General features: G+C 60.8%; 30 protein-coding genes, 4 tRNA genes and 1 rRNA gene (1 of these 35 running past the window's edge). 25 read left to right on the forward strand and 10 right to left on the reverse strand.

All coding sequences use genetic code 11. The annotated features are described in order from the left end of the window. The 5 genes from rrf to CKW07_RS23535 all read left to right on the forward strand — a co-directional run. Positions 1-103: ribosomal RNA gene (rrf, locus tag CKW07_RS23515) — 5S ribosomal RNA — on the forward strand; the annotation flags it as partial. A gap of 352 nt (positions 104-455) precedes the next feature. Then, a complete protein-coding gene (locus CKW07_RS23520; protein ID WP_095147274.1) occupies positions 456-2,360 on the forward strand; it encodes a sigma-54-dependent Fis family transcriptional regulator in 1,905 nt (634 codons plus the stop codon). Beyond that, complete coding sequence (locus CKW07_RS23525; protein ID WP_095147275.1) at positions 2,360-4,078, forward strand: ABC transporter ATP-binding protein; 1,719 nt, start codon at positions 2,360-2,362, stop codon at positions 4,076-4,078. The genes CKW07_RS23520 and CKW07_RS23525 overlap by 1 nt, the downstream gene beginning before the upstream one ends. Continuing rightward, the gene (locus CKW07_RS23530; protein ID WP_095147276.1) at positions 4,068-4,745 is read left to right on the forward strand and encodes a S8 family serine peptidase; all 678 of its coding nucleotides are present in this window, start codon (positions 4,068-4,070) and stop codon (positions 4,743-4,745) included. The genes CKW07_RS23525 and CKW07_RS23530 overlap by 11 nt, the downstream gene beginning before the upstream one ends. Then, positions 4,742-6,037 carry an NAD(P)/FAD-dependent oxidoreductase gene (locus CKW07_RS23535; RefSeq protein ID WP_095147277.1) on the forward strand — a complete coding sequence of 432 codons (1,296 nt, stop codon included), beginning with the start codon at positions 4,742-4,744 and terminating at the stop codon, positions 6,035-6,037. Before CKW07_RS23530 ends, CKW07_RS23535 begins: the two co-directional genes overlap by 4 nt. Before the next feature lie 118 nt (positions 6,038-6,155). Here the strand turns inward: CKW07_RS23535 and CKW07_RS23540 are convergent, their stop codons facing one another. Then, positions 6,156-7,646 carry an aldehyde dehydrogenase gene (locus CKW07_RS23540; RefSeq protein ID WP_095147278.1) on the reverse strand — a complete coding sequence of 497 codons (1,491 nt, stop codon included), beginning with the start codon at positions 7,644-7,646 and terminating at the stop codon, positions 6,156-6,158. A 1,248-nt stretch (positions 7,647-8,894) separates the two neighbouring features. Here CKW07_RS23540 and CKW07_RS23545 point away from each other — a divergent pair. The 13 genes from CKW07_RS23545 (at position 8,895) to peaD (ending at position 21,737) form a co-directional block, all read left to right on the forward strand. Further along, positions 8,895-9,968, forward strand: coding sequence for a 2-hydroxyacid dehydrogenase (locus CKW07_RS23545; RefSeq protein ID WP_095147306.1), 1,074 nt, complete (start codon positions 8,895-8,897; stop codon positions 9,966-9,968). A 17-nt stretch (positions 9,969-9,985) separates the two neighbouring features. Then, on the forward strand, positions 9,986-11,374 hold the full coding sequence (locus CKW07_RS23550; protein WP_095147279.1) for an FAD-binding protein: 1,389 nt from the start codon (positions 9,986-9,988) through the stop codon (positions 11,372-11,374). A gap of 134 nt (positions 11,375-11,508) precedes the next feature. After that, a tRNA-Lys gene (locus CKW07_RS23555) sits at positions 11,509-11,586 on the forward strand. A 51-nt stretch (positions 11,587-11,637) separates the two neighbouring features. Next, positions 11,638-11,710, forward strand: a tRNA-Lys gene (locus tag CKW07_RS23560). 55 nt (positions 11,711-11,765) lie between these two features. Further along, positions 11,766-11,838 (forward strand) — tRNA-Lys (locus CKW07_RS23565). Between the two features lie 56 nt (positions 11,839-11,894). Then, a tRNA-Lys gene (locus tag CKW07_RS23570) sits at positions 11,895-11,967 on the forward strand. A gap of 107 nt (positions 11,968-12,074) precedes the next feature. Beyond that, positions 12,075-13,457 carry an MATE family efflux transporter gene (locus tag CKW07_RS23575; RefSeq protein WP_095147280.1) on the forward strand — a complete coding sequence of 461 codons (1,383 nt, stop codon included), beginning with the start codon at positions 12,075-12,077 and terminating at the stop codon, positions 13,455-13,457. A 91-nt stretch (positions 13,458-13,548) separates the two neighbouring features. Next, positions 13,549-15,378, forward strand: a complete 1,830-nt coding sequence (locus CKW07_RS23580) for a hypothetical protein (RefSeq protein WP_095147281.1) — start codon at positions 13,549-13,551, stop codon at positions 15,376-15,378. A gap of 25 nt (positions 15,379-15,403) precedes the next feature. Beyond that, positions 15,404-16,576 carry a pyridoxal phosphate-dependent aminotransferase gene (locus CKW07_RS23585; RefSeq protein ID WP_095147282.1) on the forward strand — a complete coding sequence of 391 codons (1,173 nt, stop codon included), beginning with the start codon at positions 15,404-15,406 and terminating at the stop codon, positions 16,574-16,576. A gap of 602 nt (positions 16,577-17,178) precedes the next feature. Beyond that, complete coding sequence (gene peaA, locus CKW07_RS23590; protein ID WP_095147283.1) at positions 17,179-18,759, forward strand: quinohemoprotein amine dehydrogenase subunit alpha; 1,581 nt, start codon at positions 17,179-17,181, stop codon at positions 18,757-18,759. A gap of 81 nt (positions 18,760-18,840) precedes the next feature. Beyond that, positions 18,841-20,271: a quinohemoprotein amine dehydrogenase maturation protein gene (gene peaB / locus CKW07_RS23595; protein ID WP_095147284.1), complete on the forward strand. Its 1,431-nt coding sequence runs from the start codon at positions 18,841-18,843 to the stop codon at positions 20,269-20,271. Position 20,272: 1 nt separating this feature from the next. Next, the gene (gene qhpC / locus CKW07_RS23600; RefSeq protein ID WP_095147285.1) at positions 20,273-20,596 is read left to right on the forward strand and encodes a quinohemoprotein amine dehydrogenase subunit gamma; all 324 of its coding nucleotides are present in this window, start codon (positions 20,273-20,275) and stop codon (positions 20,594-20,596) included. A gap of 22 nt (positions 20,597-20,618) precedes the next feature. Beyond that, positions 20,619-21,737, forward strand: a complete 1,119-nt coding sequence (gene peaD / locus CKW07_RS23605; protein ID WP_095147286.1) for a quinohemoprotein amine dehydrogenase subunit beta — start codon at positions 20,619-20,621, stop codon at positions 21,735-21,737. A 66-nt stretch (positions 21,738-21,803) separates the two neighbouring features. Here peaD and CKW07_RS23610 read toward each other — a convergent pair whose 3' ends face one another. Both CKW07_RS23610 and CKW07_RS23615 read right to left on the reverse strand, forming a co-directional pair. Beyond that, complete coding sequence (locus CKW07_RS23610; RefSeq protein ID WP_095147287.1) at positions 21,804-22,205, reverse strand: lysozyme inhibitor LprI family protein; 402 nt, start codon at positions 22,203-22,205, stop codon at positions 21,804-21,806. 71 nt (positions 22,206-22,276) lie between these two features. After that, on the reverse strand, positions 22,277-22,678 hold the full coding sequence (locus CKW07_RS23615) for a GFA family protein (protein WP_141234477.1): 402 nt from the start codon (positions 22,676-22,678) through the stop codon (positions 22,277-22,279). 172 nt (positions 22,679-22,850) lie between these two features. Between CKW07_RS23615 and CKW07_RS23620 the strand changes: the two genes are divergently transcribed. Next, a complete protein-coding gene (locus tag CKW07_RS23620; RefSeq protein WP_095147288.1) occupies positions 22,851-23,309 on the forward strand; it encodes an SRPBCC family protein in 459 nt (152 codons plus the stop codon). A gap of 364 nt (positions 23,310-23,673) precedes the next feature. Here CKW07_RS23620 and CKW07_RS23625 read toward each other — a convergent pair whose 3' ends face one another. Then, positions 23,674-23,883, reverse strand: a complete 210-nt coding sequence (locus CKW07_RS23625) for a hypothetical protein (protein ID WP_256577105.1) — start codon at positions 23,881-23,883, stop codon at positions 23,674-23,676. Here CKW07_RS23625 and CKW07_RS23630 point away from each other — a divergent pair. Continuing rightward, the gene (locus tag CKW07_RS23630) at positions 23,804-24,136 is read left to right on the forward strand and encodes an antibiotic biosynthesis monooxygenase (protein ID WP_095147308.1); all 333 of its coding nucleotides are present in this window, start codon (positions 23,804-23,806) and stop codon (positions 24,134-24,136) included. The two genes, CKW07_RS23625 and CKW07_RS23630, sit on opposite strands and share 80 nt — an antisense overlap. Here the strand turns inward: CKW07_RS23630 and inhA are convergent. Beyond that, positions 24,133-24,825 carry an isonitrile hydratase gene (inhA, locus tag CKW07_RS23635; protein ID WP_095147289.1) on the reverse strand — a complete coding sequence of 231 codons (693 nt, stop codon included), beginning with the start codon at positions 24,823-24,825 and terminating at the stop codon, positions 24,133-24,135. The genes CKW07_RS23630 and inhA overlap by 4 nt on opposite strands. A gap of 109 nt (positions 24,826-24,934) precedes the next feature. On the opposite strand from inhA, the gene CKW07_RS23640 reads away from it, so the two are divergent. Next, positions 24,935-25,921, forward strand: coding sequence for a GlxA family transcriptional regulator (locus CKW07_RS23640; protein ID WP_095147290.1), 987 nt, complete (start codon positions 24,935-24,937; stop codon positions 25,919-25,921). Position 25,922: 1 nt separating this feature from the next. Here CKW07_RS23640 and CKW07_RS23645 read toward each other — a convergent pair whose 3' ends face one another. The 5 genes from CKW07_RS23645 to CKW07_RS23665 form a co-directional block, all read right to left on the reverse strand. Next, complete coding sequence (locus CKW07_RS23645; RefSeq protein WP_095147291.1) at positions 25,923-26,330, reverse strand: hypothetical protein; 408 nt, start codon at positions 26,328-26,330, stop codon at positions 25,923-25,925. Between the two features lie 185 nt (positions 26,331-26,515). After that, the gene (locus CKW07_RS23650; RefSeq protein ID WP_095147292.1) at positions 26,516-27,079 is read right to left on the reverse strand and encodes a hypothetical protein; all 564 of its coding nucleotides are present in this window, start codon (positions 27,077-27,079) and stop codon (positions 26,516-26,518) included. Between the two features lie 118 nt (positions 27,080-27,197). Further along, on the reverse strand, positions 27,198-29,366 hold the full coding sequence (locus CKW07_RS23655) for a colicin-like pore-forming protein (RefSeq protein WP_095147293.1): 2,169 nt from the start codon (positions 29,364-29,366) through the stop codon (positions 27,198-27,200). 1,312 nt (positions 29,367-30,678) lie between these two features. Continuing rightward, positions 30,679-31,152, reverse strand: a complete 474-nt coding sequence (locus CKW07_RS23660; RefSeq protein WP_095147294.1) for a cysteine hydrolase family protein — start codon at positions 31,150-31,152, stop codon at positions 30,679-30,681. A 54-nt stretch (positions 31,153-31,206) separates the two neighbouring features. Continuing rightward, a complete protein-coding gene (locus tag CKW07_RS23665; protein ID WP_095147295.1) occupies positions 31,207-31,809 on the reverse strand; it encodes a TetR/AcrR family transcriptional regulator in 603 nt (200 codons plus the stop codon). A gap of 138 nt (positions 31,810-31,947) precedes the next feature. Here CKW07_RS23665 and CKW07_RS23670 point away from each other — a divergent pair, with 138 nt between their 5' ends. The 4 genes from CKW07_RS23670 to CKW07_RS23685 all read left to right on the forward strand — a co-directional run. After that, entirely contained in the window at positions 31,948-33,120 is a 1,173-nt protein-coding gene (locus tag CKW07_RS23670) for an MFS transporter (protein ID WP_095147296.1), read from the forward strand. Between the two features lie 71 nt (positions 33,121-33,191). After that, positions 33,192-33,926, forward strand: a complete 735-nt coding sequence (locus CKW07_RS23675) for a thioesterase II family protein (protein WP_095147297.1) — start codon at positions 33,192-33,194, stop codon at positions 33,924-33,926. A 229-nt stretch (positions 33,927-34,155) separates the two neighbouring features. Next, positions 34,156-46,593, forward strand: a complete 12,438-nt coding sequence (locus tag CKW07_RS23680; RefSeq protein ID WP_095147298.1) for a non-ribosomal peptide synthetase — start codon at positions 34,156-34,158, stop codon at positions 46,591-46,593. Continuing rightward, positions 46,593-57,671 carry the 5' portion of a non-ribosomal peptide synthetase gene (locus CKW07_RS23685; RefSeq protein WP_095147299.1) on the forward strand. 3,996 nt of this gene lie beyond the right edge of the window, so the window shows 11,079 of its 15,075 coding nt (coding positions 1-11,079); its start codon is at positions 46,593-46,595; its stop codon lies off the right edge, out of view. The genes CKW07_RS23680 and CKW07_RS23685 overlap by 1 nt, the downstream gene beginning before the upstream one ends.

Here is a 57,671-nt window from a genome sequence, read left to right on the forward strand (position 1 = left end):
GAGCATTGGAACCACCTGATCCCATCCCGAACTCAGCAGTGAAACGATGCATCGCCGATGGTAGTGTGGGGTTTCCCCATGTGAGAGTAGGTCATCGTCAAGATTAAATTCCGAAACCCCTATCTGCATCTGCAGGTAGGGGTTTTGTTTTTGTGCGCGAAAAAGTTGGCACAGTCCGTTCCGGGTACTTACGCCTGCTTCCCTGCCTCCCCCTACGTTTGAAGCGCGGACCTGTGGCACTTGCCAGTCGCTTGACGTTAACGTAAACATAAGCGCTGGCGCCGATTGTCCATGGCGCAGGTTTTGCTTGAGGGAAGGGGTGTCCGGGTTATCGGGCAAACTTCCCTTTACTGCCTTCTGAACCGGGTGTAGACATTTCCCCAGGACTTGCGTGGTTCGTCGCGAGTGAGGACATGGCCCCGTGAGCGGCTGGGCGGATCGATCCGGAGCGCTTGATGACCCTTATAAAAACAATAACCCCAGAGCTGCAACACGAAGCCCGGTTGGCCCGGGAAAAACTTCACCTTGAAGGCGAAGTCCCCAATGGGGTGTTGCGCGCCGAAATCGATGCGTCATGGCGGCGCAGTCTCAGCCATGGCGTGCACTTCAACAGCAAACACGAACTGACGCTGGAGTCGAGCGCCAGCCTGGAAGTGTTGCTGGCGAGCAATCGCCTGCTGATCGATGCGGCGATGCCGGCCATTGATTACCTGGCCGAGCGTCAGGGCAAGGAAGGGCTGATTATCCTCGCCAACTCCGATGCGACCATTCTCGCCGTCGAAGGACGCGCCGACCGTCTCAAGGGCAGCGGCCTGCAAGACATCACCCTCGGTGCCTGCTGGAGCGAAGCCGCTCGCGGCACCAATGCGCTGGGCACTGCGCTGGTGGAAGCGCGGCCAACCCTGATCGATTGTGGTGAACACTACCTCGACCGCCTCACCGATTTTTCCTGCACTTCGGTGCCGATTCACTGCCCGCAAGGCGATATTCTCGGCGTCCTCGACCTGACCCGCGAAGGCCCGCTGGGACGGGTGCATGACAGCACCGCGCTGCTGGCCATGGCGGTCAGCCAGATTGAGAGTCGGGTGTTCAACGCAAGCTTCCCCGATCAGATCGTCCTGGCCTTTCATAGCCGACGCCAATACCTCGAGTCGCCTTGGCAGGGGTTGTTGGCCGTGAGCCTGGGCGGGCAGATCCTGGCGGTCAGCGCCCAGGCCTGCCAGTTGCTCAACGCCGAGCGCTCGGCCCTGGTCGGCCATCGATGCGAAGAGTTTCTAGGGGTCGATGGCCTGCAGTTGCTGTCGCGCCTGCAACAGGGGGGGATCGGCAGCCTGCAAACCGCCAAGGGCGAATTCTTCTACAAGACGCTGCGCGCGCCGCAACGCTCGATCAACGTCAGCACACCGCCGCGCAGCGTCGCAAAAACCACCAAGGCTGCTCCCGATCTCGATGCCCTGGCCGGGAGCAATACGCGCTATGCCCGTGCATTGCACATGGCCCGCCAAGGCCTGGCCAATGAGTTGCCGGTGTTGCTGTTGGGGGAGACCGGCACCGGCAAGGAAGTCATTGCCCGGGCGCTGCACATGGCCGGCAGTCGTTGTGACAAACCCTTTGTCGCGGTCAATTGTGCGGCGATCCCGGAAGGGCTGATCGAGTCCGAATTGTTCGGTTATCGCGAAGGCGCCTTCACCGGCTCGCGACGGGGCGGGATGATCGGTCGCCTGCAACAGGCCCACGGCGGCACGCTGTTCCTCGATGAAATCGGCGACATGCCCCTGGCATTGCAAGCGCGCCTGCTGCGAGTGCTGCAGGACCGCAAGGTCGCGCCCCTGGGGGCGGGCGAAGAACAGGACATCGACGTCGCGCTGATTTGCGCCACGCACCGCGACCTTAAGCGCCTGGTGGAGGACAAACAGTTTCGCGAAGACCTGTTCTACCGGGTCAATGGCATCAGCGTCATGTTGCCGGCCTTGCGCGAGCGCGACGACTTCAGTGAGCTGGTGACGCGTTTGCTGACCCGGCTCGACGCTCCGGCGGTGACGCTCAAGGACGAGCTGAGCAACCTGCTCGGCGGTTACCATTGGCCGGGCAACATCCGCCAACTGGAGATGGTACTGCGTACCGCGCTGGCCATGCGCGAGCCCGGTGAAACCGTACTGAGCCTGGAGCATTTGCCCGACAGCATGCTCGACGAGCTCAATGCGGCAGAGCGCTCGCCCGGCGGCAGTATCCGTGAGAACGAACTGGAGCTGATTCGCCAGTCCCTCGACAGTCACCAGGGCAATGTTTCGGCCGCCGCCGATGCCCTGGGTATCAGTCGTGCGACCTTGTACCGCAAGCTCAAGCAGTTGCGCAGCTGATGCGCCGCTTGATTGTCAGGCTGGTCGACAGTCCCGACCCGCAAGCGCTGGACACGGCCCTGGCGTGGCTCTACGGTTTCGTGCGTCCGCATCGGCTGGCCATCGCCGGGCTGCTGGGGCTGTCGGTGTGCGCCTCGCTGCTGGTGTTGGTGCAGCCCTGGTTGACCAAGCTGCTGATCGACGATGGCTTGCTGGCCCGGGATTTCTCCATGCTGGTGTTGATCGCCGGGTTGATGATCGTCGCCGGGCTCCTGGGTACCGCGCTGTCGGGGATCAATCGCTACCTGCACACGCGTCTGTCCGGACGGATCCTGTTTGCCTTGCGCGACGACCTTTATCGGCACCTGCAGAGCTTGTCGCCGGGTTTCTACGGACAACGAAGGATCGGTGACTTGATGTCGCGCCTGGACGGTGACGTCGCGGAGATCCAGCGTTTTGCCGTCGACTCCCTGTTCTCGGCGGTCTCCAGCGTCATCGGCCTGGTGTGTGCAGTGGCCATGTTGCTGACCTTGTCCTGGAAGCTGTCATTGCTGGCGCTGGTCCTGATTCCGCTGGACGTGCTCTGGCTGCGCTGGATGCGGCGCAAGGTCGAGCGTGATGTGCGCCGGTTGCGCGAGCGTTCGGCGGACATGTCCTCGTTCATGGTCGAAACCCTGCCGGTGATGAAGTTCATCCAGTCCGCCGGTCAGCAGCAACGCGAAGCCCGGCGTCTGGAAACCCTGGGCCAGGGCTATATGAGCCAGTTGTTGCGTCTGCAAGTCACCGAGTTTTTCACCCAGGCAGTCCCCGGTACATTGACCTCGTTGTCGCGGGCCTGTGCCTTTCTCATCGGTGGTTACTGGGTGGTGCAGGGCACCTGGCAGCTAGGCGCCCTGATTGCCTTTTCCACCTACCTGGGGATGGCGGTCGGCCCCGTGCAAAGCCTGCTCGGCTTGTACGTGGCGATCCAGCGGATGACCGTCAGCCTCGGCCGGGTGATGGAGTTGCGCGGCGAACAACCGACCGTCACCACGCCGCTTGTGCCACGACCGATGCCGGACAGTGGTGAGCTGCGATTCGACAACCTGTACTTCAGCTATCCCGGTCGCCCGTCCACCCTGCGCGGTATCGAGGCGCGGATTCCCTACGGCATGAAGGTCGCCCTGAGTGGTGGTTCCGGTGTCGGCAAATCGACCCTGATCGACCTGCTACAACGCCATCACGATCCACAGTCCGGCCGTGTGCTGCTGGGGGATGTCGACCTGCGGGAGCTGGACCTGTTCCAGCTGCGTCAGCGCATTGCCGTGGTCAGCCAGGACATCGTGCTGTTTCGAGGCAGCCTGGCCGATAACCTGGCGTACGCCGTGCCGGATGCCAGTCGCGAAGCCGTGGCTGAAGTGGCGCGACTGGCCCAGCTCGACAGCCTGATCGCCACGCTGCCTGAAGGACTCGACAGCCCCTTGGGCGAACGTGGCCAGCAGTTGTCCGGTGGGCAGAAACAACGGATTGCCATCGCCCGCGCCTTGTTGCAGGACCCGCTGATCCTGGTGCTCGACGAGGCCACCTCGGCAGTCGACGAGGCCACGGAACGGGACGTGATCGAGGCCATCGACCGACTGTTTGCCGGGCGCACACGTATCCTCATCAGTCATCGCCCCTCGACCCTGGCCGATGCCGACCTGCGCTTTGAATTGTTCGATGGCGTGCTCATGCCTGTGCAGGTGCAGCATGAAGCCTGAACTGAGGATCGGTGTCGTCGACAGCGGCCACTCGGTTGCGCAACGGCCGCGGGTGAGCGTTGGGCGGCGGTTCTACCTGGTGGACGAGGGTGTGGCCGATGACGCCTTGCGTGATGACCCGATCGGCCATGGCAGTGCCGTGGTCGAGGCCATCAGCCAGCGCGCGGCTTCTGCCCGCTTGTGCGTGGCCCAGGTGTTCGACCAGCGCGGGGTGACCAGCGCCCTGCAAATCGCTACGGCCATCGATTGGCTGGTGACGCAGGACGTGCGGGTGATCAACCTCAGTCTGGGCTTGCGCGAGGACCGCAGCTTGCTGCGTGAAGCCTGCTCGGCGGCAGTCGCCCGTGGTGTGCTGCTGTGTGCATCGAGTCCGGCGCAAGGCGAGGGCGTGTACCCGGCGAGCTATCCGCAGGTGGTGCGGGTGACCGGTGATGCGCGTTGCAGTGAGCAGCAGTGGTCGTGGCTGAACAGCCAGCAGGCCGATTTCGCCGCCTGTGTACGGGGCACCTATGCCGGGCAGTCCGGTGCCAGCCTGGGCTGTGCGGCGTTGACCGGGCATATCGCCAGCTTCCTCGGCGAGCACCGCGATGCCAGCAATGCCCAGGTGCTGCAATGGCTGCGTGACAATGCCCACTATCGCGGCCCTGAGCGACGAGCGTGGACATGAGCGATGTGCTGATTCTTGGTGCTGGACCCGCGGGTTCGGCGGTGGCCCTGGGGTTGCGACGCATGGGCTATGGGGTGACCCTGGTCAGCGACTGGCGGCGGTTCGCAGCACTGGAAGGTGTCTCGCAACGGGTGCTTGAGGCCTTGCGCGGTGCTGGTCTGCATCAGGCGCTGGCCGACGCCACGCTGCCGTCCCAACGCCGGGTGTCATGGAACGGCCTGCAGCATGCACAAAACATCGAATACCTGTTGGACCGGCCGCGCTTCGATCAAGGCCTGCGTGAAGACCTGCAGCGGGCCGGCGTCGAGTTGATCGAAGGCCGCGTGCTGGCGGTTCACTCCGATGCGTCAGGCCATCGGGTCGAGGTCGAGGGGCATGGCCAACAGTACAGCGGGTTTCTGGTGGAGGCGCGTGGTCGTCAGGCGCCGGCACTCGGCAAAGGCCGGCGCGGGCCGGAAACCGTCAGCTTGCTCAATCGCTGGCAAGGCGCGCCCGGCAGCACCGCCAGTGCGGTGCAAAGCCTGGAGGACGGTTGGGCCTGGATGGCGCGACGGGCCGATGGCCAATGCTATTGGCAGTTGACGGTGGATGTGGCCAGCGCCGAGTTGCCCGCCAAGGCCCAGTTACTCGACTACTGTCGGCAACGCCGCCAAGGCTCGGCACTGGCCGCTGAACTGTTCGGTTCGGCGGCTGAAAACGATCTGCATCTACATGCCCGCAGTAGCACCGCGATTCTCCATCCGCAGCTATGTGGCGACAACTGGATTCGGGTGGGCGATGCGGCCATGGCGGTGGATCCGCTGTCAGGCAACGGTATCTTTCAGTCCCTGTCGTCGGCCTTGCAGGCACCCGTGGTGATCAACACGCTGCTGCGCAAACCCGAACGGGCGGCGCTGGCCCGGCGTTTTCACCAGCAACGGGTCGAGCAATTGTTTTTACGTTTCGCGCGCATTGGCCGGGATTTCTATGCCGATGAGCTGCGCTGGCCGCAGCACCCGCTCTGGCAGGCGCGCCGCCAATGGCCGGACAGCGAAGTCGCGCACAAGGCGGCGGATTTCTCGACCTTGAGCATCGGGCACGCTCCAGTGTTGCGCGATGGGTTTGTCGACGAGGCCGAGGTGGTGATCACTGCCGATCAACCCTTGGGCATCTGGCATGTGCAAGGGGTGGAGCTGGCGCCGCTGGTGCGCCGCTTGCGTACCCAACCCACCGAGCAGGTGCTGGCGGGGTTGACTGTGGAGCAAGGGCGTAGGGTGCGCAGCTGGTTGTTGGCACAGGGCTTCAAGCCCTGATGTGCCTATTCACGCATGCCGCTCAACCAGACGTGACCGCAGTCTTTGTGGCAAGCTCGCTCGCCACAGACCAGGACAGGCGCTCCCCCATCAATCCACTGTGAGAGAGCGCCACCCATCACAGCTTGATCAACACCGACTTCAATTCGGTGTAATGCTCGATCGCCGCGTAGCCCATCTCCCGGCCCACGCCGGACATTTTGTAACCCCCGAACGGCAACGCCGGGTCCAGGGCGCTGTGGCAGTTGACCCAGACCGAGCCTGACTTGATCCGTGGAATCATCCGGTGCACCGCCGCCAGGTCGTTGGACCAGATACTCGCCCCCAGGCCATAGGGACTGTCGTTGGCCATGCGCACGGCATCGGCTTCGTCATCGAAGGGAATCGCCACCAGCACCGGGCCGAAGATCTCTTCCTGCACCAGTGAGTGCTGTTGATCGACGTCGACAATCACCGTCGGCTTGACGAAGAACCCCGGGCCGAATTGCTCACCGCCGCAGGCAATGGTCGCACCGCTTTGACGGCCCATTTCGATGTAGTTGTACACCCGTTCCTGTTGCCGGGCGGAGATCAGCGGGCCCATTTCCACACTCGAATCCAGGCCGTTACCCAGCTTCATGGCGTTGGCGATGCCGGCGATGTCGGCCACCACATTGTCGAAATGCTTGCGCTGCACATAAAGCCGGGAGCCAGCGCAGCAGACCTGGCCCTGGTTGAAGAAAATCGCACTGGCCGCACCCGCTGCGGCGCTGTTGAGGTCAGCGTCGGCCATGACGATGGTCGGTGACTTGCCGCCCAGTTCCAGGGTGACCCGGGTCATGGAGTCCATGGCAATCTTGCCGATCTGTTTACCCACGGCGGTGGAACCGGTGAAGGTCAACTTGTCCACCAACGGATTGTGGGTCAGGGCGGAGCCCGCAGTGATGCCGGTGCCGGTGACCACGTTGAACACGCCGCTGGGGTAGCCGGCTTCCAGCACCAGTTCAGCGAGTTTGAGGGCAGTCAGCGGGGTTTCATCCGCCGGCTTCAGTACCACGGTGCAGCCGGTGGCCAGGGCCGGGCCGAGTTTCCAGCAGGCCAGCAGCAACGGGAAGTTCCAGGCGACGATGGCACCGACCACACCGACGGCTTCACGGCGGATGAAGCTGTGGAACTGATCGTCGGGCATCAGCGGCAACGACACCTCGACGCTGGAACCTTCGATCTTGGTCGCCCACCCGGCCATGTAGCGCAGGAAGTCGATGGACAGTTGTACGTCCATCACCTGCGCCACCGCTGCGCTTTTGCCGTTGTTCAGGCATTCCAGTTGCGCCAGGATCTCTGCGTCGCGCTGCATCAGGTCGGCGAGTTTCCACAGCAGGTTCTGCCGCTCGCGAGGGCGGGTGCGGGTCCAGGCCGAATCGTCGAAGGCGTGGCGGGCGGCAAGCACGGCACGGTCGACATCCTCCGGCGTGGCCTTGGGCACCACGCACAGCACGTCGCCGGTGGCCGGGTTGTGCAGGGGCATGGTCTGGCCGTCGGCGGCCTCGACCCATTCGGCGCCAATCAGCATGCGCGGGGCGCGTTGGATAAAGGCGGTGGTGGCGGGGAGCGGGGTTGCAATAGCCATGACAGAACCTCTTGTTGTGCGTGAGGCGAGGGCTTTCGCAACCCCTGTGCCAGTTTTTGCTGGCGCTTAAGTTGATGATTCCAGTTGTTTTTATCTGGCGTAGTGGGAATACGTCGGATACAAGCTGTCGCAAATTGCGAATGCCTTGAGACAAGTCCGGCCTGAACTTATACGGCGTGGGTTCTTGGTAAGGGGCACCCCTTTCAAGATTTTTGCACTTTGGCCGCCTTCTTGAGTACTCGATCCGTCGACACATGAGCATGCGCCGCCTTGCCCTCTGATCATCAAGCTGAAGCGCATGACTGGGAAAGTGTTGAACATTCAGTGTTCCTTTTTTGCCCCGCCGTAGGGCCGGCTCTCGTGCGCAGATGGAGCTAGCTCCAAAAGAGCGACAATCCGGCCATACCTGACCCACTATATTCATAGTGATGCGAAAGTTAACAAGATTAAAAAATAATTGCTGTAGGAAATGTCCTGAAATCAATTCGGATATTCAATTATTTAGATGGTCGCAACGTTAATGGCAGGGACATTGAAAGTGCTGTCGAGTCAATGTCTCCCCTGTGCCGCCCCATAGGCTGGGGATGTCTACAGTGCCGAGGGCCGTCCATATGCATTGGGAGTCAGTGCCATAGTTGGTACATATACTAACCATAAAAATGGTCTGAGCCGATCACCCATCAGGCAATTGCTCAGGCCTAGTATGTTTTGTGCTTTGAAGACCCGTGAGCGAGTTAGCAATGGTCGGTATCGAGCTTGGTAAGTACTCCTTTCACGTGCGAGGCCAGAATGTATCGGCTCTCGAGAGGTGGTTGTGTGGTAATTGACTTTCTGCGATATGAAAAAAAATCTTGACATGAAAAAAAGATTAATATTTTATGTGTCCCATAACTTTTCAAGTGGGTTGAGAAGTTAACCAGTGGAAATGGATGTATTGGCATTGTTTAGCGCTGCGTTGCGCCAGACTCATAAGGATATGTTTATGTTTATATTTTTGACCCTCTTCGCTCCGGCTATTGATTGGCGCCCTGGATATGCTCGCAGGCTGAGTCCGTAAGTCTGCACCTTGCGTCTTTGCCAAATTTTGCTTGGCGTTAAGCTCGTTATTCTTTACAGATAGTGTGTGGCGCCGCTTGCTTGGCGGCAGATACACCAGAATTTTATCCAGTGATTGTGATTGCTTTCAATACGCCATTGATCGGGTGTTTGAAATCTAATATTCCATTAAGTTAATTGGGGGGTGTTGCTGTGTCGGAGCGCATTAAAGTAGTCATTTCTGGGGCCGATCGTGTAGCGCATAGCTATATTTCTAAATTAAATCCCTCGCGTTATGAGGTGGATTTGATTCCCGAGTCGCTTCCTGATCAAGCACGTGTTATTTCCGTCATCACTGACGCGCACATCTACATTCATGCCGGTGAGGAGATACTGACAGAAGCGATCTTGCAGCATGCTGAGAAATTGAAGCTAGTGGCATGCCTGGCTTCTGGTGCCGAGCACTTGGTCGATATCGATGCGGCTGATCGTTTGGGTATCGCAGTTACCAATACTCCAGGCTTGAAAGTGATGTACGAAGCCATGGGTGAGTTTCTGCTGGGATTGGTAATTGCCTTGCGCCGAAAGTTGATTTACTTCCACACAGAGCAAAAAAACGGTCGCTTACACGAAACGGACACCCCGCTGCTCAAGGATGCGGTGATCGGTATCATCGGCATGGGTAAGGTCGGTTCTCGAGTGTCGAGGATGATGCACGATGCGTTCAAGTCCAGGATTGTCTACACCTCCAACTCGCAAAAGCCAGATATAGAGCGCGATACGCAGGCGCAACGACTGTCGCTGGAAGCCTTGCTGGAAACAAGTGATGTGGTGATTCTGGCGTGCCCTTACAACGACTCTACACTGGGCTTCATCGCAGAGCATGAGCTTTCCCTGATGAAGCCCACGGCGATCCTGATCAATACGTCAGCGTCCTCTCTAGTTGATGGCCAGGCGGTCTACAAGGCCCTTCTCGAGCAGAAAATTGCCGGTGCCGCGTTCGACGACAAGAACTGGAATGCTCCGCCGCTTATCAAGAATGGCAAGACGATCAACATGCCGATCGCGATGCTCGACCTGCCGGATGATCGCTTCATCTGTACGCCCTATGTAGGTGCTATGACCTCGGAAGTGTGGGATGAGATGGCGAGTGTGGCCATCGGTTCGGTTCTGCACTTCATCGAGCATGGTTCTGACAGGAATCTTTATAACCGGAACCTGGACACGACCAGGCATGCCCAACGCTCGGGCTCTGGTTCGCCGTTTGCCGCAATACTGGAAGGCTGAGCCTGGGTGGAAGCTGTATGAGCGACGATTTAACGCAAATACGTCTCCGGCAGGCGCTGCAGGGGCATGAGTCGGTCGAACTGCTTTTTCCTGGTGAGCCTGGTTACGATGAAGGGCGTCAGGTCTACAACAGGATTCACGACCTGCACCCCTTGCTCATTGTGCGCACCCTCAACCGTGCGGCGATTAGAGCAATGCTTGAGGTGGTTGCCGATAACCAGCTTGAACTCGCCATCCGTGGTGGCGGGCACCATATTGCCGGGTTTGGTTCGACCGAAGGCGGTGTGTTGCTCGATTTCTCTGGGTTCAACGGCGTACAAATCGATGCGTTTCAGGGCATCGCCAGGGTTCAGCCTGGTGCCCGTTTGAGGGATCTGGACGCGACATTGTGCCCTCAGGGATATGTCGTGCCGACCGGGACCGTCAGCGATACCGGGATTGCCGGGCTGACTCTTGGTGGCGGTATCGGTTGGTTTGTCGGAACTCTGGGGTTTACTTGCGACAACCTGGTAGGCGCCGACGTGATGCTCGCCAGTGGCGAGGTCGTCAGAGCCGAGGACCCGCAGCACCAGGATCTGCTATGGGGCCTTCGCGGAGGCGGGGGCAATTTTGGCGTTGTGCTGGAGTTTCGGTATCGCCTATCGAAGCTGCCCAACGTTTACTGTGGTTCGATCACGGTTACGACACCGGAGATTCCCCGGGTGCTTATGCAACTGGGGGATTACATGGAGCATGTTTGTCCACCGAATCTGGTGCTGGCTCCTATCTTCACACCCGGCGTGGATAGCGAGCACTGCGTTTTATCGATTGACTTTTGTCTCAGCGATTATCTGGACATCGATGCCATCAGAGCGTTGGAAACCGCGCTGAATCTTGTGGGTAGCCATCGGTTCGTAACGGATGATTTCCGAACCTGGCAAGCCTGGTTCGACGACAGGTTCCAACCACCGATGAGGGGGTACTGGAAGTCGATTTGCCTGGATGATTTTACCAGCAGCACCATGGATGCATTGCTAACCGCAGCGTCCAGCATGCCAGGTAAGCGATGCAGCATTACGATCGAACATCTGAACAAATCGCGACGTTCGGCAATACCTGGCGATTCCGTTTTCCCGCTCAAGTCGAGAGGCTATGGCATTCTGTTTTCTGCCCGGTGGGTTGAAACCCAGGACGATAAAGTTTTTGTGCACTGGGTTAGAGCTGCTGCGCTGGAAGCCACGGGTAGTGATGGAGTCGCTGCGTATTCCAACTACTCTTTTGCCGACAGCTCGTTACGTACGTCGTTGTTCGGTAGCGATAGTGAGCGCTTGCTCGAGGTCAAGAAACGGTACGACAAGGATAATATGCTTAGGCGCAACCACAATATTAGCGCGAGCAAAGAGGGTACCACCCACTCAGCTGATTAATGGTGAGGGGAGGGAGTATCAGGTGGCTCGGGCACCCACTAATTAAGTAGGTAGTCGTAAGCCAGAGCCTTACTTTCTTTCACCCTTTTGCCCGGGCGCAGCGGTTTTGCGCTGGGGAAGCAAGACAGATAAATGGGGGAGAATGCCCGGTGGCTTGGGCGCCAACTACTTAAGTTGGTAGTCGTGAGTTCGAGTCTCACTCTCCTCCACCATTTTTGCCCGGGTGCAGCGGTTTTGCGCTGGGGAAGCAAGGCAGATAAATGGGGGAGAATGCCCGGTGGCTTGGGCGCCAACTACTTAAGTTGGTAGTCGTGAGTTCGAGTCTCACTCTCTTCCACCATTTTTGCCCGGATGCAGCGGTTTTGCGTTGGGGAAGCAAGGCAGATAAATGGGGGAGAATGCCCGGTGGCTTGGGCGCCAACTACTTAAGTTGGTGGTCGTGAGTTCGAGTCTCACTCTCTTCCACCATTTTTGCCCGGGCGCAGCGGTTTTGCGCAGGGGAAAGCAAGGCAGATAAATGGGGGAGAATGCCCGGTGGCTTGGGCGCCAACTATTTAAGTTGGTAGTCGTGAGTTCGAGTCTCACTCTCTTCCACCAGTTACCGGAAGTTCGGGTTGTTCATTTCGGCGAGAGATTGATTGAGCCGCTGGTGACTACACCATATTTCTTGTGTGTGCTGACTTAAATGAAGGGTACAGGTATGCAGTGGATTGCAGAAGGTCGGCGGATCATCAAAGTTGCGGTGCCACTTTCAATCGTTTATTTGATTGAAAGTATGATGGCCTTCGTTGACTCCGTATTCATGGGGCGCTTTCGTGCAGATGAAATTGCCGGCTATGGCTTGGGGGCTCGTATTGTTTTTGACGCGACCAATGTCATTTGTCTATGCGTCATTGGCATGGTCGCCGTTTTCTCGGCCAAGTACGACGCGATCAAAGACAAGCGAGCCGTGGAAACGCATGTGCAGCACGGTTTCTACATGTGTTTTCTGCTCAGTCTGCCGGTCGCCCTGGTGACGTTGAATCTTGGTAGTTTGCTGGTTGCCTTCAATGTCGACCCGGCGGTCGCCTTGCAGGCAGATCAATATGCGCAAGGCGCAGTGTACTCAATCCTGCCACTGGCCTTGTTCTGCGTCCTGCGAGACCACTCGGCGGCGGTTTCTGACTTCTCGTCGATTTTCTACATCACGCTATTCGCCAGCGTTTTCAAAGCGGTGATTTCCTACGTACTGATTCTTGGCGAGTTTGGTTTTCCGCGGCTGGGTGCATACGGTGCCGGCCTTTCGACCTCCCTGGTCAGTTGGGGAATGCTGGTTGCGGAAGTCGTTCTCTATTCCCTGAGCAATCGTAAATCCGGCAAGACGTACGCCATCTTCACCGGGTGGGTGGCTCCCAGGCTGTCCCTGGTGAAAAAGTACCTGGCGATGGGCTTACCCCTATCGGCGAATAGCCTGGTCATTTCTCTGATGTTCATCGTGCTGATGCTCTTGACGGAGAAAGTAGGGACCTTGGAGCTGGCTGCGGCACAACTGGTGTTTTCCTATATCTACCCGGTGTTCATGCTGGTTGAAGGGGTTCGTGAAGCCATCGCCATTCGTGTCGCTCAAGAACATGCGCTAGGTAATGTGCACAAGGTGCGCAAACTGACGGTGGTGGCTAGCATGGTCAGCATGTTGTTCTTGTTTCCTTTCGCCTTCGTCGTATTTTTCGATTCCACGTTGGTCGCATCAATGTTCTTCAACGTCAACGAATCATCGAATCTTGACCTGCTGACCCAGTTCAACCTGATTATCGGTTTTGCCGCTCTGAGCATCGTTGTCGAGTGTGTCCAGGTCATTCTGCTCGGGGCGCTGAAGGGCCTGGAAGATACCAAGGTGCCATTCCTTATCAACACTACTACTGCTTGGGTGATCGGCGTGGCGGGGGGGTATCACCTGGCGTTTAACCTGGATCAGGGGGTCGTCGGTCTGTGGGTGGCGCTGATTCTCAGCCACCTCCTGTCGTTGTTGCTGTTGACGGTACGACTATTACTTGTCACCCGACCCAACAGTCCTCTGCTCTGCGCGAGCTCGGTACACGACTAGTCGCCACCATCCGCCAGGACGGTCGAATCGGGCCTGGCGGCTAATCATCAGGGTTTCGGAAAGATCGCCGGTCTGTACAGGGGGAGTGCGTATGCGTGAAGTACTGGCTACTTACATTGACGCTTATGACGTTGCGATTGATTGTCTTGAGCAATTACAGGGCACTGAGCTTGCGATTGTCGTTGATCAGTTGTTGTCGCGAATCGCGGCCTGCGACGATGTGCTGATCAACAATGTACTTAAGCATCATCGTCATCTACTTGAACTCAGCAGTGAGGAGTGGGCGTGGTTCTTGCCTGGCATTCTTGAATTAGAACGCAACAGTGCCTTTGTCGCGGCTTACCTGATAGAAAAGATCCCGCTGCTCAAGCAGCACCTGGATATGCAAGCTTTCGTTGAGTTTTTGCTAGCCATTAAAGATCATTCGGCACGTGGTCTGTCCTATCTGATCGGCACTTCCGACTCTGCTCTGTGTGATGATCTGGAGTCGATCCTGGAGGCGGTAGGCGTCGTTTACTATCGGGCCGCCATGGACTGTGTGTTGCGTCATAAGGACGAACTGGGCCCTTGCTGCGCTCCCTTGCTCATCCACATCAAGAACTATAGCCGGCACTTGCCTGCCACTGACCTGGATGCGCTGGTGGCTTTGGTCTGCGCTGTGCATGCCCGTTACGGCAGTTTTGGCGCCGTTGCCTTACTGGAAAATGCCGATGAGGTATTTGCCCAACATAGCATTCAGGCAGTACATGAGCGCCTGGACCACCTGTTAGATGAACATGTCGACTATTTTCATTATCTGCTTGCCAATGGCTTGCCGCAGGTTGGAGCGGTTCGCACGGACACCGCTTCGGTTGAACAATTGGATGGCGCAAGTATGACCTCGCATATCGACGTCCCTGGGGTGTTCGATGGCGGGTTGGTCTCTGCGATTATTTCCAATATGAACCTCATGGATCAGAAAACACTTGAGAACATGCGTTTTCAGTTGTCGACCAGTGATTTTAATCGCTGGCTCGAACAGCAGCCTGCTTTCGCGAATGCCCGCATGCATATCGCCGATGCCTATGCCGGTGCTTGGTTTTCATCGTTCGATTATTGGGGCGGAGAGATGGGGGTCGCGCGTTTCAGGGCGCTGATAGGGCAGGCTATAGACGCGACCTATGACAAGGTGGCTCGGCAATCCTTGGTTTACAGGAACAAGTCGCTGTTCGACCGACATGCCGAGTACACCGAAGCCCGCTTGCGATTGATGATAGATACGGCATTTCCAATCGATAGCAACGGATCGCGGGCACCCGAGGATATTGCAAGTGTCAGGACTTATCTCGACGACCATAACCGGGAGGATTTGCGAGATCGGCATTCGAAGCAGCGGGTATTCATCAGTACCTGGAACAGAAACCCATGGCAGGACTACAGTCGTTCCGACGAGTTCTACTCCTGTACCGGTATTGGTGATTACGCTGTCAATAATGCCCCAGGTTATCTGGTTGAGCCGAATTTATGTCGCCTGTATGTCTGGTATCAAGGGCGGCGCATTGGCCGTATTAATCTGATTGCCGTAGCCGATGTCGAGGGTACGCCGGGGTTGTTGCTTGACGGCGTCGAGGGTGGCGGTCGTCTGTTGCAGTCCGAAGAGCGGGTCCTGGACATCCTGGGCAGTGTCTCTGAGTTCGCAAAGCGCTGTGGGTTGAGAGCCTATTACATCAACTGCAAGGCGACCTACAACAATGTACCAAAGCAGTTCATAGCCCAGGCAGTTCGCCATGTAGGGCTACCAGTGACGCATTGTTATCTACGTCGCTTTTACCAAGGACTGGAAATTTATCAGGCGATGCCCCATGGACTCATACCGTTCTTCGAATCCTTCGGGAATAACCTGTCCGGGGTGGTGAGTGGCCTGAAAATCACGTTGCCCTAGCGGCCAACGTTCACAAGGAAGTGTTATGTTGACTACATTGACTGATCATGAATACCTGGCCCTGAATTCGACCTGCAGCTTTGCTGACGGGCACGCTTATCATGAGTTATCCAAGGGGCTGGAGGGTGTTGTCGAGCAATTGCCCACCATTTGGCATGACTGCAATCAAACCAAAGTTCGCGACATGGAGAGGTCTTTCAAGACCGAATGGGCCAACCTGCTGGACTCTAGCGAGTTGTTGCGACACGATCACTTCAGAGTTTCTCCGACTGCATCCAACTCTATCGATATCGTTGCGACACTACTTGCCGAGCGGGCTCAGCGAGTGTTGCTGATCGAACCCACGTTCGACAACCTGTACTTAATGCTTAAGCGTCGAGGTTGTGAGGTGTCGCCTCTCAGCGAGCAGTCGATGATAGAGGCGATTGACCAAGATAGGCTGGTCGAGCTATTAGATGGTTTTTCGTTCGATACCTTGTTCCTGGTAAACCCTAACAATCCCACCGGTTATCTGATTCGCGAACAACAATTCAAGGTGATAGCCGAGTACTGCCAAAGACAGAACAAGGTCTTGGTGGTTGACTCTACCTTTCGCTTCTATGCCAGGGATCCCTTCAATGATTATGCCGCGCTATTGAAGGCTGGCGGTTCCTTCGTGGTAATCGAAGACACCGGCAAGACCTGGCCAACCCAAGACATGAAATCGAGCATGATCGTCTATTCCGAAGATCTGGCCGCGGGGTTGGAAAAGGCCTACGAGGAGATCTACCTGTGTCATTCGCGCTTCGTCATGGGGGTTTTCGTCGACCTGTTCCGGCGCACGGCTGAAATGGGTCTGGAACAGGCTCTGGTGCATGAAATCGGGCTGCGGCGCCGCAAGGTCAGGGCCGTGCTGGCCGATACTCATTTCCGTTGTATTACCGACAGTCGTGCAACCGTGATGCCCGTAGAGTGGATCGATGTCTCGCGCACGGGGAAAACCGATGCAGAGCTCATCCAGCAGTTTTTATCGCACGGCTTCCATTGCCTGCCCGGCAGCCACTTTTTTTGGCACGCCTATTACGAGCGCGGTATCCACAGTTCCCGCTTCATTCGCATTTCACTCGCCCGTCCCTCGGCGGTATTCGAAAACGGTTTGGCTCTGCTACGCAATATCTGCAACGAACCGAACCTTGCCAGGTTAACTGTGAGCTGTTGAGTAACGCATTGCGCTCCTGCTGGTAGCTGCTCATCCATTCAGTGAGCCCAGCAGGCTTTTCTCATCTTTTTTGTGAGTCCCAATCGATGGCCTCACAAAAAAGATGATTTCTGGCCCATGCCCATGTCTGTTGGGATTCGGAACCTTCCATTTTTGGAACCGACTGGAGCTGATGCCTGTTCCACACGTCACCAATACGAAGCTCCTTCTGCCCCGTCGACCGCACCTCGGTGACTGTATGGCGCTGGTTCGCCCACCTTCCGTTCGCTCGTCGGTACCGCAGGCAGTCGCCTTCCTCCTCTGTGTGCTTAGCTCTCAAGATTCTTCCGCTCTCGTGGGTAGCGACCCTGATGTTTATCGGTCTCGTCTCAGAGTGGAACAGTTGTCGCGAAATTAAACGCGGCAGGCAAGCGATTGTCCGGGGAGTGCGTACTGGAGCTCAATCAAGTCCTTGATAACAAACACAACTTATAAGCTGGCACGCTCCGTGTATTGCTGACCTCAGACGTTTCTCTTGCCTCCATGTCCGGCACAACCGGCCATGGCAGAAACCATAAAAACGACACACAACAATAAGAAAGCTCCGTGGAGGTCCGACCTTGATGAAGAGAACACTCCGAGCAGGCATGTCCAGCGGCCTGCTGGCGCTGGCCGTCTGTGCCGCCTTGCATTCTCCCCCCAGCCTTGCGGCGCGAGACGCCCAGACCATCCTCAAGGAAACCTGCCAGGGCTGTCATACCCCTGAAGCCGACAATGCCTTGAGCCGTATCAGTCACCAGCGTAAGACCCCCGAAGGCTGGCTGATGAGCATTGCCCGCATGCAGGTCATGCACGGCTTGCAGATCAGCGATGAAGACCGTCGTACGCTGGTCAAGTACCTCGCTGATACCCAGGGCCTGGCACCGAGTGAAACCGATGGCGTGCGCTATGCGCTGGAACGTCGGCTCAACACCGTCGAGCAGTTCGACGAGCAGACCAGCCAGATGTGCGGCCGCTGCCACTCCGGTGCGCGGGTCGCCCTGCAGCGTCGGCCGGCCCAGGAGTGGGAACGCCTGGTGAACTTCCACCTCGGCCAATGGCCGTCCCTGGAGTACCAGGCCCTGGCTCGCGACCGCGACTGGTTCGACATCGCCCGCAAGGAAATGGTGCCGCTGTTGGCCAAGCGCTACGCACTGGACAACCCCGCCTGGAAGAACTGGCAGAAAACCGCACCCAAGGCCGATGCCCTGGTGGGCGACTGGAGCTTCAGCGGCCACTTGCCAGGCAAGGGCGAACTGGCCGGCGTGATGAGCATCGGAGCTTCGGGTGATGACCAGTTCAAGGTCGCGGTCAAAGGCCAATACGCCGATGGCAGCCCGTTCAATGGCGACGGTAGCGCGATCCTCTACACCGGCTACGAATGGCGCGGCAACGTGACCATCGACGGAGTGGTCATGCGTCAGGTGTTCGCCGCCAAAGGCAGCGAACTGCAAGGCCGGATGTTCGAAGCCGAGCACGATGAGCGCGGCCTCGATTTCATCGCCGCCAAACAAGGTTCCAGTCGTTTGCTGGCGGTGCAGCCGGGCTACCTGAAGGCCGGCAGTGAAACCGAAGTGACCCTGATCGGCAGCGGTCTGCAAGGCAAACCTGATTTCGGCAAGGGCGTGGAAGTGGTCGACGTCATCGCGCAGAGCCCCGAGCAGATCAAGGTCAAACTCAAGGCCAGCGCCGACGCCAGGCCAGGCCTGCGCGCAGTCACCCTCGGTGCGCTGAAAGGTCCGACCCTGTCGGTCTACAACCAGATCGCCGAAGTCAAAGTCGTGCCTGAGTTCTCCGTGGGACGCATCGGCGACGGTGGCGGTTCGACACCGAAAGTCCAGGGCCGCTTCGACGCTGAGGCCTGGGGCAAAGGCGCTGATGGCAAGCCCTACCGCATTGGCGTGTTCCCGGCACAGTGGAAGGTCGAAGCCTTCGACGACCGCGCCAGGGAAGACGAAGACGTCAAGTTTGCCGGCACCATACAGGCCGACAGCGGCGTGTTCACCCCAGGCGATGCCGGGCCGAACCCGGCACGCAAGATGTCCACCAACAATGCCGGCAACCTCAAGGTGATCGCCGCCGTCGACGACGCAGGGAAGTCCCTGACCGGCGAAGGCCACCTGATCGTGACCGTGCAACGCTGGAACAATCCACCCATTCCATAAGTGCAATGAACGCAACGGCTTCAGACACTTTTCGGAATGACCGCAAGCCCCGCATAACGGGGCCTGCACAGGAGGTTTGCCATGGGCGCTATCTTGAATCTGGTCGAACGCAACCTGCACGAAGTGCAGGTGGATGCCGACCGCATGCTGTTTCACATTCCCAGCAGTTCGCTGTTTGCCAGCGACGAGCTGACCGGCACCATCATCGATACCTTGCGCGGTCCCGGCTGTACATCGCAGGACCTGATCCAGCGCCTGGCCACACGCTTCAACGGCGAGGAAATCAACGAAACCCTGCGTGAGCTGATCTCCCTGGAACTGGTCAGCGACGGCTCGCCGCTGACCCCGGACATCGGTACCAAACGGGTCGAGCGCACGGCGATCAACACCGTGGTACTCAACGTCAACACCGGCTGCAACCTGAGCTGCACCTATTGCTACAAGGAAGACCTCGACAAGCCGTCGGCCGGCAAGAAGATGGACGTCGACACCGCCATTGCCTCGGTGGAGATGCTGCTCAAGGAGTCCCCGGATGAAGAGCGTTTTACGGTCGTGTTTTTTGGTGGAGAGCCGCTGAGCAACCGCAAGCTGATCGAATACATGGTCGACTATTGTGAGAAGCGGTTTGCCGAGGCGGGCAAGTTCGTAGAGTTCGTCATGACCACCAACGCCACGCTGCTCACCGAGGAAACGGTGGACTACCTCAACGCCCACCGCTTCGGCTTGTCGGTGAGCATCGACGGGCCGAAAACCGTGCACGACCGCAACCGTATTACCGTGGGCGGGCAGGGCACCTATGACGTGGTACGGCGCAAGGCCCAGATGCTGCTGTCGCGCTACAACAGCCGCCCGGTGGGGGCACGGGTGACCCTGACCACCGGCGTCACCGACGTCGAAACCATCTGGGATCACCTGTTCAACGAATTGGGCTTTGCCGAAGTCGGCTTTGCCCCGGTGACCTCCGGCGACATCAGCAGCTTCAACCTCACCAGCGATGAACTGGTGCAAGTGTTCGCCAACATGAAAGCACTCGGTCGCCGTTACCTGGAGGCGGCGCTGGAGCACCGCAATATCGGGTTCTCCAACCTGCACCAGCTGATCACCGACATCCACGAAGGCCACAAGAAAGCCCTGCCATGCGGCGCCGGGCTGAAGATGCTGGCGGTGGACCACAAGGGCGAACTGAACCTGTGCCACCGCTTCACCGGCTCGTCATTGCCGACCTTCGGCAACGTCCACAGCGGGGTGAAGCAGGTCGAGTTGAACGACTTCCTGTCCCAGCGCCTGGACCGCAGCAACACCGGCTGCGAAGACTGCCAGATCCGCAACCTGTGTTCCGGCGGCTGCTACCACGAAAGCTACGCCCGCTATGGCGACCCGACCCACCCGACGTATCACTACTGCGAACTGATGCGTGACTGGGTCGACTTCGGCATCGAGGTCTACACCCGGATCATGGCCCATAACCCTGCGTTCATCAGCAGCTACATCACTCCGCGCAAGGCTCACTGATATGAAACATCTCAAGGCAATCAATAACAAAGCCCAGAAGCTCGAGCAGGCCGCGGCTGAAAACCGCATCGAAGAGGTGGTGGCGATGAGTTCAGTCGCCGGCTGCGCCTCGACCACCGACCCGGGTTGGGAGATCGACGCCTTTGGCGGTGTGTCGTCGCTGTGCCAGCCAATGGAGGCTGACCTCTATGGCTGTTCCGACCCGTGCTGGTGGCCGGCCCAGGTGCCGGACATGATGAGCACCTATCCGGACTGGAACAAGGACGCCCAGGCGTCCAACGACAACTGGCGCAACCTCGGCACCGTCTTTCCTAAAGACAATTAACCGGACAGAGAAGGATTCCAGCATGCTTCGCACCCAAGCCTGCGGCCTGGCCGCTTTCGCCGTCCTGAGCGCCTGTTCGCTCAGTGTCCTGGCCGATGAAAACCTGGCGCTCAACGCCGGTCACGAATACATGGTGACCACCAATTACCCGAACAACCTGCACCTGATCGACCTGAAAACCGACAGCCTGTACAAGACCTGCAAGCTGCCGGACGCGTTCGGCCCCGGGACCGTTCAGCTGTCGCCGGACCGCAAGACCGCCTACGTGCTGAACAATCACTACGCCGACGTCTACGGCATTGAACTGGACACCTGCAAGCAGGTATTCCACGCCAGCATCTCCCAGCAACCGGGGGAGAAGGCGCGCTCGATGTTCGCCTTTACCGTCAGCCACGACGGCAAGGAGCTGTACACCGTCGCCAATCCGACGCGGATGCTCAACGACCGTTATGAAGTGCAGGCGCCACGGCTGGATGTCTATGCCACCGACGCCGGCCTGAACGCCAAGCCTGTGCGCAGCTTCCCCGCACCGCGTCAGCTGACCATCATGCAGAGCGGTGATGATGGCACGCTGTACGTGGCCGGTGCGGACGTCTACAAGGTCGATGTGAAGACCGGCAAGTTCGACGTGCTGATCCCCAGTCGTCACTGGAAACGCCCTAACTACAGCGCGCCGGACGTGCTCTATGTGTGGAACCAGCAGACCTACCGCCATGACTTCTCGCTGCTCTACACCGCGGCGAAATTCCAGGACAAGAAACAGGATCCGGCCACGGCCGAGTACCTCTACGGGCTGTTCAGCATCGACCTGAAAACCGGCAAGACCGAGACCACCGATTTTGGTCCCCTGACGGAAATCTACTTCAGCGGCATGCGCTCGCCCAAGGACCCGAACCTGATGTTCGGCGTGCTCAACCGCCTGGCCAAGTACGACATCAAGCAGAAGAAGCTGATTCAGGCAGCGACCCTGGATCACTCCTACTACTGCATTTCCTTCAACAAGGACGGCAGCAAGATTTACCTGGCCGGGACTTTCAACGATGTGGCGATCTTTGATTCCGAGACCATGAAGCAGATCGGCACCATCAAGCTGCCGGGTGGCGACATGGCGATCACCACGGCGCAGGTGTTTGTCCGGTAACGGGACCGGCTAGCTCCCACAAGGAACAGGCTGGCCCGCGAAGAGGTGCTCACCGCCAGCCTGGTATCAAGCCCCGGGCACCGGGCAGCCGAGGTCGCCTTCCTGGCACTTGAGGTAGGTCTTGAGCACCGCCACCCGCGCCTTGGTCTGCTCGGCCAGGCAATTGCTGTGGATCAGCGGGTAGACACTGCCACCGGCCACCCCAGAGGCGGAGAACCCGCACTCGGCATCACGAAACGCAACCCAGGCGCGTTGTGCACCCACCAGCAGCTTTTTGCTTTCGGGGTTGTCCTTCAGGCGTTCATTGATCTGCTTGTAGAGGCTGTTGAGCTGCTTGTCGGCGCTCTGGTAGTCCTTGGCGGCGCACGCGTTCATCGTGCGCTGGTCGACGGCGTTGGCGCAGTCGTCAGCCTGGGCGCCGGAGGCCAGCAGCAGGGGGGCAAGGGTCAGTAAACACGGTAAGCGCATGGGAGGGCTCGCTTGAGGTCGGGACATTGAGTGGGGGTGATTGAAGAACACTCGTCAGGTCTGCGCAAGCTTCAGGCCGGCTGCCACTGCGCGCACTCAGGGATCCCTTGATACGCCAGCCATGGCACATCGTGAGCGGTCCAGATGTGCGCCTGTGGCGTCACGCCCGGATCATCATCCAGGGTGGCCACCCGCACAATCACATGGGGTTGGGCCGGGCGTTCGGCCATCAGCTGTGAGCCGCAGCGCGAGCAAAAGTGCCGCAGCTTGCCGGGGGATGACTCGAACGAAGTCAGCAGCTCCTGCCCCCTGACCCAGCGAAAATGCTCACGCATGACCCCGGCCGTCGAGGCGAACGCAGCCCCATGCGCCTTGCGGCAGGTGTGGCAATGGCAGTGACTGACGGGCATGTCGAGGCGGTCGAGTTCATAGGCGATGGCCTTGCACAGGCAACTGCCGTGGAGTGTGCTCATGGTGTCTTCCTTTACGCGGCTGACGAACGGTCGAAAGCCCACGTTAGCACCGATAACCGGGCGTTGCCCCACGCTGAACGATGATCGCCGGGGCGAGTCGTAAGTGTTGGATACATCGGCAGGATTGCCCGTTCGGTCGTCCGCGCCTAGTGTTCATCAAAGGAGGTGCCCTATGCACACATCAGATCGCATCGAAAGAAAGATCCTGCTCAGGGTTCCACGCTCGAAAGTCTGGCGGGCCCTGGCCAATGCCGAGTCCTTTGGCCAGTGGTTTGGCGTCGCACTGGGCGGCAAGCGTTTCGTGGCGGGCGAGCGTACCCAAGGGCAAATCACTTACCCGGGCTATGAGCATCTGGTCTGGGACGTGGAGGTGATGAGGGTCGAGCCGGAGCGGGTGCTTGCGTTTCGCTGGCATCCTTATGCCGTGGAGCCTGCGGTGGATTATTCCTCGGAACCCACCACCCTGGTGTTGTTCGAACTCGAAGACATGGACGGCGGCACGTTGCTGCGGGTCATTGAGTCAGGTTTCGACAACATCCCGGCAGAGCGTCGCCTCAAGGCGTTCCGCATGGATAGCCGTGGCTGGGATGAGCAAATGAACAACATCGAGACGTACCTTGCCACCCACTGATGCCCCCGCACGCGGCATTACCCGTTATCAATGGGGTCGCGTCTTCGCGACCCCGATACCCTCTTTCGGCGTGAACCCATCTTTTGCAATCGATCCGGTGTGTTTCCAGCGGCCAGCGGCGCTGGAGGACAGCTGGCGGCAAGTTTTTTCGCAATGTTTCTATAGCGAATGTCTTACACGCAATGCTAACTATGTCGTCTATTGCGCTTTGGATCCCAAGCGTATTCTTGCTCCATCAACTGAGCACAGGATGTACTCAGGGTCATGGATGATCGGCCATATGCAAGGAACGCAGCGACAGGATGTCGTCATGGTCTTGAAAACCCGCTTCGGCGGGTTTTTTTATGGGCGCGATAAAGCCGCTTCACACCTCGACCACCTCCCGCAGCATCTCCAGGGCCTGCTCGAGTGGTGCCATGCCGATCGAACCCATCGCGACGCGCAATGCGTGGGGGACATGTTCGGTAGTGGCGAAGGGTTCGGCGCTGGTCACCATCACGCCGCTCATCTGCAAATCCAGGCAACGGGACGAAGAATTCAAGCGCTTGAGCGCGCTGATTGACGAAGTTGCCATCAGCCTTCCGGGGTTTGTCGGCACCCAGTCCTGGTGTTCGGCCGATGGCGAACTGGTCAACGCCAGTGACTACTGGCAGGACGAAGCCTCGATCCGCGCCTTCGCCACTCACCCGCGCCACCTGGAGGCCAAGCGTCAATACCGCAAGTGGTACGCGGGCTATCAGGTGGTGATCTCCAGGGTGGAGCGGGCCTATGGCGATGGCACAGTCAGCTCATTCGTGGCCAATGACCGACACGCCAGTCACGCTTAGGCCAGGGCTTTGTCGAGCCTGGCCGCGGCGCGCTCGGTGATCTGCCGGCGTTGATGCAACGCATCGGCCACTCGCTGTTGGGCTTGTTCCAGTACACGCCCGGGCGCGGTGAGCGGGTCGCCCGAGCTGAAGGGGGGGGCTGGTGCGTATTCGAGTTGCAACTGCAGCAACTGCGCGACGTCGTCGCCATACAACTCGGCTGCCAGCGTCAGGGCAAAGTCGATGCCGGCCGTGATCCCGCCACCGGTCAGCAGATTGCCGTCGCGAACCACCCGGTCCTTCACTGCAATCGCCCCTAGCAGGCCCAACAAGTCGTGATACGCCCAGTGAGTGGTCGCTCGCTTGCCCTTGAGCAACCCGGCGGCGCCGAGTACCAGGGCCCCGGTGCATACCGAGGTGATGTAGCGCACCTTGGCGGCCTTGGCCTGAATGAACGCCAGGGTCTGCGGGTCTTCCATCAACGGGCCGACGCCGCTGCCACCTGGGATGCAAATCACATCCAGGTCCGGGCAGTCATCGAAGGTGGTGGTCGGCTTGAGGATCAGACCAGTACTGGCCGTCACGGGGATCAGGTCTTTCCAGATCAGATGCACCTTCACGTCCGGCAGCGACGCCAGTACATCGTAGGGACCGGTCAGGTCCAGTTGCTGCACGTTAGGGAACAACAGAAAACCAATCTGCAACGTCATGACGCTCTCTCCTGGGTCTGCACACACTCACCCTGCGTGGGTGGACGGTTTGACTGTAAGCCCGTAGGATTTGGCGTATGCGCCAATAAGCCCTCGAATCACGCCAATCATGTCGAACTCGCCGAAAACCATTCATGTGCTGGCCTTCGCCAATGTGCAATTGCTGGATGTCACCGGGCCGTTGCAGGTGTTTGCCACGGCCAATGACATCGCCGCCCAGCAAGGGTTGCCGCCACCTTATGCGCCGACGGTGATTGCCGCCGGGGGCGGGGCGGTGCGGTCTTCGGCGGGGTTGGCCATGCTCGCCGAACCCTTGCCGGAGCAACCCTCTGACACCCTGATCATCGCCGGTGGCTGGGGGATATACGCGGCGACGCAAGACAGCGGCCTGGTGCATTGGGTGCGCCAGCAGGCGGCGGTGTCGCGGCGCGTGGCGTCGGTGTGCACGGGGGCGTTTTTGCTGGCCGCCAGCGGCTGGCTCGACGGCCGTCGGGTGGTCACGCACTGGACGCGTTGCGAGCAACTGGCGCAGCAGTATCCGCGCCTGCGGGTCGAGCCCAATCCGATTTTCATCAACGACGGCCCGGTCTGGACCTCGGCCGGGGTCACGGCCGGCATCGACCTCTCGCTGGCGCTGGTGGAAGCGGACCTGGGGCGGACCATGGCGCTGGACGTGGCGCGGCAACTGGTGGTGTTCCTCAAGCGCCCGGGCGGTCAATCGCAGTTCAGCGTCACCCTGGACCTGCAGCGGCAAGGTAGTCGGTTTGACGAACTGCACGCCTGGATCGCCGAACACCTCACCCTGGACCTCGGCCTACCGGCGCTGGCGCTGCAAGCCGGCATGAGCGAACGCAGTTTCATCCGCCACTACCGCGCCGACACCGGCCAGACCCCGGCGCGGGCCATCGAGCAGATCCGCGTCGAAACCGCCCGCCGCCTGCTGAGCGATACGGTCGTGCCGATCAAGCGGATCGCAACGCAATGTGGCTTTGGCAGCGAAGAAACCCTGCGCCGCAGTTTCTTGCGGGCAATGGGCGTGACACCGCAGGCGTATCGGGAGCGGTTTTCGCGCGAGAGCGTGGGGGAGGAGGCCTGAGTCAGACGGCCTCTGGCTCCTGGGTTTCCATTTCCGCCATCTCATTGATGTACTTCGAGCGGTCCGGGGTAAACGTCACGACCATCAGGGTTCTGGAGCAGGTCAATGGGTGTTCCTGGGTCAGGTCGACATCCAGGGACTCGCCGCGCAGGCCCTGCCATTGGGCGAGGTATTTGAGGGAACCGTACTTTTCGCGCTTTTTCAGGCTGCGACTGACGCCACCTTTCCAGCCCAATACCGGAAGTTCACCGGCCAGGCAGCGCTGGGCCAGCTCGGGAAACCTGGCGGCGCGTTCGCGGCCGATTTCCCAGCATTTGATCAGGCCTTTGTCTTCGGCTTCCCAGAGTTGGTCCCGGGTCAGGCCGGTGCGCGGTGGTGTGTCGATGCTGCGATGGATGTATTGGCTCATTCGGGGTCCTTGAATTCGGGTTTTTGTTGCACAGCTCCGCTGTACCCGTTGAAGGATCGATCTTATGAGGGCAGTGACTGGCATGCAACCGCATATTTCTGGAGTGTAATGACCATTGGTACCAATGGTGGCAGGTTGTGTTGTTCAGTATTTGTAACACTATGGAACCAAGAGTTAGTAAATGCTTAGTGACGGTTGATTTTGTTTTTTAGGTAGTTATGAGGTATCAGGTAGAAGGCTGCGTAGTTGAGGAAGGCAAAAATGTAAAGATTCAGCATAAGTATTGAAGACATGAATGAAAAAAACACAATGTGTTGTCCGAATATTCTGAATTTCAGGTTGTGAGTGGCGAAATTGGTGAACGAAAAATAGCTCTGATAGATGAAAAACCAGTCAAGAAAAGGAAGGCTGACCACAACAAATAGGTACTTTCTTAATGAGAGATTTTGGAGGTTGATGGTGGGTGGTGGTGGTGCTTTTTGTATAAATGTCAATATCAGTAGAGTAAAGAAAGGGACTGCTAGGTTGATGTAGTTGCTGATGACTTTTGCCGTAAATGGGAAAAGAGAGGACCAGGCACCTACCTTGTCAAAAAGATGAAGGTCGATGATGTCTTCAAGTGCGGCGTAAGATGAGCTATTTGCATAGGGTGGAATGAAGGTTGCAAATATGAAGATCGGTAAAATACTGGTGGTGACAAGTATGAAAATTAATTTCGTGTGCTTTGATGCTGGATTGAAGGCTTTCATTTGAGTTCCTTTTTTAACAAGTAAGGCTTAGCCAGCCATTGAAGGCGGACTAAGCTGTGTGTTTCGTTATAAGCTATCGATGATAGAAGCTCTTGTGTTTTACAGTTGAGGTGGGTTGTTATTGGAGAGAGTCATAAATAATGTTGTTGATTTCGTCAACTTTTCCAGGGCTAAAATAGGCGGATGCAGCCGCCATTGAAATGGCCCCTGCTATGACGGCTGCGGATGTAGCAAGCCACGGCGCCATTAGCAAACTAAGGAGGGTCGCCATTATCGCTCCTGCAACTGGCCCTACAACAGTACCTGCAGCCGCACCCACTGCAATACTTTCAAGTTCAAGTAGAAACGGGTTCCAGTTGCCGGTTTTGAATCCGGCTATCGCTTTATTGGTGACGTTGTAGCCTTGAATCGATAGGCCCACCACACCAAAGGCTTTTCCTAGCCGTTTCACATTGTCGGAAAATGTTTTTGCATCCAGTGCTCTCAATGCACTTTCAATCGCCGCTGTATCTTTCTGGGTTAGTTTTAGTTTTGGATTGATTATGATTTTCTCGAATGTTTCAAGTGCTTGGTGATAGCTTCTGATTTTTTTGCCTGTAATATTTTTTTGTAGGTCTTGAGTGACAGTTCCGAGTTTGGTGCCGTATCGGGTGAGTATCTCTTTGTTCACCTCGCTTGCAAAATTCAGTGCACTGTTTAAATCCAGGGCTTCGGCGGTAGGGTCGAGTTGTGCCTTCACTGTGTACAACGCAGGTAGTCGAGCTTGCAGGTTTTTTATTTCATCCAATAGCACGTCATCTCTGTAAGCTGCGTTGATGGCTGATAGTTCTTCCTCGAAAGAAATGTCAGGAGAAAGGTTGTTGTCACGGGAGCGCTCAAGGAAATCTTTGAGGTTGGAGTGTTTGAAGTCAGTATATGGGTACTTGCTCAGAATTTCCTGGTAAGGTTGGGCTTCGACTCGTCGTTTTTCTATCATTCTGTTGTAGAAGGAAATAACCCCGTCGACAAACTCCATTGGAGTCGAAACCGGCTGAGCGATGGCGGCAGCGGCGTCAATTTCAGATTTTAATCTCTGTTCAATTGTGGACTTGTCAATGTTGTGTTGGTTAGTAATTGAGTTGCGTCGTGCATCATATTTAATGGACCAGTTACGTATTGCTGCCCAGGTTTCTTCTTCCGGTGATAGCGGTATTTGTGCCTGCTGTGCGGCAATCTCTTGCGCACGGACAAGCAACCTCCCCAAAGCGTCAGACGTTTCGGACAGGTGTTTGGCTGACTCTGTGTTCAGCAGTGACGCATGGTAGTCCGCCCATCGCTGCCCCAGTTGGCGGGTTGCCTGTAGCTTTACGAGGTTGTTCAAAGCCTCAAGTTCTGGCTTGCTGAGCGGCGACGTGATATTCGGGTTGGCTCTAGCATAGCCTCCTGCAGAAGCTTGTTTGCTTGCAATCATCGCATCCAGTACGGTTTTATGATGAGAGAGTGCCGGGACTGGAGAGATCCCTTGAATAGATTCTGTTGCGGCAGAAACTTCCTGCTGGAGAAAGGTCGGAAGCAGTTGGATGTGGATGTCTTTTTCCTGGTTGATCGTCGATAGTCTGTTGTTTAAGGAAGTCTTCCATGTGGCCTCGTTGCCCGCTGAAACAGCCTCCGTCTCGTTTCGTTTAATGGCCAGACTATCCAGTTGCCTGCTTAAGATTTTCATGCTCAAAGAGAGGATCTTGAGTTCCTGCGCAGAACCGTAGGTTTTGTCTAGGAATGCGAAGGCGTTTATCAGCGCGGAGCTATCATGTTTAAAGTCTTTTAGCGCGTCCGTAAATTTTTTGTATGTCAGTTCTCTCATAAGAAAGAAGGGGTTGTGCCCATACAAGGCATAGGCCTCTGGAATGAGATTTACATAGTTGTTGTGTTTTGTGCTGATCATGTCGAGTGTTACAGCTTGGTCTATGCTTGCGGCATCGCTTGAAGATAGTGGCTGCGCCCGCTTGGCTGCTTGTCTCGCGGCTTGTAATTGCTCCTCAACGACGTTTGAAAGTCCGTTTAAGCGTGCCTTAGTCTCGGCTTCAATAATTTTCTGGCTGGAGGCGTACTCTTCAGACAGTACCTTGCTTGCGGGTTCATTTCTTGTGTCATGTTTAGTTGATGCACCGCCTTCACCACGACGGGGCCTGTCTGAAGGACCCCATTCGCCGTTACTGTTAATGTATCCACCACCATGATTGTTGCCAATGGGTTGTTCATTGTATGGTGTGATGACGACAGGTGTTTTAATGGTCCATGTTTCGTTCATTGTTAACCTTCCTTGGGTGTGATTGGCGTTTTGCTTAAGCGTTTTGAATGCGTTGCTTTGAAAAGTTGAATTTAGAGATTTATTTATTTTGGTGTAAGGGTTTCGGTTTAAGTTCACTGTTCTGTGTGAGGTGCTATGTGCGCGTTAAGTCATCGGTGTGCGTCAGATGATCCGAACGTTGATATTTTTGTAAACAGAAAAGGCTAGCCCCGAGTTCTTCCTACGTGCAACCTGAAAACGCAGTCGGATCAATCCTTGTGAGCGAGGTTTGTGTAGGAACTAAGAGTAGGGCGCGGGGGATGAACGTGAGTTTGGCCAATGAGGTTGAGAGTGGCACACAGAACCGTGAGAGGATCCCAAAACCATTTGGCGGGATTCTGCTGGAGGATTGATAAGTTAGTATGCGACTGCTGTGCTTGAGCACTGCCGTGGTCAATGAATGCTGGAGCCTTTGATTGGTAATCTCGACGTCATTATCTATTCGCAAACGGTACATGACAGATACTCTGGTTTTGAGCGAAGACATCCGTTATTTAAAACATTTACGATGTATTCGGTGATGTCATGTCTCTCTTCGGCATCGTTGGCGTAGTCGTGTTGCCCTATCTGCTCAATTTCAAGCTCAGGATGCAGTGCCCCCTCACTGAATGTTTCAACAGTTGCCCTTTCGGTTCGTGCCCTATTGCATGTCGGGACGTGCGAGCAACGTTCTGTCACTCACGCTCGCGTTTTGATTGCCGTGATGCCAATCGGCAGGTGGTGTTTGCTCTCGATGGTATGCACAAACGTGCGGTTTGAGGCTGAACGTTGGTCGTTGACGCCTATCAAACGGTGGATGTTACAACGACCTGTTTTCATGTCCTTGGCGCGCACAGACTTACGCAACGGACAGCTGTATAGCAGTCACCACTTGTCGCATACGACGCGTTGAGCTGAACTGTGCCCGGGCTCAATACTGAAGTCTCAGCAGGCTTGTCAGTCTCGTAGAACCGGAGCGACTTATGCTCAGTAGTCGACAGACTTGCGTCATGTACAAGTCTACTGTTGCAGTTGCTGCACCAAGCAGCAGGCCACTTCAGTTCGTGGGCGAAGAAGGCGGTAGCTTTTTCAAGATGTCGTTATCCAGTCTGAACCACCGATTCTTTTGCTTCAATTGTCGGAAACGTTGCCGTTCGGACGTTAACGGCTTACCGATCCGGCGAGTCCCAGCTGCTCCGATTCTTACAGCTGAACTCCGGGCCGAACCGTCGAATCAAAAAGACTGTGATCCCGGCAGGCCTGTGAAATCGCTCTTAGTCGGTTACCCATTTTCCTATTGGAACGATGAAATTTCGGCGCTGCTCACCACATGCTTGAAGTGATGCCGCCACAAATCGGTACCCAGTTTGCCGGAGCGATCCAAGGATGAGCCCAGGGTCAGGTCGCTGATCAGCGTCGGTTGCAGACCGGCATCGAACAGGGCGAAGCCCGCCGCCAGGACGCAGGTATCGGTCTGGATGCCGCACACCAGCACTCGCTCCGGGGCCAGGTCTTTCAGGTAGGCAATGGTTTCAGGCGTGGGGGCGTAGCCGTGCTTGATGAAGATTTTGTCGGCGGCGACCAGGCTGTCGTCGTCCGGGGCCGGCGTCCAGCCGAGCTGGCGGGCGAAGGGGGTCCGGCTTTCGTCGTGACGTTCGACGGTGGCCACCGACGGCAAGCTTCCTAACAGATTGTTGATACCGCTGATCAGCCAGGCCGGCGGGCTGAACGAGGGTTGCACATCAATGATCAACAGCACCTGGCGCATGGGATTGCCTTGACGAGTCGGCTGGCTTGGCGGGGTAGTTTGCCTTGGCGCGGGTCACTTGCCCACGGGCGCATGGTTGCGCAACCCCCGCAACAACACCTCCAGCCCCTGTAACGCTTCGTGCAATCGCTCTGCCGGGGCTTCGTCGCGTGCGATCCACAGCGCCGCCTGTACCAGGCTGCCATTGATCAGGCGCGCCAGGGCCTCGGGTGGGGCGGGGGTGATGAAGTGATGTTCCATCAAGTGTTCAAGCAAACGCCTCAGGGTTGCTACACAGTCGAGTTGCAGGCTCAACGTCAGGTCCCCCAGCACGGCGGGGGCGTCCAGCAACAGGATGCGCTGGATCTCATGTTCCTGGGCCATGTACAAATAGGCCGTGCAACGCTGGCAGAACCCGCTCCATGGGTCGCCGGCACTGGCCGAGATGGCGTCGAGGCGGGCGTCCATTTCACTGTCGATCTGCGCGACCACCGCCGCCAGCAAGCCCTTTTTGTCGCCGAAATGGTGATACAGGGCACCGCGCGTCAGGCCGACCTGGGCGGTGAAGTCGTCCATTGAGGTATTGCCATAGCCTTGGGTGCCGAAGGCATGGCGGGCACTGGTGATCAGTTTGGCGCGGGTTTGCTCGATCATTTTGGCGCGTGGTTGCTGGTCCATGGTGTCCCTCGAAACGATCTTGCGGTTTGACATACGCGGCGTATGTTTGCATGATTTCAGACATACGTGTCGTATGTGATTTTAATGCACGGAGGCTTTATGGCAAGTTGCACCCCCCAAGGAGAGGCAAGACCCCCGATGGCAAACCCCTATTCGGTGTTATTCAAGGCCCCGGGCAGCCGGGCCTTTGTGCTGGCCGGGATGCTCGCGCGCATGCCGATCTCCATGACTGGCATCGGCCTGATCACCATGCTCGCGCAGTTACAGGGCGGTTACACGCTGGCCGGCTCGGTGGCGGCGACCTTCGCCCTGGCCACGGCGTTTTGCGCGCCGCAGGTGTCACGGATGGTCGACCGCTTCGGTCAGGGCCGGGTGCTGCCCGTCGCGGCGTTGGTCGGCGGCGGTGCATTGTTATTACTGTTGCTGTGCACCCGTCTGCAGGCCCCCCAGTGGACGCTGTTTGTGTTCGCCGCGCTGGCCGGTTGCATGCCGAGCATGTCGGCGATGGTGCGGGCGCGATGGACCGAGATCTATCGTGGTCAACCCGAGTTGCAAACCGCCTATGCGCTGGAGTCGGTGCTCGATGAGGTGTGCTTTATCGTCGGCCCGCCGCTGTCGGTGGGCTTGTGCGTGGTGGTCTTTCCCGAGGCCGGGCCGTTGGCGGCGTTGCTGGCGCTGGCCATCGGCGTGACGGCGTTCGTGCTGCAACGCAGCACCGAGCCAGCCATTCACCCCCATGATCGGGAGCAGCCAGGCTCGGCCATTGCTTCGCTGGAAGTGCGCTTGCTGATCCTGCTGATGATCGCCCTGGGTACCATCGTGGGGGTGATCGACGTGGTCAGCGTGGCCTTCGCTCAGCAGCAGGGGCAGCCGGCGGCGGCGAGTATCGTGCTTTCGGTGTACGCCATCGGTTCGTGCCTGGCCGGCCTGGCGTTCGGGGCGTTGAAATTCGACGTACCGCTGCCGCGCCTGTTTCTGTATGGCGGGGTGGCGACCGCGGTGACCACGCTGCCGTTGCTGCTGGCGAGCAATATCTTCGGGCTGGCGCTGGCGATGTTTGTTTCCGGACTGTTTTTTGCTCCGACGCTGATTGTGGCCATGGCCTTGGTGGAGCGCATCGTACCGCCGGCCAAACTCACCGAAGGCCTGACCTGGCTGGTCACCGGCCTGAGTATTGGCGTGGCCATCGGCGCGGCGGGTTCCGGCTGGCTGGTGGATGCCTTTGGCGCCCGCAGCGGTTTCTGGCTGGCGATTGCGGCCGGTGTCGTGGTGCTGGGTGCGGCGGTGCAGAGCTTTCGCCGACTGGCCTGAGCGGTTGCGACTAATTTGCTCCGGGCATCATCCGTTCCCCTTACAGACAACCTGTATGTGAGGGAAATGCGGTGACCCAGCTGACATTGCTGTGCCTGCCTTATTCGGGCGCCAGCGCCATGTTCTACAGCCGCTGGCGGCGTACGCTGCCGGACTGGGTGCAGGTCAGGCCGGTGGAGCTGCCGGGACGCGGCGCGCGGTTCGACGAGCCGTTGCAGACCGACATGCGTGCGCTGGCACTGCAATTGGCCCGCGAACAACGCGCGACCCTGAAGGCGCCTTATGCCTTGTTCGGTCATAGCCTGGGTGCCTTGCTGGCCTGTGAAATGGCCCATGCCTTGCGCACCCTGGGCACGCCGGAACCGGTGGCGCTGTTTGCCTCCGGGACGGCCGCACCGACCTTGCGCTCGGACTATGACCGTGGCTTCGCCGAGCCCAGGACCGACGCCCAATTGATCGAGCAGCTACGCAGCCTGCAAGGCACCAGCGAAGAGGTGCTGGGCAACGAAGAGCTGATGAGCCTGACCCTGCCCATCCTGCGCGCCGACTTTCTGTTGTGCGGGCGTTTTGCTCCTGTCGAACGCCCGCTGCTCAAGTGCCCGGTCCACGTGTTCGGTGGCAAGAACGACCGCGCTACCCCCGAACAATTGATCGGCTGGAGCAAGGAAACCCTGGGTAGCTTCTCGCTGGACATGCTCGCAGGCGGGCACTTCTTCATTCATGAGCAAGAAGCCAGGGTGCTGCGCGCGGTAAAGAATCACCTGGAAATCCATCATCGGCGCCATGCCAGGGTAGCGGTGGGTTAGCCCTTTGCCTGTGGGAGCCGGCTTGCTGGCGAAGGTTGCACCGCGGAGTGCCTGATGCACCGCGTTCGCTGGTAAGCCAGCTCCCACAGAGGCTCGCCGGGTCTTTGATTTCTCGCTTTTTCGCCCTTCTTTGATAGTTGTTCTCATTCGTTAATTTTTCCTTTCTGCATTCGTTTTATAGGGATCACGTGCCTTTGTGCTTCCTGCTTACTGATCCGGATGCTGAGAAATGAATGCTGAAGACTCCTTGAAACTTGCTCGCCGGTTTATCGGGTTGCCTCTGGAAAAGCGCCAGATGTTCCTGGCTGCGCTTCACAAGGAAGGCGTGGAGTTCTCCCGGTTGCCGATTCCGGCAGGCGTCGAGGCCGAGGACCGCCAGGCGTTGTCTTACGCCCAGCAGCGCATGTGGTTTCTCTGGCACCTGGATCCCCACAGCGGCGCCTACAACCTGCCGGCAGCGGTGCGCCTCACCGGGCGCTTGAATGAGCAGGCCCTGGAGCAAGCCTTCGCCAGCCTGGTGGCCCGTCACGAAACCCTGCGCACCGTGTTCCAGCAACAACCCGACGACAGCCTGCTGCAAGTCCCGTTGTACCAGCCGCTGGACATCGAGCGTGTCGACCTGTGCGCCTTGCCCGCGCACGAGCGTGAATCGCAGGTCAGATTCGACGCCCAGCAGCAATCGTTGTTGCCGTTCGATCTGGCCAACGGCCCGCTGTTGCGCGTGCGCCTGCTGAAGCTGGCCGAGCAGGAGCACGTGCTGCTGTTGACCCTGCATCACATCGTTTCCGATGGCTGGTCGATGAATGTGCTGATCGACGAGTTCTGCCGTTTCTATGACGCCCACGATCAGGGGCAACCGGCTGAACTGGCGCCGTTGCCGGTGCAGTACAGCGACTACGCCTTGTGGCAACGGCGCTGGCTGGAGGCGGGCGAGCAGCAGCGCCAGCTCGATTACTGGCTGGCGCAGTTGGGGGACGAACACCCGGTGCTGGAACTGCCCACCGATCACCCGCGTCCGGTGCTGCCGAGCAACCTCGGTCGGCGCGTCGAGCAGGTGATCGACACCGCACTGGCCGATGCCCTGCGCGGTGTGGCCCGACAGCATGGGGTCACCCTGTTCATGCTGTTGCTGGGCACCTTCAACATCCTCCTGCATCGCTACACCGGCCAGACCGACCTGCGCATCGGCGTGCCGATCGCCAACCGCAATCGTGGTGAAGTCGAAGGGCTGATCGGCTTCTTCGTCAACACTCAGGTCCTGCGTGTGCAACTGGATGGGCAGACCTGTCTCGGCGATCTGCTGGCCAGCCTCAAGGAAACTGCCCTCGGTGCCCAGGCCCACCAGGACCTGCCGTTCGAGCGCCTGGTCGAGGCGCTGAAACTCGAGCGCAGCCTGAGCGTCAACCCGCTGTTCCAGGTGATGTACAACCACCAGCCGGAAGTCGCCGACGTCACCATGTTGAAGGTCGGTTCCGGCCTGGCGCTGGGGGTGATCGAGTGGGAAAGCCGCAGCACCCAGTTCGACCTGAGCCTGGACACCTATGAAAAGGCCGGGCAGTTGCACGCGGCGTTCACTTACGCCAGCGACCTGTTCGAACCGGCCACCATCGAGCGCCTGGCACAGCACTGGACTCACTTGCTGCGCCGAATCGTCGACGACCCCCGGCAGCGGGTGGGCGATATCGCGTTGCTGAGTGTCGAGGAGTATCGATTGCTGGTCGAAGGCTGGGGGCGCCACGATGCGACTTACCCCAGCCAGCGATGCGTGCATGAGCTGTTCGAAGACCAGGCGCAGCAGACACCCGACGCCGTGGCGTTGATCTGTGAGGGGCAGCAGCTGACTTACGGCCAGCTCAATGCACGGGCCAACCGCTTGGCGCGGACCCTGGTGGCGCGAGGCGTCGGCCCGGAACACCCGGTGGGCGTTGCGCTGGAACGCGGCCTGGAACTGGTGGTCGGTCTGCTGGCGGTGCTCAAGGCGGGTGGCGCCTACGTGCCGCTGGACCCTCACTATCCTCGTGATCGCCTGCAATGCATGATCGAAGACAGCGCCTGTCATCTGGTGTTGAGTCAGCACGCTCTGCTTGAGCGCCTGCCGATTCCGGCGGGAGTGAACGGCCTGTGCCTGGACCACGATGAGGCCTGGGGCAACACCGACTCGCGCAATCTGAATGTCCCGCTGTCCGCCAGCAACCTGGCCTATGTCATGTTCACCTCCGGTTCCACCGGCCGGCCCAAGGGCGTGGCCATCAGTCATGGGGCCTTGAGCAAGCACGCGTTCGCCTCTGTGCACTATTACGGTCTGAGTGCCAGCGACTGCGCCCTGCAGTTCGCCACCTTCAACTTCGATGCCTTTGGCGAGCAATTGTTCGGGCCGCTGATCTGCGGCGCCTCGGTGGTGCTACGAGGGAACGAGGTCTGGGACAGCGAAACCCTGTACCGGCAGATCATCGAGCAGCGGATCACGGTCATGGACCTGACCACCGCCTACTGGAACATGGTGGCCAAGGAATTCGCCGCCGCCGGCCCCCGCGACTACGCCGCGCTGCGCCAGGTGCACAGCGGTGGCGAGGCGATGCCGCCCGAAGGCGTGCTGGCCTGGCGTCAGGCCGGGCTGGCGCACGTGAAACTGCTCAACACCTACGGCCCCACCGAGGCCACCGTCACGGCCACCAGCTTCGATTGCAGGGAGTACCTGTCCGGCGCACAGCCGTTGCCGCTGACCCTGCCCATCGGCCGGGCGCTGCCGGGACGACATACGTATGTGCTGGACGACAACGGCCTGCCCGCCCCGGTCGGCGTGGTGGGCGAGTTGATGATCGGCGGCGAGTTGCTGGCCCGGGGCTATTTTCAACGACCACAGCTGACGGCCGAACGCTTTATCCCCGATCCGTTTTCCACGACGGGCGCGCGCCTGTATCGCACCGGCGACCTGGCGCGTTTCAACGCCCACGGGGTGATCGAGTACGTCGGCCGTGTCGACCACCAGGTAAAAATTCGCGGTTTCCGAATCGAGCTGGGCGAAGTCGAGGCGCGCCTGCTGGAGCAGGCCCGGGTGCGCGAAGCGATCGTGCTGGCGGTACAGGGCGCCAGCAGCTTGCAACTGGTGGCGTACCTGGTGCCCACGGACAAGGCGTTGGTTGATGCATCGGCCGAGGTCCAGGGCGAGTTGCGCGAAGCGATCAAGGCCGGGCTCAAGGATTGCCTGCCGGACTACATGGTGCCGGCGCACCTGGTGTTCCTCGACCATTTGCCCCTGAGCCCCAACGGCAAACTGGACCGCAAGGCCCTTCCTGCGCTGGAGGCCAGTCAGGCACAACAGGCCTTCATGGCCCCCCGCAGTGTGCTGGAACAGACTCTGGCGGCGATCTGGCAGGACGTGCTCAAGCAGGAGCCGGTCGGCCTGACCGACAATTTCTTCGAGCTGGGCGGTGACTCGATCATCTCCATTCAAGTGGTCAGCCGTGCGCGGCAGGCCGGGATCCATTTCAGTGCCCGCGACCTGTTCCAGCACCAGACGGTCCAGGGGCTGGCGGTGGTGGCGCGCTCGGGCGATGGGGTTGTGGCCATCGATCAGGGCCCGGTGACCGGTGCGCTGCCGTTGTTGCCGATCCAGCAATTGTTCTTCGAGGACGCCATCCCCGAGCGCCACCACTGGAACCAGGCGGTGCTGTTGCGTCCCCGTGAGCCGTTGCAGGCACCGCACTTGACCCAGGCCTTGCAGGCCTTGGTCAGCCATCACGATGGTTTGCGCACCCGTTTCCAGGAGACCGCGCAAGGCTGGCAGGCGGCCGTGCCGGCTGGTGTACTCGATGCCACCGAGCTGTTGTGGACCTGTGAAGGCGTGGCCGTCGATGAGCTGCAAGCGCTGTACACCGAGGCCCAGCGCAGCCTCGACCTGAAACGCGGCCCCCTGTTGCGCGCGGTACTGGTGACCTTGGTCGATGGCAGCCAGCGCCTGTTGCTGGCGGTGCATCACCTGGTGGTGGACGGCGTGTCCTGGCGGATTCTGCTGGAAGATCTGCAAGCGGCGTATCAGCGGGCGCAACAAGGCATCGCGGTCCAACTGCCGGCGAAAACCCACGCCTACAAGGTCTGGGCCGAGCGCTTGCAGGCCCATGCTGCGACGCAAGCCGTGCAGGACGAACTGCCTTACTGGGCCGCGCAACTGAGCGCTATGGCTGACCTGCCTTGTGATCAGCCGCAGGGCAGCCTGCAAAGCCGTCATGCCTGGGTCGCCCACAGTCGCCTCGATAAAACCTTCACCCGGCAGCTGTTGCAGCAGGCCCCTGCCGCGTACCGCACCCAAGTCAACGACCTGCTGCTGACCGCGCTGGCCCGGGTCATCGGCCGCTGGACCGGCCATGCCGACACGCTGATTCAGCTCGAAGGCCACGGCCGCGAGGAGCTGTTCGACGACATCGATTTGACCCGCACGGTGGGCTGGTTCACCAGCCTGTATCCACTGCGCCTGACGCCCGCCGACTCGCTGTCGGACAGCCTCAAGCAGGTCAAGGAGCAACTGCGCGGCGTGCCGCACAAAGGCATTGGCTTTGGTCTGTTGCGCACGCACGAGCACCTGAAAGGGCTGGCCGTGCCGCGCATCACCTTCAACTACCTGGGGCAGTTCGACGGCAGCTTCGACGCCGGTGAGGGCGCACTGTTCAGGCCTGCCGGTGAGCGTGCCGGTGCCGAGCAAAGCCTCGAGGCCCCGCTGGACAACTGGCTGAGCATCGAGGGGCAGGTGTATGACGGTGAACTGGACCTGCGCTGGACCTTCAGCACGCAGATGTTCAATGACACCACCATCACGCGCCTGGCCGATGACTACGCTGGCGAACTGCAAGCGCTGATCAGCCATTGCTGCCTGCCGCAGACCATGGGCGTCACGCCGTCGGACTTCCCGCTGGCGCTGCTTGATCAGGTGCAACTGGATGCGATCCAGGTCCCGGCGGCCGAGATCGAAGATATCTACCCGCTGTCGCCGATGCAGCAGGGCATGCTGTTCCATACCCTGTACGAACAGGTCAGTGGGACCTACATCAACCAGTTGTGCGTGGATGTCGACGGTCTCGACACCGAGGTTTTTTGCGCCGCCTGGCAAGCCACCATGGATGCCCATGAAATCCTGCGCAGCGGTTTCCTCTGGCAGGACGGTGGGCAGCAACCGCTGCAAATCATTCATCGCCGGCTGGCGTTGCCGTATGTGCTGCTCGACTGGCGTGAACACCCGGACAGCGCCCGGGCACTGAAGGACTTCGCCGCCGCCGACCTGGCCCGGGGCTTCGACCTGGCGCAGGCGGGGTTGCTGCGCCTGACCCTGATCCGCACCGCTGAACTGCGTCATCACCTGATCTTCAGCAACCACCACATACTCATGGATGGCTGGAGCAGTGCGCAGATGCTCGGAGAGGTCCTCCAGCGCTACAGCGGCCTGTCGCCGGCTCGACCCCAGGGGCATTATCGCGATTACATCCAGTGGCTGCACCGTCAGGATCCGGTCGTCAGCGAAGCCTTTTGGCGCAAACAACTGGCCGATCTGCAAGAGCCGACCCTGCTGGCGGCGACCGTTCGCGAGGCGGTCAACGAGACCGGGCATGGGCTGCACCATGACCAACTGGATGCGGCCCGCACCCAACGCGTGAACCGCTTTGCCCGGCAGCACAAGGTGACGCTCAACACCGTGGTCCAGGCGGCCTGGCTGCTGCTGTTGCAGCGTTACACCGCCAGCCCATGTGTGGCATTCGGGACCACGGTGGCCGGGCGGCCGGCCGAGTTGCCGGGGATCGAACAGCAGGTCGGTCTGTTCATCAACACCTTGCCGGTGATCGCCGGCTCCCACCCCGAGCAGACGGTGGCGGCCTGGCTGGCCGAGGTACAGGCGCAGAACCTCAGCCTGCGCGAGTTCGAGCACACGCCGCTGGCGAACATCCAGCGCTGGGCCGGGCAGGGCGGCGAGTCGCTGTTCGACACCTTGCTGGTGTTTGAAAACTTCCCGATTGCCCAAGCCTTGCAACAGGGCACGGCCCAAGGCGTGGTGTTCGGGGAGGTGGCCAACCAGGACCGGACCCATTACCCGCTGACCCTTGGCGTGACCCTGGGGGAAACCCTGGCGCTGCACCTGAGTTTCGACCGGGCGCATTTCAGCGCGGCCGCCATCGAACGCATCAGCGCTCATCTGTTGCACCTGATCGAGCGCTTTGCCGACTCGGCCGAACAACGCCTGGGGGAAATCGCCCTGGTCAATGCCCAGGAGCAGGCCCTGCAACGGGCGGGCAACCTGCCGCAGCCGTATCCGGTCGATATCGCCGTGCACCAGCGTTTTGCCCAATGGGCCAGCGAACAGCCGGAGCGTACCGCGGTGATTTTCGCCGGCCAGCGTTTCAGTTTCGGTGAGCTGGATCAGCGCGCCAACCAACTGGCCCATGCGCTGGTCGCCCGGGGTGTTGGCCCGGAAGTGCGGGTGGGTGTTGCCTTGCCCCGCAGCGAGGGGCTGATTGTCGCCTTGCTGGCGGTGCTCAAGGCCGGCGGTGCCTATGTGCCGCTGGACACCGGTTACCCGCGTGAGCGCCTGGCGTACCTGATCCGGGATGCAGGCCTGGCGCTGTTGCTCAGCGATTCGAGTGTATCGGCGCAGCTGCCGATCGAAGGTGCATTGACTGTGCTGGAACTGGACCGTCTGGACCTCAAGGCCCACGCCCTGGCGGCACCTCAGGTGGCGCTGCACCCGCACAACCTGGCGTATGTGATTTATACCTCCGGTTCCACCGGCCACCCCAAGGGTGTGAGTGTGGCCCATGGTCCGCTGGCGATGCATTGCCTGGCCATCGGCGAGCGCTACGAGATGCAGGCCAGCGACTGCGAATTCCACTTCATGTCGTTCGCTTTCGACGGTGCCCATGAGCGCTGGCTGACCAGCCTGACCCACGGTGCGTCGCTGCTGATCCGCGATGACAGCCTGTGGACCCCGGAGCAGACCTACAACGCCATGCACGAGTATGGCGTCACGGTGGCGGCGTTCCCGCCGGTCTACCTGCAACAACTGGCCGAACACGCCGAACGGGTCGGCAACCCGCCGCGGGTGCGCATCTACTGCTTTGGTGGCGATGCGGTGCCCACCGCCAGTTTCGAGCGGGTCAAGCGAGCGCTGAACCCGCAGTACATCATCAACGGCTACGGCCCGACCGAAACCGTGGTCACGCCACTGATCTGGAAGGCCGGTCGTGACCAGGCGTGCGGTGCCGCCTACGCACCGATTGGCCGCCGGATCGGTGACCGCAGCGCCTACGCGCTGGACGCCGACCTCAACCTGCTGCCCCAAGGCATGGCCGGTGAGCTGTACCTGGGGGGCAGTGGCCTGGCCCGGGGTTACCTGAACCGTCCTGGCCTGAGTGCCGAGCGTTTTGTCGCCGACCCGTTCAGCACCACCGGCGGCCTGCTGTACCGCACTGGCGACCGGGTTCGCCAGCGTGTCGACGGTACCTTCGACTACCTGGAACGCATCGACAACCAGGTGAAGATTCGCGGTTTCCGGATTGAACTGGGCGAAGTCGAAGCCTGCCTGCAAACCCTCGAAGGGGTGCGCGAGGCAGTGGTGGTCGCTCAGGAAAGTGGCAGTGGCAAGCGCCTGGTGGCCTACGTGGTGGCAGATGATGTGAGCGTGCAACGGGTCGGCTTTGCCGAAGCCCTGCGCGGACAGCTCAAGGCCAGCTTGCCGGCGCACATGGTCCCGGCCTACCTGCTGTTGCTCGATAGCCTGCCGCTGACGCCCAACGGCAAGCTCGACCGCAAGAGCCTGCCGCAACCCGATCTCAGTCAGTTGCAGCAAGCCTATGTGGCACCGCGCAGCGAACTGGAACAGCAACTGGCGGCGATCTGGCAGGACGTGCTGAAGCTGGACCGGGTCGGTCTGGCCGACAACTTCTTTGAATTGGGGGGTGACTCGATCATCTCGATTCAAGTGGTCAGCCGCGCCCGTCAGGCCGGCCTGCGGTTCACCCCCAAAGACCTGTTCCAGCACCAGACCCTCCAGGCGCTGGCCGGCGTGGTACGTACCGGGGAACCGTTGCAGGCCATCGACCAGTCCCCGGTGACGGGCGAAACCGCGCTGCTGCCGGTGCACCAGGTGTTCTTCGCCCAGGCGATTCCTGACCGTCACCACTGGAACCAGTCGGTGATGCTCAAACCTACGCAAACCCTGGCGCCCGAAGTCCTGGAGCAGGCCTTGCAGGCCTTGATCGTGCATCACGACAGCTTGCGCCTGGGGTTTGCCCGACCGTCCGGGGACTGGTCGGCGCACTACCGCGATATCGATGTCCTGCAGGCACTGTGGCTACGTGAGCCGGTGCTGTGGCAAGCCGATGTCGCGGATCTGGCCGCCCTCGATGCCTTGGGCAACCAGGCCCAGCGTAGCCTTGAACTGCAAGGCGGCACGCTGATGCGCGCCGTGCTGGCGACCCTGGCGGACGGCACGCAGCGCTTGCTGTTGATCGTTCACCACCTGGTGGTGGACGGCGTGTCCTGGCGGATTATCTTCGAAGACCTGCAAACCGCTTACCGGCAACGCCTGGCTGGTGAAGCCGCGCACTTGCCAGCCAAGACCAGCGCCGTCAAAGCCTGGGCCGAGCAGTTGCAACAGTACGCCACCAGTGCGTCGTTGCAGGCGGAACTGGCTTACTGGCAGCAGCAATTGCAGGGCGCGCCAGTGGCATTGCCCTGCGACAACCCGAACGGTGGCCAACAGCACCAGCAGGCGCTGTGCATCCGCAGCCAGCTGGATAAACACCTGACCCGCCAGTTGCTGCAAGAAGCCCCGGCGGCCTATCGCACCCAGGTCAACGACCTGTTGCTCACCGCCCTGGCGCGGGTGATGGTGCGCTGGACTGGCGACGACAGTGTGCTGGTGCAGCTCGAAGGCCATGGCCGCGAGGACCTGTTCGAACACATCGACCTGACCCGCACCGTGGGCTGGTTCACCAGCCTGTTCCCGGCACGCTTGTCGCCGATGGCGGAGCTGGGCGCGTCCCTCAAGCAGATCAAGGAGCAACTGCGGGCCATTCCGAACAAGGGCATTGGCTTTGGTGCGCTGGCGCACCTGGGGGATGCGCCAGCGCGCAATGCATTGGCCGGGTTGCCGGTGCCGCGCCTGACCTTCAACTACCTGGGTCAGTTCGACGGCAGCTTTGCCGAGGCCGACGGAGCGTTGTTCGTGCCGACCACCGAGGCCGGTGGCGAGGAGCTGAACCTGCAAGGGCCGATGGGTAACCCGCTGGCACTGGACAGCAAGGTGTTCGGCGGCGAGCTGAGCCTGAGCTGGACCTTCAGTGGCGAGATGTTCGCCCCGGCCACCATCCAGCGCCTGGCCGATGACTACCAGAACGAGCTGACCGTCCTGATTGGCCATTGCTGTGACCGCCAGTCTCACGGTGTCACGCCATCGGACTTCCCGCTGGCCCGACTGACCCAGCAGCAACTGGACAACTTGCCGCTGCCGGCCCAGGCCATCGACGATCTGTACCCGCTGTCACCGATGCAGCAGGGCATGCTGTTCCACTCGTTGCTGGAACAGGGCAATGGCGATTACATCAACCAGATGCGCCTGGACGTCGACGGTCTCGATCCGCAGGCTTTCCGTCAGGCCTGGCAGGCGGTGGTCGATGCCCATGACATCCTGCGCAGCGGTTTCTTCTGGCAGGGCGATCTCGAACACCCGGTACAGGTGGTGTATCGCCAGGTCGAGGTGCCGTTCACGGTGCTCGACTGGCGCGGACGTGATGCGCTGGACGCGGCCTTGCAGACCCTGGCCGACGAAGAACGTGCCCAGGGCCTGGACCTGAACCAGGCGCCCCTGTTGCGCCTGGTGCTGGTGCGTACCGCCGAGCATCGCCACCACCTGATCTACACCAACCACCACATCCTGATGGATGGCTGGAGCAATGCCCAGTTGCTGGGCGAAGTGTTGCAGCGCTATCGCGGTGAAACGGTGGCGCGCCAACCCGGGCGCTATCGCGACTACATCGCCTGGTTGCAACAGCAGGACGTCGCCGTCAGCCAAGCGTTCTGGACCCCGGCCCTGCAGCAACTGGAAGAGCCGACGCGCCTGGCCGATGCATTGCCGCTGCCGGCGCCGGCAGAGGTCGGCGGCTACGGCGATCACTATCAAATGCTCGACGTCACCCAGACCCATCGTCTGAGCGAGTTTGCCCGCCAGGCCAAGGTCACCGTCAACACCCTGGTGCAAGCGGCGTGGTTGCTGCTGTTGCAGCGCTACACCGGCAAACGCACCGTGGCCTTCGGTGCGACCGTGGCCGGGCGTCCGGCAGACGTGCCGGACAGCGAGCAACAGATCGGGCTGTTCATCAACACCTTGCCGGTGATCGCCAGCCCGGATCCGCAGCAAACGCTGAGCAGTTGGCTGCAAACCGTGCAGACCCAGAACCTGGCTCTGCGCGAGTTCGAGCACACGGTGCTGTCCGATCTGCAACGCTGGGCCGGGCAGGGCGGCGAAGCCCTGTTCGACAGCATTCTGGTGTTCGAGAACTACCCGGTTTCCGCAGCTCTGGAGCAAGGCGCACCCCAAGGGCTGCACTTCGGCCCAGTGACTACCCATGAGCAGACCAACTACCCGTTGACCTTGCTGGTCAGCCTGGATGCCCAACTCTCGGTGCACTTGAGCTACCAACGAGCGTGCTTCGCGGCGGGCAGCGTGGCGCAACTGGGGCGCCACCTGGCGCAGCTGTTGACCGGGATGGCCGAGCACCCCGAGCGTCGCCTGAGTGACTGGCTGTTGTTGGACGCCGCCGAGCAGCGCACGGCCGTGCTGGAATGGAACCCGCCGCTTGAGGACGTCAAGCCGACAGGGTGCGTGCATCAGTTGATCGCCGGGCAAGCGTTGGCCACACCCGATGCACTGGCGGTGACCTTCGGTCTCAAACAACTGACGTACGCCGAACTCGAGGCTCGGGCCAACCAGGTCGCGCATAGGTTGATCGCCCTGGGGGTTGGCCCGGAAGTGCGGGTCGGCGTGGCGATGCAGCGCTCCGACAACCTGTTGGTGGCGTTGCTGGCGGTGCTCAAGGCCGGTGGCGCCTATGTGCCGCTGGACCCGGACTACCCGGCCGAGCGTGTGGCCTACATGCTCGAAGACAGTCGTGCGCGGGTGCTGCTGACCGAAGCCAGCATCGCCGCCAGCCTGCCGGTGCCGGCGGGTACCGAGGTGCTACTGATGGAGCACGCGTTGTCATGGCTGGGTGGCATGCCCGACACTGCGCCCGTGACCGCAGTGTCGCCGGACAACCTGGCCTACGTGATCTACACCTCCGGCTCCACCGGCCAACCCAAAGGTGTGGCGATCACCCATCGAAACGTGCTGGCGCTGATCGACTGGTCGCGCTCGGTTTACCGCCGTGACGACATCCAGGGCGTGCTGGCCTCCACCTCGGTGTGCTTCGACCTGTCGGTGTGGGAGCTGTTCGTGACCCTGGCCAATGGCGGCTCACTGATTATCGCGCGCAATGCCCTGGAATTGCCGCAGCTACCGGCGCGCGATCAGGTGCGCCTGATCAACACCGTGCCGTCGGCCATTGCGGCCTTGCAGCGCACCGGGCAGATCCCGCCGAGCGTGCGCATCATCAACCTGGCCGGCGAGCCGTTGAAACAGTCGTTGGTGGATGCCTTGTACGAGTCACTGACGCTGGAGCACGTCTTCGACCTGTACGGCCCATCGGAAGACACCACCTATTCCACCTGGACCCGGCGCGAGGCCTTGGCCCAGGCCAACATCGGCCGGGCGATCAAGCACTCCGCCGGCTATGTGCTGGACACCGACCTGCACCTGGTCCCGCAGGGGGTATCGGCCGAGTTGTACCTGGCCGGCGGCGGCATCACCCGGGGGTACCTGGCGCGTCCTGGCATGACTGCCGAGAAGTTCGTGCCCAACCCGTTCGCCAGCAATGGCGAGCGCATGTACCGCACCTGCGACCTGACCCGCCAGCGCCAGGACGGTGTACTCGAGTACCGCGGGCGCATGGACCATCAGGTGAAGGTCCGCGGCTACCGCATCGAACTGGGGGAAATCGAAGCACGCCTGCTGCATCAGCCGGCGGTGAGCGAAGTGGCGGTGCTGGCGCAGGACGTGCTGGGCAGTCAGCAACTGGTGGCCTATGTGGTCGCCCCGCAGTTGGACCTCAGTGCCAGCGATGAGCAACGCCCCCTGCGTGATGCGCTCAAGGCCGGGCTCAGGGAACACCTGCCCGATTACATGGTGCCGGCGTATCTGGTGTTCCTCGACCAGCTGCCACTGACCCCCAACGGCAAGCTCGACCGCAAGGCGCTGCCGGCAGTGGATGCCAGCCAGCTTCAGGCCGGTTACCTCGCCCCCCGCAGCGAGCTTGAACAGCAGGTGGCGAGCATCTGGCAACAGGTGCTCAAGCTTGAGCGCGTGGGCCTGAACGATCACTTCTTCGAACTGGGCGGCCACTCCTTGCTGGCCGTCAATGTGGTGTCGCGCCTGGCCCTTGAATTGGGCCTCACGCTGACCCCGAAACTGCTATTCCAGCACCCGACCCTGGGTGAATTCGTTGCCCGTCTGGACACCACCGACGGGCCCGTCAATGAACAGAAACTGAGCAAGCTAGAAGCCCTGCTTGACGAAATGGAGGAAGTCTAATGGACACGAGTGTTGCTTTGAGGATTGCCAAGCGCTTTATCACTCTGCCGCTGGACAAACGCAAACTGTACCTGGAGAAGATGCTCGAAGAGGGCGTCTCCCCGGCAAACCTGCCGATCCCCGAGGTGCAGTCCGGCTTCGACGCGATCCCGTTGTCCTATGCCCAGGAACGCCAGTGGTTCCTCTGGCTGATGGACCCCCACAGCAGCGCCTATCACATCCCCAGCGCCTTGCGCCTCAAAGGCACCTTGGACGTCGCCGCGCTGGAACGCAGTTTCAACGCGGTGGTTGCGCGCCATCAAAGCCTGCGCACCACCTTTGCCGAGCAGGGCGAACAACGGGTGCAGGTGATTCACGCGCAGATGCCGTTGAGCATTGCCCGGCAGGCAGTGCCTGCCGGTCTTGAGTCGTCACAGGTCGAGGCCCGCATCAAGGCGTTCGTCGACGGTGAAACCCATCGCCCGTTCGACCTCGCGTGCGGCCCGTTGCTGCGCGTGGCACTGTTGCAGGTCGACGAACACGACCACGTGCTGGCGCTGATCCAGCACCACATCATCTCCGATGGCTGGTCGATGCAAGTGATGGTTGGCGAACTGATCCAGCATTACGCCGCCGACACCACTGGCCAGCCTTTGGCCTTGCCCGAGCTGTCGGTGCAGTACGCCGACTATGCGATCTGGCAGCGCCACTGGCTGGAGGCTGGTGAGCGCGAGCGGCAACTGGCCTACTGGACCGCCACCCTGGGTGGCGAGGACAGCGTGCTGGAGTTGCCCATCGATCACCCGCGCCCGGCGGTGCAAAGCTATCGCGGTGCGCGCCTGGACCTGAACCTGCCGGCCGAACTCAGCGCCGGCCTCAAGCAACTGGCCCAGCGTGAAGGCAGCAGCCTGTTCATGCTGCTGCTGGCCTCGTTCCAGGCCTTGCTGCACCGCTACAGCGGTCAGTCGCAGATTCGCGTCGGGGTGCCGGTGGCCAACCGCAACCGGGTGGAAACCGAAGGCCTGATCGGCTTTTTCGTCAACACCCAGGTACTCAGCGCCGAGGTTCACGGGCAGCAGCGTTTTGACCAGTTGCTGGCCCAGGTCAAACAGTCGGCGCTGGCGGCCCAGGCGCACCAGGACCTGCCGTTCGAACAGTTGATCGAAGCCCTGCAACCAGAGCGCAGCCTGAGCCACAGCCCGCTGTTCCAGGTGATGTACAACCACCAGGCGGTCAACGACCAGGCCCAACGGCAAAGCCAGGTGCAACTGCCACAGCTGAATGTCGAGGACATTGTCTGGGAAGGGCGCACTGCCCAGTACGACCTGACCCTGGGCACTTACGAGTCGAGCGACGGCATCGCCGCCGAACTGACGTACGCCACCGACCTGTTCACCCCGGCCACCGTCGAGCGCCTGGCGCGGCACTGGCAGCATGTGCTGCGCGCTATCGTTGCCAACCCGACCCAGCGCATCGGCGAACTGCCGCTGCTCGATGCCACTGAACAGCGCCATCTGCAACAGGATTGGCAGCGCGTCACCGACCACGACGCGCCAGCGGCCGGTGTCCATCAGCGCATCGCTGCCCAGGCCCAGCTGATGCCAGATGCCATTGCGCTGATCGTCGGCGACGACACCTTGACCTACGAGCAACTGGAGTGCCGCGCCAACCCGCTGGCCCATAAGCTGATCGAGCAGGGCGTGGGGCCGGACGTGCTGGTGGGTATTGCCGTCGAGCGCAGCGTCGACATGATTGTCGGCCTGCTGGCGATCCTCAAGGCCGGCGGTGCCTACGTACCGCTGGACCCGGCGTACCCCGAGGATCGCCTGGCCTACATGATCGAAGACAGTGGCATCGAACTGCTGCTGACCCAGGCCCATGTGCAGGCGCAGCTGCCGATTCCGGCCACACTCGCCACGCTGGTGCTGGATCAACCGGGGGACTGGCTGCAAGGCTATCCGCAGTCCAGCCCAACGGTAGCAGTGGAGGAGCAGCACCTTGCGTATGTGATCTACACCTCCGGCTCCACCGGCAAACCCAAAGGGGTGATGGTGCGTCACGGCGCACTGTTCAACTTCGTCGCCAGCATGGTCGGCCAGCCCGGCATCATGGCCTGCGACCGCATGTTGTCGCTGACCACGTTCTCCTTCGACATTTTCGGCCTGGAGATCTATGGGCCGTTGCTGGCCGGCGCCAGTGTGGTGCTGACCGGCAAGGACGTGCACCAGGACCCGCAGGCAGTGCTGCAACTGATTCGGCGCTGGGCGGTGACGGTGTTGCAGGCCACGCCTTCGACCTGGCGCATGCTGCTCGACAGCGACGACGCGACGCTGCTGGCCGGGCGCACGTTCCTGTGTGGCGGCGAAGCATTGCCGCAGGAACTGGCGCAACGCATGCTGGCGCTGACGCCCAAGGTCTGGAACCTCTACGGCCCAACCGAAACTACCATCTGGTCGGCCCTGCATCCGCTGAGCGCAGACAGTCCTCGGCCGTTCCTCGGCAAACCGATCGACAACACCGCGCTGTACATTCTGGGCAGCGACCTGGCACTCAACCCGCCGGGTGCTCCCGGTGAACTACTGATCGGTGGCGATGGCCTGGCCCGTGGCTATTTCCAGCGCCCGGCACTGACCGCCGAACGCTTTGTGCCGGACCCGTTTTCCACCCGTGGCGAGCGGCTGTACCGCACCGGCGACCTGACCCGCTATCGCACCGAGGGCGTGATCGAGTACATCGGGCGCATTGACCATCAGGTGAAAATTCGCGGATTCCGTATCGAGCTTGGCGAAATCGAAGCCCGCCTGCTGGCGCTGGACAGCGTCCGGGAAACCGTGGTGGTGGCCCAGGACGGCCCGACCGGCCAGCAACTGGTGGGTTATGTGGTCGCGGCCAGCGAGCCGTCCAACCCCGAGGCCGAAGCCGAACTGCGCATGGCGCTCAAGGCCAGTCTCAAGGCACAGCTGCCGGAATACATGGTGCCGACGCACCTGATGTTCCTCGCCCAATTACCGCTGACCCCCAATGGCAAGGTCGACCGCAAGGCCCTGCCAAAACCCGACGCCAGCCAATCGCAGTCGAGCTACATCGCGCCGCAGACCGCCACCCAGCACCGGGTGGCGGAGATCTGGCAAGCGGTGTTGAAACTCGAGCAAGTGGGGCTTTCGGATAACTTCTTCGAACTCGGTGGTCACTCGCTGCTGGTGACCCAGGTGGTGTCGCGGGTGCGCCAGGTGCTGAATATCCAGGTGCCGCTGCGCACCCTGTTCGAGCACGGCACGCTGGAGGACTTTGTCGCCGCACTGGGTGTCGAACAGGGCAGTCGCGTGCCTGCGATTGCCGTGCTGCCCCGTGAGCAACCGCTGGCGTTGTCCTACGCCCAGGAACGTCAATGGTTCCTCTGGCAACTGGCACCCACCAGCACCGCCTACCATGTGCCGGCCGCCTTGCGCCTGCGCGGTGAGTTGGACCTGGCGGCGTTGCAGCGCAGTTTCGACGCGCTAATCGCCCGCCACGAATCCTTGCGTACCTGTTTTGTCACCGATCAACCACAGCCCCTGCAGGTGATCCAGGCCCAGGCTCCGTTGCACCTTGCCGTGCAGGAGGTCGAGCGCGATCTGGATGACGCCCGCCTGCAGGCGCTGGTGGCGCAAGAGACCTTGCACCTGTTCGACTTGCAGCAAGGCCCGCTGCTGCGGGTCAAGCTGTTGCACCTGGCGGCCGATGACCATGCGCTGATCATTACCTTGCACCACATCGTCTCCGACGGCTGGTCGATGGGCATCATGGTCGACGAACTGATCGCCCTGTATGCCGCCTACAGTCAGGGGCAGGCGCCGCGGTTGCCGGCGTTGCCGGTGCAATACGCCGACTACGCGGTGTGGCAACGGCAGTGGATGGAGGCCGGGGAGCGCGAGCGCCAATTGGCCTACTGGACGGCACAACTGGGGGGCGAGCAACCACTGCTGGAACTGCCGACCGACCGTCCGCGCCCATCCGAGCAGAGCTATCGCGGAGCTCGTCATGACATCGTCTTGAGCCCGGCACTGGTCGCCGGCCTCAAGCAGGTGGCGCAGCGCGAGCAGGTCACCCTGTTTACGCTGTTGCTGGCCTCGTTCCAGACCTTGTTGCATCGCTACAGCGGTCAGACGCAGATCCGCGTCGGCGTGCCGGTGGCCAATCGCAGCCGGGTGGAAACCGAAGGCCTGATCGGCTTCTTCGTCAACACCCAGGTGCTCAAGGCCGACGTCGACAGCCAGCAGACCTTTCGCAGCCTGTTGCAACAGGTCAAGCACAGCGTGCTCGGCGCCCAGGCCCATCAGGACTTGCCGTTCGAGCAATTGGTCGATGCCCTGCAACCGCAGCGCAGCCTCAGTCACAGCCCGTTGTTCCAGGTGCTGCACAACCACCAGAGCCAGGCGCGCGAAGCCCGTGGTGCGGCGCGGCTGCCGAACATCGAGATCCAGCCACTGAGTTGGGCCTCGCACACGGCTCAGTTCGACCTGACCCTGGACACCTTCGAATCCGCCGACAACCTCTGGGCTGAACTGACCTACGCCACCGACCTGTTCGACGCCGCGATCATGGCGCGGTTTGCCGGGCATTGGTTGAACCTGCTGCACGCGGTGGTTGCCGATGGCGGGCAGCGCATCGGCGAGTTGCCGTTGCACGATGACGTCGAACGGGCGGCCACCCTGTTGCAGTGGAACCCGGCGGTGGCGGATTTCCCGAGCCAGGCGTGCCTGCACCGGTTGATCGAAGCGCAAGCCTTGCGTGATGCCGATGCGATCGCCGTGAGCTATCTCGACCAGACCCTGAGCTACGGCGAGCTCAACCGCCGTGCCAACGCACTGGCCCACACGCTGATCGACAGCGGGGTAGGGCCGGATGTACGCGTGGGGCTGGCGGTTGAGCGCAGCCTGGAAATGCTGGTGGGCCTGCTGGCCATCCTCAAGGCCGGCGGGGCCTATGTGCCGCTGGACCCGACCTACCCCGAGGAACGCCTGGCCTACATGATCCAGGACAGCGGTATCGGCCTGGTGTTGAGCCAACGCCATGTGCTGGGGCGCCTGCCGGTGCCGGACAACGTGCGCAGCCTGATCCTCGATCAGGACGATGACGGGCTTGAGGGCTACAGCGACGCCAACCCGCAGGTGGCGATGAGTCCGGACAACCTGGCGTATGTGATCTACACCTCCGGCTCCACCGGCCAACCCAAGGGCACCTTGCTCGCCCACCACAACGTGGTGCGCCTGTTCGCGGCCACCGACCCCTGGTTCAGCTTCGGCCCGCAGGATACCTGGAGCCTGTTCCACTCCTACGCGTTCGACTTCTCGGTATGGGAAATCTTTGGTGCGCTGCTGCACGGCGGCAAGCTGGTGGTGGTGCCGTACGAGGTCAGTCGCTCGCCGGAAGATTTCCATGCCTTGCTGTGCCGCGAGCGCATCAGTGTGCTGAACCAGACGCCATCGGCTTTCAAGCAACTGATGCAGGTGGCCTGTGCGCCCGGGCACCGCGTCAGCCAGTTGTCGCTGCGCTACGTGGTGTTTGGCGGCGAAGCGCTGGAGGTCAAGAGCCTGCGCGACTGGTTCGAACGCTTTGGCGATACGGCCCCGCAGTTGATCAACATGTACGGCATTACCGAAACCACGGTGCACGTGACCTACCGACCGTTGTCCATGGCCGACCTGCAGCGCGAGGTCGGCAGCCCGATTGGCGAGCCGATCCCGGACCTGTCCTGGTACCTGCTCGACGGTGACCTGAACCCGGTCGGCAAAGGCTGCATCGGTGAGCTGTATGTGGGGCGCGCCGGTCTGGCGCGGGGTTACCTGAATCGTGCCGACCTGACCTGCCTGCGCTTCATCCCCGATCCGTTTGCCGCTGACGGTGGGCGTTTGTACCGTACCGGTGACCTGGCGCGTTATCGTGCTGACGGGGTCATCGAGTACGTCGGGCGCATCGACCATCAGGTGAAGATCCGGGGCTTTCGTATCGAGCTGGGTGAAATCCAGGCGCAGTTGCTGGAGCAGGACGCCGTGCGCCAGGCCGCGGTGCTGGCGCAGCCAGGTCTCAGCGGCCAGCAACTGGTGGCGTACCTGGTGCCGGCCGATGCGGCGGTGCTCGATGGCAGCGCCGAACAGCAGGCGCACTGGCGTGACCGCGTGCGTGCCTCCCTCAAGGACAACCTGCCGGAGCACATGATCCCGGCGCACCTGATGCTGTTGGCGCAGTTGCCGTTGACCGCCAACGGCAAGCTCGACCGCAACGCACTGCCGTTCCCCGACGCCAGCCAGTCGCAGCAGGCCTATCAGGCGCCGCAAAGCGTGCTGGAGCAGCAACTCGCGGCGATCTGGCAGGACGTGCTGAAGCTGCCGCAAGTGGGCCTGCACGACAACTTCTTCGAACTCGGAGGTGACTCGATTATCTCGATCCAGGTGGTCAGCCGTGCCCGTCAGGCCGGTATTCGCCTGAGCCCCAAGGACCTGTTCCAGCACCAGACCGTACAGCGTCTGGCCCTGGTGGCCGGGGTGGGCGACAGCGGCGTGGTCATCGACCAGCGGGCCGTCAGCGGCGCTGCATTGCTGCTGCCGATCCAGCAGCAGTTCTTCGAGGATGCTATCCCCGAGCGTCACCACTGGAACCAGTCGCTGCTGCTCAAACCGGCAGCCACGCTGGACGCGGCAACCCTTGAACAGGTACTGCACGCGCTGGTGCTGCATCACGACGCCTTGCGCCTGAGTTTTCAGGCGCAGGAGGGCACCTGGGCGGCCACGCACCTGTCACCCGACGCCGTGCAGGACCATGACCTGCTCTGGCAGGCGCAGGTAGCGGACACCCACGCACTGGAAGCCCTGGGCAACCGGGCCCAGCGCAGTCTCGACCTGCAACACGGACCGCTGCTGCGGGCGGTGCTGGCCACCCTTGACGACGGCAGCCAGCGCTTGTTGCTGGTGATCCATCACCTGGCGGTGGACGGCGTATCGTGGCGGATTCTGCTGGAAGACCTGCAAAGCGCGTATCAACAGGTGAGTACCGGCCAGCCCCTGGCACTGCCGGCCAAAACCAGTGCATTCAAGGACTGGAGCGAACAGTTGCAGCGCTATTCCCGCAGTCCGGCGCTGCAAGCGGAACTGGCTTACTGGCAGAACTGCCTGAGCGATGTCAGCACCGATCTGCCGTGCGAGCGCCTCGATGGGGGGGAGCAGAACCATCTGGCGCTGACCGTGCAAACCCGTCTCGGCCAGGACCTGACCCGGCAACTGCTGCAAGAGGCGCCTGCGGCCTACCGAACCCAGGTCAACGACCTGTTGCTGACCGCGCTGGCCAGGGTGATCGGGCGCTGGACTGGCCAGGCTGCGACTCTGATCCAGCTCGAAGGCCATGGTCGTGAAGAACTGTTCGACCGCATCGACCTGACCCGCACCGTCGGTTGGTTTACCAGCCTGTTCCCGGTGCGCCTGACGCCAGCGGTCGGGCAGGGCGACTCGATCAAGCAGATCAAGGAGCAACTGCGCGCCATCCCCAACAAGGGCATGGGTTACGGTGCCTTGCGCCACCTGGGCGATGAGTCGGTACAGCAGCGCCTGCGTGTGCTGCCAACCCCCCGGATCACCTTCAACTACCTGGGCCAGTTCGATGGCAGCTTCGATGGCGACGACGCGGCCTTGTTTGCCCCGGCTCAGGAAAGCGGCGGCCTGGAACAAAGCGCCGACGCGCCGCTGGGCAACTGGCTGACCCTCAACGGCCAGGTGTATGGCGGCGAACTGAGTGTGGGCTGGACGTTCAGCCGTGAGCGTTTCAGTCGCGAAACCATCGAGCGCCTGGCGGCGGCCTACGCGCAGGAACTGGCGGCGTTGATTGCCCACTGCACCGAACCCGGTGTCGCAGGCCTGACGCCATCGGACTTCCCACTGGCGGGCCTGACCCAGGCGCAACTCGACAGCCTGCCAGTTACTGCCAGCCAGATCGCCGATGTCTATCCGCTGTCGGCGATGCAGCAGGGCATGCTGTTCCACAGCCTGTACGAACAAGCGAGTGGCGACTACATCAACCAGATTCGCCTGGATGTCGCAGGTCTTGACCCGCAACGCTTCCGTGATGCCTGGCAGGCGGCGGTCGACAGCCACGACATTCTGCGCACCGGTTTTGTCTGGCAGGGTGCGGTGGCGCACCCGGTGCAAGTGGTGCACAAACAGTTGTGCATGCCGTTCAGCGTGCTCGACTGGCGTGACCGCGTCGAGCCTGACGAGGCCTTGAATGCCTTGGCGGCTGCCGAACAGGCCCAGGGTTTCGACCTGGCCCATGGGCCGCTGCTGCGCATGGTGGTGGTACGCCTGGATGATCAGCGCTGCCATCTGATCTACACCAACCACCACATCCTCATGGACGGCTGGAGTAATTCGCAGTTGCTGGGCGAAGTCCTGCAACGCTACAGCGGCGAGTCGGTCCCGGCACAGGCCGGGCGTTATCGCGACTACATCCAGTGGCTGCAAGGTCAGGACAGCCGCGCAAGCGAAGCCTACTGGAAAGGCCAGTTGGCCAACCTTCAAGAGCCCACCCGACTGGCCCAGGCAGTACAGTGTCAGCTGCGCGAAGAACAGCTCGACGGTCATGGCGAGCAGTATCGCTTCATCGATGCCGTGCAAACCCGGCGCCTGGGCGAATTTGCCCGCCAGCAAAAGGTCACCCTCAACACCCTGGTCCAGGCCACATGGCTGTTGCTGCTACAGCGCCTCACCGGTCAGCAAACCGTGGCGTTCGGCGCCACGGTGGCCGGGCGTCCGACTGAACTCAAAGGCGTCGAGCAGCAGATCGGTCTGTTCATCAACACCTTGCCGGTCATCGCCAGCCCGCGTTCGGAGCAGACCGTCGGCCAGTGGTTGCAGGCCGTGCAGGCGCAGAACCTCGGCCTGCGCGAACACGAACACACGCCGTTGTTCGACATCCAGCGCTGGGCCGGCAAAAGCGGTGAAGCGCTGTTCGACAATATTCTGGTGTTCGAGAACTACCCGGTATCCCAAGCCCTGGAGCAGGGCGCCCCTAGCGAACTGCGCTTTGGCAACATCGACAACCACGAACAGACCAACTACCCGCTGACCCTGGCGGTGAATGTCAGCGATGAGCTGTCGTTGCACTACAGCTACCAGCGTGGGCAGTTCGCCGATTCGGTGATCGGGCAGTTGAGCACGCACTTCGACACGCTGTTGCAGCAGCTGACGGGTTCGGGCGACGCCACCCTGGGTGAGTTGAACCTGCTGGATGCCGCCGGGCAGCAACGCATGGTCGAGCAGTGGAATGCCACCGAGGTGACGTACCCGCAAGCGCTGTGCGTCCACACGCTGATCGAAGCCCAGGCCCGGCGTACACCGCACGCCACGGCGCTGGTGTTTGCCGGGCAGTCCCTGAGCTATGCCCAGCTCAATGCCCGGGCCAACCAGTTGGCCCACGCGCTGATCCAGCGCAAGGTCGGTCCCGATGTGCTGGTGGGGATTGCGGTTGAGCGCAGCCTGGAAATGGTCATCGGCCTGCTGGCGATTCTCAAGGCCGGGGGCGCCTATGTGCCGCTGGACCCGGACTACCCCCGTGAGCGCCTGAGTTACATGATGGCCGACAGCGGCATCAGCCTGCTGTTGACCCAGCCGCCGTTGCTCGCCAGCCTGCCGGTTCCCGAGGGGCTGCAGTGCCTGTGCCTGGAGCCTGAAGGCCAGGCGTTCGGCGCATTGCCGTCGGTTGATCCGCTGGTGGCCTGCAGCGCCGACAACCTGGCGTACGTGATTTACACCTCAGGTTCCACCGGTCTGCCGAAAGGGGCGGGCAACGCCCATCGGGCCTTGACCAACCGTTTGCTGTGGATGCAACAGGCCTACGACCTGAACGCGAACGACAGGGTCTTGCAGAAGACTCCGTTCAGCTTCGACGTGTCGGTCTGGGAGTTCTTCTGGCCATTGATGACCGGTGCCCGACTGGTCGTCGCGCGGCCGGGCGATCACCGCGATCCGGCCAGGTTGATCGAGCTGATCAACCAGCAAGGCGTCACCACGCTGCACTTTGTGCCGTCAATGCTGCAAGCGTTCTTGCAGGACGCCAACGTGGCCAGTTGCACCGGCCTGACGCGTATCGTCTGCAGCGGTGAAGCGCTGCCGGTGGACGCGCAGTTGCAGGTGTTCGCCAAACTGCCGGGTGCCGGGTTGTACAACCTCTACGGGCCGACCGAGGCGGCCATCGACGTGACCCACTGGACCTGTCGCGATGAAGGCCGCGATGGCGTACCGATCGGCCAGCCGATTGCCAACCTCGCCACCTACATTCTCGACAGCGGCTTGAACCCGTTGCCGGTGGGCGTGGCCGGTGAGCTGTACCTGGGAGGCATTGGCCTGGCCCGTGGTTACCATCGTCGTCCGGGGCTCAGCGCCGAGCGTTTCGTGGCCAGCCCGTTTGTGGCCGGCCAGCGCTTGTACCGCACCGGTGACCTGGCGCGGTACCGCGCCGACGGGGTGATTGAATACGTCGGGCGCATCGACCATCAGGTGAAGCTGCGTGGCCTGCGCATCGAACTCGGGGAGATCGAAACCCGGTTGGTGGAGCACGCGGCCGTGCGTGAAGCGGTGGTGGTGGCTCAGGAGGTGCAGGGCAGCAAGCAGTTGGTGGCGTACCTGGTGCCCAGCGACCCAGAGACCCTGGAAGCTGCGCAAGCGGTTCGTACACACCTGCACGACAGCCTCAGTGCCCGGCTGGGGGAAAACCTGCCGGACTACATGGTGCCGAGCCATCTCGTCTGGCTGGCGCAGATGCCGCTCAGTCCCAACGGCAAACTCGACCGCAAGCGCCTACCGGCACTGGAGTTCGCGGCTGCCGAGCACTTCGTGGCAGCGGCCAATGCCACCGAGCAGGCATTGGTGGAGATCTGGCAAGCGGTGTTGGGGGTGACGCAGGTCAGCACCACGGACAACTTCTTCGCCCTGGGGGGCGACTCCATCGTGTCGATCCAGGTGGTCAGCCGCGCGCGTCAACACGGTATCGAACTGAGCCCCAAGGACCTGTTCCAGCAACCGACCATCCAGCAATTGGCGCTGCGGGCGCTGATCGTTGACAGTCTGGCAGCG

Source organism: Pseudomonas sp. Irchel s3b6, from assembly GCF_900187415.1.
In the GTDB taxonomy this organism is placed as follows: domain Bacteria; phylum Pseudomonadota; class Gammaproteobacteria; order Pseudomonadales; family Pseudomonadaceae; genus Aquipseudomonas.

Coding starts and splice junctions, on each gene's coding strand:
- CKW07_RS23520 (WP_095147274.1), top strand. CDS start 456: ATGACCCTTATAAAAACAATAACCCCAGAGCTGCAACACGAAGCCCGG.
- CKW07_RS23525 (WP_095147275.1), top strand. CDS start 2,360: ATGCGCCGCTTGATTGTCAGGCTGGTCGACAGTCCCGACCCGCAAGCG.
- CKW07_RS23530 (WP_095147276.1), top strand. CDS start 4,068: ATGAAGCCTGAACTGAGGATCGGTGTCGTCGACAGCGGCCACTCGGTT.
- CKW07_RS23535 (WP_095147277.1), top strand. CDS start 4,742: ATGAGCGATGTGCTGATTCTTGGTGCTGGACCCGCGGGTTCGGCGGTG.
- CKW07_RS23540 (WP_095147278.1), bottom strand. CDS start 7,646: ATGGCTATTGCAACCCCGCTCCCCGCCACCACCGCCTTTATCCAACGC.
- CKW07_RS23550 (WP_095147279.1), top strand. CDS start 9,986: ATGAGCGACGATTTAACGCAAATACGTCTCCGGCAGGCGCTGCAGGGG.
- CKW07_RS23575 (WP_095147280.1), top strand. CDS start 12,075: ATGCAGTGGATTGCAGAAGGTCGGCGGATCATCAAAGTTGCGGTGCCA.
- CKW07_RS23580 (WP_095147281.1), top strand. CDS start 13,549: ATGCGTGAAGTACTGGCTACTTACATTGACGCTTATGACGTTGCGATT.
- CKW07_RS23585 (WP_095147282.1), top strand. CDS start 15,404: ATGTTGACTACATTGACTGATCATGAATACCTGGCCCTGAATTCGACC.
- peaA (WP_095147283.1), top strand. CDS start 17,179: ATGAAGAGAACACTCCGAGCAGGCATGTCCAGCGGCCTGCTGGCGCTG.
- peaB (WP_095147284.1), top strand. CDS start 18,841: ATGGGCGCTATCTTGAATCTGGTCGAACGCAACCTGCACGAAGTGCAG.
- qhpC (WP_095147285.1), top strand. CDS start 20,273: ATGAAACATCTCAAGGCAATCAATAACAAAGCCCAGAAGCTCGAGCAG.
- peaD (WP_095147286.1), top strand. CDS start 20,619: ATGCTTCGCACCCAAGCCTGCGGCCTGGCCGCTTTCGCCGTCCTGAGC.
- CKW07_RS23610 (WP_095147287.1), bottom strand. CDS start 22,205: ATGCGCTTACCGTGTTTACTGACCCTTGCCCCCCTGCTGCTGGCCTCC.
- CKW07_RS23615 (WP_141234477.1), bottom strand. CDS start 22,678: ATGAGCACACTCCACGGCAGTTGCCTGTGCAAGGCCATCGCCTATGAA.
- CKW07_RS23620 (WP_095147288.1), top strand. CDS start 22,851: ATGCACACATCAGATCGCATCGAAAGAAAGATCCTGCTCAGGGTTCCA.
- CKW07_RS23625 (WP_256577105.1), bottom strand. CDS start 23,883: ATGGCAACTTCGTCAATCAGCGCGCTCAAGCGCTTGAATTCTTCGTCC.
- inhA (WP_095147289.1), bottom strand. CDS start 24,825: ATGACGTTGCAGATTGGTTTTCTGTTGTTCCCTAACGTGCAGCAACTG.
- CKW07_RS23640 (WP_095147290.1), top strand. CDS start 24,935: ATGTCGAACTCGCCGAAAACCATTCATGTGCTGGCCTTCGCCAATGTG.
- CKW07_RS23645 (WP_095147291.1), bottom strand. CDS start 26,330: ATGAGCCAATACATCCATCGCAGCATCGACACACCACCGCGCACCGGC.
- CKW07_RS23650 (WP_095147292.1), bottom strand. CDS start 27,079: ATGAAAGCCTTCAATCCAGCATCAAAGCACACGAAATTAATTTTCATA.
- CKW07_RS23655 (WP_095147293.1), bottom strand. CDS start 29,366: ATGAACGAAACATGGACCATTAAAACACCTGTCGTCATCACACCATAC.
- CKW07_RS23660 (WP_095147294.1), bottom strand. CDS start 31,152: ATGCGCCAGGTGCTGTTGATCATTGATGTGCAACCCTCGTTCAGCCCG.
- CKW07_RS23665 (WP_095147295.1), bottom strand. CDS start 31,809: ATGGACCAGCAACCACGCGCCAAAATGATCGAGCAAACCCGCGCCAAA.
- CKW07_RS23670 (WP_095147296.1), top strand. CDS start 31,948: ATGGCAAACCCCTATTCGGTGTTATTCAAGGCCCCGGGCAGCCGGGCC.
- CKW07_RS23680 (WP_095147298.1), top strand. CDS start 34,156: ATGAATGCTGAAGACTCCTTGAAACTTGCTCGCCGGTTTATCGGGTTG.